The sequence below is a fragment of the Streptomyces odontomachi genome, assembly GCF_024435355.1.
GTDB classification, from domain to species: Bacteria; Actinomycetota; Actinomycetes; order Streptomycetales; family Streptomycetaceae; genus Streptomyces; species Streptomyces odontomachi.
In genome coordinates, this window is the sequence record NZ_JAMJWG010000021.1 from 1 (window position 1) to 57,671 (window position 57,671).

42 protein-coding genes (1 of these 42 running past the window's edge) are annotated in these 57,671 nt (G+C 72.3%); 26 read left to right on the top strand and 16 right to left on the bottom strand.

Annotation, left to right across the window (positions count from 1 at the left end; genetic code table 11):
* Positions 1 to 37: 37 nt before the first annotated feature.
* The 3 genes from NQO67_RS33205 to glyA all read right to left on the bottom strand — a co-directional run bounded on the left by NQO67_RS33205 (position 38) and on the right by glyA (position 3,361).
* Positions 38 to 616, bottom strand: coding sequence for a 2'-5' RNA ligase family protein (locus NQO67_RS33205; RefSeq protein WP_255954093.1), 579 nt, complete (start codon positions 614 to 616; stop codon positions 38 to 40).
* 197 nt (positions 617 to 813) lie between these two features.
* Positions 814 to 1,881 carry a tryptophan--tRNA ligase gene (gene trpS, locus NQO67_RS33210; protein ID WP_305126595.1) on the bottom strand — a complete coding sequence of 356 codons (1,068 nt, stop codon included), beginning with the start codon at positions 1,879 to 1,881 and terminating at the stop codon, positions 814 to 816.
* Positions 1,882 to 2,023: 142 nt separating this feature from the next.
* Positions 2,024 to 3,361, bottom strand: a complete 1,338-nt coding sequence (gene glyA, locus NQO67_RS33215; protein WP_255954094.1) for a serine hydroxymethyltransferase — start codon at positions 3,359 to 3,361, stop codon at positions 2,024 to 2,026.
* A gap of 766 nt (positions 3,362 to 4,127) precedes the next feature.
* On the opposite strand from glyA, the gene NQO67_RS33220 reads away from it, so the two are divergent.
* The 6 genes from NQO67_RS33220 to NQO67_RS33245 all read left to right on the top strand — a co-directional run bounded on the left by NQO67_RS33220 (position 4,128) and on the right by NQO67_RS33245 (position 9,666).
* The gene (locus tag NQO67_RS33220; protein WP_255954095.1) at positions 4,128 to 4,262 is read left to right on the top strand and encodes a hypothetical protein; all 135 of its coding nucleotides are present in this window, start codon (positions 4,128 to 4,130) and stop codon (positions 4,260 to 4,262) included.
* Positions 4,263 to 4,574: 312 nt separating this feature from the next.
* Positions 4,575 to 6,398, top strand: coding sequence for an ABC transporter ATP-binding protein (locus NQO67_RS33225; RefSeq protein WP_255954096.1), 1,824 nt, complete (start codon positions 4,575 to 4,577; stop codon positions 6,396 to 6,398).
* 69 nt (positions 6,399 to 6,467) lie between these two features.
* A complete protein-coding gene (gene rocD, locus NQO67_RS33230; protein WP_255954097.1) occupies positions 6,468 to 7,679 on the top strand; it encodes an ornithine--oxo-acid transaminase in 1,212 nt (403 codons plus the stop codon).
* A 145-nt stretch (positions 7,680 to 7,824) separates the two neighbouring features.
* Positions 7,825 to 8,355, top strand: a complete 531-nt coding sequence (locus NQO67_RS33235) for a carboxymuconolactone decarboxylase family protein (RefSeq protein ID WP_255954098.1) — start codon at positions 7,825 to 7,827, stop codon at positions 8,353 to 8,355.
* Complete coding sequence (locus tag NQO67_RS33240; protein WP_255954099.1) at positions 8,352 to 8,831, top strand: carboxymuconolactone decarboxylase family protein; 480 nt, start codon at positions 8,352 to 8,354, stop codon at positions 8,829 to 8,831. The genes NQO67_RS33235 and NQO67_RS33240 overlap by 4 nt, the downstream gene beginning before the upstream one ends.
* A 115-nt stretch (positions 8,832 to 8,946) precedes the next feature.
* On the top strand, positions 8,947 to 9,666 hold the full coding sequence (locus tag NQO67_RS33245; protein WP_255954100.1) for an isocitrate lyase/PEP mutase family protein: 720 nt from the start codon (positions 8,947 to 8,949) through the stop codon (positions 9,664 to 9,666).
* Positions 9,667 to 9,703: 37 nt separating this feature from the next.
* Here the strand turns inward: NQO67_RS33245 and NQO67_RS33250 are convergent, their stop codons facing one another.
* The 5 genes from NQO67_RS33250 to NQO67_RS33270 all read right to left on the bottom strand — a co-directional run bounded on the left by NQO67_RS33250 (position 9,704) and on the right by NQO67_RS33270 (position 17,317).
* Positions 9,704 to 10,585, bottom strand: a complete 882-nt coding sequence (locus NQO67_RS33250) for an ABC transporter substrate-binding protein (protein ID WP_255954223.1) — start codon at positions 10,583 to 10,585, stop codon at positions 9,704 to 9,706.
* Positions 10,586 to 10,721: 136 nt separating this feature from the next.
* A complete protein-coding gene (locus NQO67_RS33255; RefSeq protein ID WP_255954101.1) occupies positions 10,722 to 12,776 on the bottom strand; it encodes an ABC transporter permease in 2,055 nt (684 codons plus the stop codon).
* A 2-nt stretch (positions 12,777 to 12,778) separates the two neighbouring features.
* Positions 12,779 to 13,912 carry a quaternary amine ABC transporter ATP-binding protein gene (locus tag NQO67_RS33260; RefSeq protein ID WP_374119224.1) on the bottom strand — a complete coding sequence of 378 codons (1,134 nt, stop codon included), beginning with the start codon at positions 13,910 to 13,912 and terminating at the stop codon, positions 12,779 to 12,781.
* 239 nt (positions 13,913 to 14,151) lie between these two features.
* Positions 14,152 to 15,666, bottom strand: coding sequence for a GMC family oxidoreductase (locus NQO67_RS33265; RefSeq protein WP_255954102.1), 1,515 nt, complete (start codon positions 15,664 to 15,666; stop codon positions 14,152 to 14,154).
* A gap of 148 nt (positions 15,667 to 15,814) precedes the next feature.
* Positions 15,815 to 17,317, bottom strand: a complete 1,503-nt coding sequence (locus tag NQO67_RS33270) for an aldehyde dehydrogenase family protein (RefSeq protein ID WP_255954225.1) — start codon at positions 17,315 to 17,317, stop codon at positions 15,815 to 15,817.
* Positions 17,318 to 17,589: 272 nt separating this feature from the next.
* Between NQO67_RS33270 and NQO67_RS33275 the strand changes: the two genes are divergently transcribed.
* On the top strand, positions 17,590 to 18,456 hold the full coding sequence (locus tag NQO67_RS33275) for a hypothetical protein (RefSeq protein ID WP_255954103.1): 867 nt from the start codon (positions 17,590 to 17,592) through the stop codon (positions 18,454 to 18,456).
* A 222-nt stretch (positions 18,457 to 18,678) separates the two neighbouring features.
* On the opposite strand, the gene NQO67_RS33280 is transcribed toward NQO67_RS33275, so the two are convergent.
* The 3 genes from NQO67_RS33280 to NQO67_RS33290 form a co-directional block, all read right to left on the bottom strand.
* Complete coding sequence (locus NQO67_RS33280; RefSeq protein ID WP_255954104.1) at positions 18,679 to 19,668, bottom strand: malate dehydrogenase; 990 nt, start codon at positions 19,666 to 19,668, stop codon at positions 18,679 to 18,681.
* 643 nt (positions 19,669 to 20,311) lie between these two features.
* Positions 20,312 to 20,851: a DUF3017 domain-containing protein gene (locus NQO67_RS33285; protein ID WP_374119221.1), complete on the bottom strand. Its 540-nt coding sequence runs from the start codon at positions 20,849 to 20,851 to the stop codon at positions 20,312 to 20,314.
* Positions 20,841 to 21,713 (bottom strand): bifunctional methylenetetrahydrofolate dehydrogenase/methenyltetrahydrofolate cyclohydrolase, encoded by an 873-nt coding sequence (locus NQO67_RS33290; protein ID WP_255954105.1) that lies wholly within the window; start codon positions 21,711 to 21,713, stop codon positions 20,841 to 20,843. The genes NQO67_RS33285 and NQO67_RS33290 overlap by 11 nt, the downstream gene beginning before the upstream one ends.
* 343 nt (positions 21,714 to 22,056) lie before the next feature.
* Between NQO67_RS33290 and NQO67_RS33295 the strand changes: the two genes are divergently transcribed.
* On the top strand, positions 22,057 to 22,848 hold the full coding sequence (locus tag NQO67_RS33295; protein ID WP_255954106.1) for an RDD family protein: 792 nt from the start codon (positions 22,057 to 22,059) through the stop codon (positions 22,846 to 22,848).
* A gap of 147 nt (positions 22,849 to 22,995) precedes the next feature.
* On the opposite strand, the gene purH is transcribed toward NQO67_RS33295, so the two are convergent.
* Together purH and purN are read right to left on the bottom strand one after the other, a co-directional pair.
* The gene (purH, locus tag NQO67_RS33300; protein WP_255954107.1) at positions 22,996 to 24,603 is read right to left on the bottom strand and encodes a bifunctional phosphoribosylaminoimidazolecarboxamide formyltransferase/IMP cyclohydrolase; all 1,608 of its coding nucleotides are present in this window, start codon (positions 24,601 to 24,603) and stop codon (positions 22,996 to 22,998) included.
* Positions 24,600 to 25,241, bottom strand: coding sequence for a phosphoribosylglycinamide formyltransferase (purN, locus tag NQO67_RS33305; protein WP_255954108.1), 642 nt, complete (start codon positions 25,239 to 25,241; stop codon positions 24,600 to 24,602). The genes purH and purN overlap by 4 nt, the downstream gene beginning before the upstream one ends.
* Before the next feature lie 691 nt (positions 25,242 to 25,932).
* On the opposite strand from purN, the gene NQO67_RS33310 reads away from it, so the two are divergent.
* The gene (locus NQO67_RS33310; RefSeq protein ID WP_305126596.1) at positions 25,933 to 27,042 is read left to right on the top strand and encodes a hypothetical protein; all 1,110 of its coding nucleotides are present in this window, start codon (positions 25,933 to 25,935) and stop codon (positions 27,040 to 27,042) included.
* Positions 27,043 to 27,136: 94 nt separating this feature from the next.
* Here the strand turns inward: NQO67_RS33310 and NQO67_RS33315 are convergent, their stop codons facing one another.
* The 3 genes from NQO67_RS33315 to sucC form a co-directional block, all read right to left on the bottom strand.
* Positions 27,137 to 28,705 (bottom strand): cell division protein PerM, encoded by a 1,569-nt coding sequence (locus tag NQO67_RS33315; protein ID WP_255954109.1) that lies wholly within the window; start codon positions 28,703 to 28,705, stop codon positions 27,137 to 27,139.
* A gap of 241 nt (positions 28,706 to 28,946) precedes the next feature.
* Positions 28,947 to 29,828, bottom strand: a complete 882-nt coding sequence (sucD, locus tag NQO67_RS33320; RefSeq protein ID WP_255954110.1) for a succinate--CoA ligase subunit alpha — start codon at positions 29,826 to 29,828, stop codon at positions 28,947 to 28,949.
* Between the two features lie 66 nt (positions 29,829 to 29,894).
* Entirely contained in the window at positions 29,895 to 31,076 is a 1,182-nt protein-coding gene (gene sucC, locus NQO67_RS33325; protein WP_255954111.1) for an ADP-forming succinate--CoA ligase subunit beta, read from the bottom strand.
* A gap of 760 nt (positions 31,077 to 31,836) precedes the next feature.
* On the opposite strand from sucC, the gene NQO67_RS33330 reads away from it, so the two are divergent.
* The 17 genes from NQO67_RS33330 to NQO67_RS33410 all read left to right on the top strand — a co-directional run.
* Positions 31,837 to 33,684, top strand: a complete 1,848-nt coding sequence (locus NQO67_RS33330; protein ID WP_255954112.1) for a phage tail sheath subtilisin-like domain-containing protein — start codon at positions 31,837 to 31,839, stop codon at positions 33,682 to 33,684.
* A 65-nt stretch (positions 33,685 to 33,749) separates the two neighbouring features.
* Positions 33,750 to 34,274: a phage tail protein gene (locus tag NQO67_RS33335; protein WP_255954113.1), complete on the top strand. Its 525-nt coding sequence runs from the start codon at positions 33,750 to 33,752 to the stop codon at positions 34,272 to 34,274.
* Positions 34,275 to 34,396: 122 nt separating this feature from the next.
* On the top strand, positions 34,397 to 35,353 hold the full coding sequence (locus tag NQO67_RS33340; RefSeq protein ID WP_255954114.1) for a hypothetical protein: 957 nt from the start codon (positions 34,397 to 34,399) through the stop codon (positions 35,351 to 35,353).
* Positions 35,346 to 36,227, top strand: a complete 882-nt coding sequence (locus NQO67_RS33345) for a hypothetical protein (protein WP_255954115.1) — start codon at positions 35,346 to 35,348, stop codon at positions 36,225 to 36,227. Before NQO67_RS33340 ends, NQO67_RS33345 begins: the two co-directional genes overlap by 8 nt.
* Positions 36,228 to 36,407: 180 nt before the next feature.
* Entirely contained in the window at positions 36,408 to 37,496 is a 1,089-nt protein-coding gene (locus tag NQO67_RS33350) for a Pvc16 family protein (protein WP_255954116.1), read from the top strand.
* 82 nt (positions 37,497 to 37,578) lie between these two features.
* Positions 37,579 to 39,789, top strand: coding sequence for an ATP-binding protein (locus tag NQO67_RS33355; protein ID WP_255954117.1), 2,211 nt, complete (start codon positions 37,579 to 37,581; stop codon positions 39,787 to 39,789).
* Complete coding sequence (locus tag NQO67_RS33360; protein WP_255954118.1) at positions 39,786 to 40,244, top strand: hypothetical protein; 459 nt, start codon at positions 39,786 to 39,788, stop codon at positions 40,242 to 40,244. Before NQO67_RS33355 ends, NQO67_RS33360 begins: the two co-directional genes overlap by 4 nt.
* A complete protein-coding gene (locus NQO67_RS33365; protein WP_255954119.1) occupies positions 40,241 to 46,888 on the top strand; it encodes an eCIS core domain-containing protein in 6,648 nt (2,215 codons plus the stop codon). The genes NQO67_RS33360 and NQO67_RS33365 overlap by 4 nt, the downstream gene beginning before the upstream one ends.
* Positions 46,889 to 46,898: 10 nt before the next feature.
* Complete coding sequence (locus NQO67_RS33370) at positions 46,899 to 47,483, top strand: HEAT repeat domain-containing protein (protein WP_255954120.1); 585 nt, start codon at positions 46,899 to 46,901, stop codon at positions 47,481 to 47,483.
* Entirely contained in the window at positions 47,480 to 48,202 is a 723-nt protein-coding gene (locus tag NQO67_RS33375) for a hypothetical protein (RefSeq protein WP_255954121.1), read from the top strand. The genes NQO67_RS33370 and NQO67_RS33375 overlap by 4 nt, the downstream gene beginning before the upstream one ends.
* A 9-nt stretch (positions 48,203 to 48,211) precedes the next feature.
* Positions 48,212 to 48,610, top strand: a complete 399-nt coding sequence (locus NQO67_RS33380) for a LysM peptidoglycan-binding domain-containing protein (RefSeq protein ID WP_255954122.1) — start codon at positions 48,212 to 48,214, stop codon at positions 48,608 to 48,610.
* Positions 48,603 to 49,742 (top strand): hypothetical protein, encoded by a 1,140-nt coding sequence (locus tag NQO67_RS33385; RefSeq protein WP_255954123.1) that lies wholly within the window; start codon positions 48,603 to 48,605, stop codon positions 49,740 to 49,742. Before NQO67_RS33380 ends, NQO67_RS33385 begins: the two co-directional genes overlap by 8 nt.
* Positions 49,743 to 49,859: 117 nt before the next feature.
* Positions 49,860 to 50,393, top strand: a complete 534-nt coding sequence (locus tag NQO67_RS33390) for a phage baseplate assembly protein V (RefSeq protein ID WP_255954124.1) — start codon at positions 49,860 to 49,862, stop codon at positions 50,391 to 50,393.
* A 46-nt stretch (positions 50,394 to 50,439) separates the two neighbouring features.
* Positions 50,440 to 50,787, top strand: coding sequence for a hypothetical protein (locus NQO67_RS33395; protein WP_255954125.1), 348 nt, complete (start codon positions 50,440 to 50,442; stop codon positions 50,785 to 50,787).
* Complete coding sequence (locus NQO67_RS33400; protein ID WP_255954126.1) at positions 50,784 to 51,170, top strand: GPW/gp25 family protein; 387 nt, start codon at positions 50,784 to 50,786, stop codon at positions 51,168 to 51,170. Before NQO67_RS33395 ends, NQO67_RS33400 begins: the two co-directional genes overlap by 4 nt.
* A gap of 122 nt (positions 51,171 to 51,292) precedes the next feature.
* Positions 51,293 to 54,685 (top strand): putative baseplate assembly protein, encoded by a 3,393-nt coding sequence (locus tag NQO67_RS33405; RefSeq protein WP_508493686.1) that lies wholly within the window; start codon positions 51,293 to 51,295, stop codon positions 54,683 to 54,685.
* Positions 54,682 to 57,671 carry the 5' portion of a putative baseplate assembly protein gene (locus NQO67_RS33410; RefSeq protein WP_255954127.1) on the top strand. The gene runs 979 nt beyond the window's last position, so only the first 2,990 of its 3,969 coding nucleotides appear in the window; its start codon is at positions 54,682 to 54,684; the stop codon falls past the right edge of the window. The genes NQO67_RS33405 and NQO67_RS33410 overlap by 4 nt, the downstream gene beginning before the upstream one ends.

The following is a 57,671-nucleotide window of genomic DNA, read 5'->3' on the forward strand; positions in this document are numbered from 1 at the left end:
GGTCCTTCGTTCGGATCACCAGGCCGGTCGTGCGGCTTCAGCGGGCCGGTTCCGTGCCGTGGCCGGCGTGGGCCGCGTCCTGCGCCGGCGTCGTGCCGCTGAAGGGGAACTCGCGCAGCTTGCGCCAGGCTCCGTCGGCGCCCTGCTCGTAGAGGGCGAACCCGGTGCAGGGCCACTGCGCCTCGTAGTGCGCCAGCTCCTCGAACGCGCGGTCCATCGCCGCTTCCTCGATGCCGTGCGCCACGGTGACGTGGGGGTGGTACGGGAACTGGAGCTCGCGTGCGACGGGGCCGGACGGGTCCCGTACCCGGTCCTGCAAGCAGGTGCACTCGTCCGCGCCTTCGACGACCCGCACGAACACCACGGGTGACAGCGGCCGGAAGGTGCCCGTGCCGGACAGCCGCATCACGAAGGGCCGGCCGGCGTCCGCGACGTCCGCCAGGTGGGTCTCGATCCCCGGCAGCGCCGCCGCGTCGACCTCGGTGGGCGGCAGCAGGGTGACGTGGGTGGGGATACCGGCGGCCGCGGCGTCACCGAAGCCGGCCCGCCGCTGCTGGAGCCGGCTGCCGTATGGCTCCGGGACCGCGATCGACACACCGATCGTTACGGTCCCCACGTCGTACTCCTGTCTCGTGTTGCCGGGCGGGTGGCGCGTCGGACGGTGCGCCCCGCCGGGCGGAGGTGGTGCGCCGGTGCTCGGGCCGGTCGGGCCGCGGCCCGTGGTGACGGGCTGCGGCCCGGACGGCGGAAGGGCACACCGGAGCCTCGGACGGCCCGCGCGACGGGCCCTCTTCGACTGTACGGCGGCGCGCGTCAGTGCTTGGCGGGCAGGAAGCCCACCCTCTCGTAGGTCTGGGCCAGGGTCTCCGCGGCGACGGCACGGGCCTTCTCGGCGCCTTCGGCCAGGATCGCGTCGAGCGTCTCCGGGTCGTCCAGGTACTGCTCGGTGCGCTCCTTGAAGGGTGTCACGAACTCGATCATCGCCTCGGCGACGTCCGTCTTGAGCGCGCCGTAGCCCTTGCCCTCGTACCGCTTCTCCAGGTCGGCCAGGGAGGCGCCGGTGAGGGTGGAGTGGATGGTGAGGAGGTTGCTGACGCCCGGCTTGTTCTCGACGTCGAAGCGGATCTCGGTCCCGGTGTCGGTGACCGCACTCTTGATCTTCTTGGCGGTGGCCTTGGGCTCGTCCAGGAGGTTGATCAGGCCCTTCGGGGTGGACGCCGACTTGCTCATCTTGATCGTCGGGTCCTGGAGGTCGAAGATCTTCGCGGTCTCCCTGAGGATGTACGCCGCCGGGACGGTGAACGTCGCGCCGTACCGACCGTTGAAGCGCTCGGCCAGGTCGCGGGTGAGCTCGACGTGCTGGCGCTGGTCCTCGCCGACGGGCACCTGGTCGGCCTGGTAGAGCAGGATGTCGGCGACCTGGAGGATCGGGTACGTGAACAGGCCCACGCTGGTGCGCTCCGCGCCCTGCTTGGCCGACTTGTCCTTGAACTGCGTCATCCGGCCGGCCTCGCCGAAACCGGTCAGGCAGTTCATGACCCAGGCGAGCTGGGCGTGCTCGGGGACGTGGCTCTGCACGAAGAGGGTGCAGCGCTGCGGGTCGAGACCGGCCGCCAGCAGCTGGGCCGCGGCGAGCCGGGTGTTGGCCCGCAGCTCGGCGGGGTCCTGCGGGACCGTGATCGCATGCAGGTCCACGACCATGTAGAACGCGTCGTGGGAGTCCTGTAGCGCCACCCACTGGCGCACCGCGCCGAGGTAGTTGCCGAGGTGGAACGATCCCGCGGTGGGCTGGATCCCGGACAGCACACGGGGCCGGGAGCCCGGTGCGGACTGGTTCGGCCGCGACTGGTCGTGGGCGGCGAGTGGGTGGTCGGTGGCCATGCCCCCCATTCTCTCATCCCGGCCGTGCCCGCATGGCTGCCTCGTCCCAGCCGCCTCGGCACGACCGGACGCGGGGCGCCCCCGAGATGACCGGATGCGGGGCGCCCGAAGGGACGCACCGCATCCGGTCCGGGGCGCTCGCTCAGGAGGTCGCCGCACCCAGGCCCGGCGCCGGGAACGCCCGCATCAGGTCCGCCACCTCGGCCCTGATCTTGGTCAGGGCCGCCTCGTCCTCCGTGCGGGCCGCGGCGACCGCACGGTCGATCCACTCGGCGACGACGGGCATGTGCGCGGCGGACAGGCCGCGTGAGGTGAGCGACGGCGTACCGATCCGGATGCCGGAGGGGTCGAACGGCTTGCGCGGGTCGTAGGGCACCGTGTTGTAGTTCACGACGATCCCGGCCCGGTCGAGGGCCTTCGCCGCGACCTTCCCCGGCACGTCCTTGGGCGTCAGGTCGATCAGGATCAGATGGTTGTCGGTGCCGCCGGAGACCAGCTCGAAGCCGCGTTCGCCCAGCTCGGCGGCGAGCGCCTGCGCGTTGCCGACGACCGCGTGGGCGTACTCCCGGAAGTCGGGGCGTGACGCTTCGTGCAGGGCGACGGCGATGGCGGCCGTGGTGTGGTTGTGCGGGCCGCCCTGGAGGCCGGGGAAGACCGCCTTGTCGATGGCCTTGGCGTGCTCCTGCTTGGACATCAGCATCGCGCCACGCGGCCCGCGCAGCGTCTTGTGCGTGGTCGTGGAGATCACGTCGGCGTGCGGCACCGGCGACGGGTGCGCGCCGCCCGCGATCAGGCCGGCGATGTGGGCGATGTCGGCGACCAGCACCGCACCGCACTCCCGGGCGATCTCCGCGAACGCGGCGAAGTCGATGGTGCGCGGCAGCGCGGTGCCACCGCAGAAGATCAGCTTGGGGCGTTCCGCGAGGGCCAGCTCGCGCACCTGGTCGAAGTCGATGCGCCCGGTGTCGCGCCGCACGCCGTACTGCACGCCGCGGAACCACTTGCCGGTCGCCGAGACGCCCCAGCCGTGCGTGAGGTGGCCGCCCATCGGCAGCGCCATCCCCATCACGGTGTCGCCGGGCTCGGCGAAGGCGAGGTAGACGGCCAGGTTCGCGGGGGATCCCGAGTACGGCTGGACGTTGGCGTGGTCGACGCCGAACACGGCCTTGGCGCGGTCGACCGCGAGCCGCTCGATGGGGTCGATGTTCTGCTGGCCCTCGTAGTAGCGGCGGCCGGGGTAGCCCTCGCTGTACTTGTTCGTGAGGACGGTGCCGGTGGCCTCCAGGACGGCCGCGGAGACGTAGTTCTCGCTGGGGATCATCCGCAGGGTGTCGGCCTGGAGCGCCTCCTCGGCACCGATCAGGGCCGCCAGCTCGGGGTCCTGGGATGCGAGTACCGGGTGGGCGGGAGGCACCGGCTCGGCGCGATGCGCCGGGGTGGACGGGGCGGCGGAAGCGGCTTGGCTGGGCGGGAAGGGCATGGCGTCGTCCTTAAGGGGGCGAGCGGTCGGTGTCCGGTCGTGGCCCCGGGGCGCCCAGGCGGGCGGCGCCCCGGGCTTGGTTCCGGGGTGCCCCACCCGGAAGCACCCGGGAGGCCTGGCACCTCGAAGCGTCAGCCCCGGCACGGCTCCCCCAGGGTCGCTTCCCTGTGCGCCAGTCGCCGTGCACAAAAGACAGCCTAGCCAGCGGGGCCGCGGCTTGTCCCGTAACGGCCGGCGGGAGATCGCAGAACATCAGCGCGGAGATTGCGAAACATCAGCGCGGATCTTCTGGCGACGTTCGCGCTGACATTCCACTGACGTTCCCCTGACCTTCCAACCGGCCCTCCGACTGACCTTCCCATGGCACGCGCCAGAATCCACACAAGCCGGCCATCCTCCACCCACTCATCGACATACCGCATTCCTCGAACCACTCACAGGACATTCATAGGGAAATCATCGGGCATTCATCGGACACGCCCAGGTAACCGCCAGGAACGGCTGTTAAGGCGAGCATCGAAACGACGCAAGGAACCACGTTTCCGCAGGTAGAAGCGGTCACGGTTCCGCTTAACCCATTAATAATCGCTGATTTTCAATTAACTTGAATCTCAGCGAAAACGGCTTTTCAGCCCGGCGGGACGACGTAACGTTTTCCATGTCGCAGCCGGCGCGACACGGCTGAATCAGCACAGCAGGCCAAACCGCCGCACGGGCTGAATCAGCACACCAAGGAAATGGAACGTCACCTCTCAAGGAGCAGAGCATGAGTGCCTTCAGCAAGATCCTCCCTGGCAAGCCGAAGAAGCAGCACCCCAAGCCGCCGAAGCAGCACGCCAAGGCGCACTGCAAGCGGGCCAAGGGTGCGGACAAGAGGCGTCCCCGTCCCATCGGCCGCTGACGCACCGGCCATCCGGGGGATGACACCGGTCGGAGGCGGGCCCGCACGCGGGTCCGCCTCCGGCGCGTTCCGGGCCGGGTTCGGGAATCGCCCCCCGGTCACGTCAGGAGAACAGCACCCATGAACCCTCGCGACGACCACCCCACCATGCAGCTGCGCACACCGGCACCGACGGAGACGGCGGCAGACACCGCGGCAGATACAGCGACAGAAACAGCTACAGAAACAGCTACAGAGGAGACTCCCGGGTCTTCCGGGTCTCCCGGACCGCCCCGGGTCGCGCTTCGCAAGGCCTTTCGTCGTTTCTGGCCGTTGACCGCGGGCGATCGCCTCCAGCTCGCGCTGGTCTGCGCCTGCGCGGTGCTGGCGGCGCTCGCCGAGACCGCCGGCATCCTGCTGTTCGGGCGGCTGACGGACGACGCGCTCACGGCGGGCTCGGTCAGCGCCTTCTGGGGGCCGGCGGGGGTGTGGCTGGTGGTGGCGGTCGCCGGGGCCGTCGTCGGGTACCTGGGCAACTCGCTGGCGGTCCGGGCCGCGGAGCGGTTCGTGCGGCGGCTGCGGGCGAAGGTCTTCGCGCATGTGCAGCGGCTGCCTCCGCATGTCTTCCAGCGGTACCGGCAGGGTGACCTGGTAGAGCGGCTGACGGGCGACGTGGAGGCCATCGAGCAGCTGGCCGTCTCCGGGGTGGTGCAGGGCGCCGCGGCCGGCTTCGGCGTGCTCTTCTACGGGGTCGCCGCGCTCTGGCTGCGCTGGGACCTGGCGGTGGCCACGTTCCTGCTGGTGCCGGTGTTCTGGGTGGCGGCCCGGCGGTTCTCCGGGCGGCTGGGGTCCGTGGCGCGCCGGGAACGGGCCGCCGACGGTGCGATCACCGCGGTCGTCGAGGAGGCACTGGAGAACGTCGTGCTCACCCAGGCGTACCACCGGTATCGCGCGGAGGAGCGGCGGCTGGACCGGGAGGCGCGGGCCTGGCTGCACGCAAGCGTCACCGGTGCGCGGCTGAGCGAGTTGTACGAGCAGCTGGTCGAGGTGATCGAGACGGTGTGCGTGCTGGCGGTCATCGGCCTGGGGGCGTGGGAGATCTCCGCGGGGCGCATGACGCTGGGGCAGCTGCTCTCGTTCGCCGGGTTCCTCGGGTACCTGTATCCGCCGGTCCGTTCGCTCGGCCAGCTCGGGCTGACGGCGACCGCGGCGACCGCCGCCGCCGAGCGCCTCCTGGAGCTGCTCGACACGCCGCCCGCGGTGACCGATCCCCCGGCTGCCCCGAACCTCCCGCATCCCGCGGGCGTGACCGGGGTGCCGCCGCGGCGCGCCGTGGGACGGCTGGACGTCCGCGGCGTCGGCTTTTGCTACCCGGGCAGCGCGCGGGCGGCCCTCAGCGACGTGACGTTCCGGGCCCGACCGGGTGAGCTGGTCGTCGTCACGGGACCCAGCGGGGCCGGCAAGTCGACCCTGGCCGCGCTGCTGCCGCGCTTCTACGACCCCACCAGGGGCACCGTCTGCCTGGACGGCCGTCCGCTGTCCGCCCTGCCGCTCGCCGAGCTGCGCACGCACATCACCCTGCTGCCGCAACGCACCCTCGTCCTGCACGACACCGTGCGCGAGAACATCGCCTGCGGGCGACCGGGCGCGACGGACGCGGAGATCGTCGCCGCCGCCGAGGCCGCCGACGCGCACGGGTTCGTCCGGGCGCTCCCCCAGGGGTACGACACGGTCGTCGCGCCGCACGCCGCCCGGCTCTCCGGCGGCCAGTTGCAGCGCATCGCCATCGCGCGGGCCATGCTCCGCGACGCACCCGTCCTGGTCCTCGACGAGCCGACCACCGGCCTGGACGGGCTTGCGGCGCAGCGGGTGCTCGGGCCGCTGCGCCGGCTGGTGGCGGGGCGCACGACGCTGGTGATCACCCATGACCTCACGCTGGCGCCGTTCGCCGACCAGGTGCTCGTACTGGCCGACGGGCGGCTGGCCGAAACCGGTACCCATGCCGGGCTGCTCGCCGAGGGCGGTCTGTATGCCCGGCTGTACGCGGCGCAGCACCCGGGCCCGCTTCGTCCGGATGCGCCCGTCATGGGGGTGGATCACCCGGGCGGGTGGCGCACGGACCCACAGGTTGCCCCGCTGCGAAAGGTTTCTTCCTGAGTCCGATGAGCGACGATAGAAACGGGCCACAAGCCCACCTCGTGACGGAAGAAATGAAACGGAGACCCCGTGAGCGCGACCGACACGCACATCGCCGCGACCGAGAAGCACAGCGCGCACAACTACCATCCGCTGCCCGTCGTCGTGGCCGAGGCCGACGGTGCCTGGATGACGGACGTGGAAGGGCGCCGTTATCTGGACATGCTGGCCGGGTACTCCGCACTGAATTTCGGCCATCGCCATGCGCGGCTGATCGAGGCGGCCAAGACCCAGCTGGACCGGGTGACGCTGACGTCACGGGCGTTCCACCACGACCAGTACGCGGAGTTCTGCGCCCGTCTCGCCGAGCTGTGCGGCATGGAGATGGTGCTGCCGATGAACACCGGCGCTGAGGCCGTGGAGACCGCCATCAAGACGGCGCGCAAGTGGGGCTACCGCGTCAAGGGCGTGCCCGAGGGCACCGCCCAGGTGATCGTCGCGAGCAACAACTTCCACGGGCGCACCACGACCATCGTCAGCTTCTCCACCGACCCCGAGGCACGCGCGGACTTCGGCCCGTACACGCCCGGCTTCACGATCGTGCCGTACGGCGACGTGGCCGAGCTGCGTGCGGCGTTGACCGAGCACACGGTCGCGGTGCTGCTGGAGCCCATCCAGGGCGAGGCCGGGGTGCTGGTGCCGCCGGCCGGCTATCTCGACGAGGTGCGCAGGCTGACCCGTGAGCGGAACGTGCTCTTCATCGCGGACGAGATCCAGTCGGGCCTCGGCCGCACGGGACGCACGTTCGCCTGCGAGCACGAGGGCGTCGTACCGGACATGTACATCCTGGGCAAGGCGCTGGGCGGCGGGGTGGTGCCGGTGTCCGCCGTCGTGTCGTCCCGCGAGGTGCTGGGCGTCTACCAGCCGGGCGAGCACGGGTCGACGTTCGGCGGGAACCCGCTGGCGTGCGCCGTCGCGTTGGAGGTGCTGGCGATGCTGCGCACCGGCGAGTACCAGCAGCGCGCCGCCGAGCTCGGCGACCATCTCCACCAGGAGCTGGGGCTGCTCGCCGGCACCCCGGGCGGCCCGGTCCTCCAGGTGCGCGGGCGCGGTCTGTGGGCCGGCATCGACATCGACCCGGTGCACGGCACCGGTCGGCAGATCTCCGAGAAGCTGCTGGAACGGGGTGTCCTGGTCAAGGACACGCATGGCTCCACCATCCGCCTCGCGCCCCCGCTGGTGATCAGCAAGGAGGACCTGGACTGGGGGCTCGAGCAGGTCCGGGAGGTGCTGGGACGCTAGCGCCCCGATCGGTTCGGGGCCCGGCGACGCAGGTCCGGGCCCCGGACCGGGTGGTTCCGTGGCACTCCGGCGGTCGAATTGGCCCAGGAAACTGGCCCGGAAGTGGCCCATGGGCCTGGGCTATTCGGCGCCTACGCTCAAGGGCATGACCACGCACGACACGACGAGTCCCACCCCTCAGGACACCGCGGCCGGGGTCGAGCGCGCCCCCGTGCGGGGGCCCCGGATGCGCTGGCCCCAGCTGGCACCCGACGTCTACAAGGCCATGGTCCAGCTGGACACGGCGTCCCGGCAGGGCGTCGACCCCGTACTCCTCGAACTGGTGCGGATCCGCACCTCCCAGCTCAACCACTGCGCGTCCTGTATCGACATGCACACCAAGGACGCGTTGGCGGCCGGCGAGAGCGTCCAGCGGATCATGCAGCTGAGCGCCTGGAAGGAAGCCCAGCACTTCTACACGGAGAGGGAACTGGCGGCTCTCGAACTCACCGAGTCGATCACCGTCCTGACCGACGACTTCGTGCCGGACGAGGTGTACGAGTGGGCCGCCATGCACTTCGACGAGACCGAGCTGGTCCAGCTCATCGCCGCGATCACGGCGATGAACGCCTGGAACCGGTTCAACGTGGCCGCGCGTACGGTGGCCGGCCGCTACCAGCCGGGGGACCACTCGTGACCGCCCGCACCACCTACCTCGACGGCACGGTACGCGCCTCGATGCGGGCGCTGAGCGCCGCGGCGAAACAGGGCTTCGGCGAGCCCGCCCTCGCCGAACTCGTCCAGATCCGCGCCTCCCAGCTCAACCACTGTGCGTTCTGCCTCGACATGCACCTGGAGGTCGCGCGGCGGCACGGGGTGAGCCAGGCGCAGCTCGATCTGCTGAGCGCCTGGGAGGAGGCGCACGACGTCTTCGACGTGCGGGAACGGGCCGCGCTCGCCCTGACGGAATCGCTCACCCTCCGGATCGATGGGGGCCGCTCCCGGGCCTTCGGCTCTGGAGGAGGTTTCGTGCCGGACGAGGTGTACGAGCAGGCCGCCGAGCACTTCGACGCGCCCCAGCTCGCGCACCTCATCGGGCTGATCGTCGCCATCAACAGCTGGAACCGGCTGATGGTCAGCCGGCGGATCCCGGCGGGGAGTACCGCGTGGTGAGCACGCGAGACGGCATGATCGACGGGGGTCACCCGTGACGGGTGACGACCAGTGGCGAGTGACGACTAGTGACGAGTGGCGAGTGACGACCAGTGGCGAGCGAGGAGTTCCGACGGTGAGCAAGGTCAACACGTTCCGCGCCCTGCACCACGGCAGGCTGCCGGACGACCCGCTGATCCTCCCCGGCCCGTGGGACGCGGCCAGTGCACGCGTCCTCGCGGACGCCGGGTTCGCCGCGCTGGCGACGCCCAGCGCAGGGGTGGCCGCCTCGCTCGGGTACGAGGACGGGGCCACCCCCGCCGACGAGATGTTCGCGGCGATCACCCGGATCGTGCGGGCCGTGGACGTGCCGGTGTCCGCGGACATCGAGGACGGGTACGCGCTGCCGCCGAAGGAGCTGGTGGAGCGGCTGCTGGAGACCGGCGCCATCGGTTGCAACCTGGAGGACTCCAGCGGCGGCACCCTCAAGGACCCCGCGCAGCACGCGGACTGGCTGGCCGAGGTGCGCGCGGCCGCCGGCGACCAGCTGTTCCTCAACGCCCGTATCGACGTCTTCGTCCACGGCGACGGCGACCCAGCGGACGCCGTCGACCGCGCCGCGCGCTATGTCGCCGCAGGGGCCGACTGCGTCTATCCGATCGCGGCACCGGCGGACGTGCTGCCGCTGCTGCGGTCCGGGATCGAGGGGCCGCTGAACGTGCTCCACCGGGTGAGCGGCGGCGGTCCCTCGCTCGCCGGGCTCGGTGAGCTGGGCGCCACCCGTGTCACGTTCGGGCCGGGCCTCCTGCGGCTGACCATGGCCGCGCTACGGGACTTCGCGGCCGACCCCGAGTGACCGTTCGCCCTGCGCGGGCGCCGTGGGGTGACGCACGTCAGGGCAGCCACTTCCGCCACTTCGACGGGTGGCTGTCCACCCATTTCTTCGCCGCCTGTTCGGGCGTCAGCTTCTGGTCGGCGATCAGCAGGGAGACCTCGTTCTGGTCCTCGGTCGTCCACCGGAAGTTCCTCAGGAACGCCGCCGCCTTGCCGCCGTCCCTGGCGAAGTTCGCGTTCAGGTACTTCTGGAGCGGCGTGTGCGGATACGCGCAGGCCACCTTCTTCGGGTCGGTGTCGCACCCCGTCTTGTACGGCGGCAGCTTCACCTCGGTCATCGGGACCTTCTTGGAGAGCCACTGCGGCGTGTACCAGTAGGTGAGGAAGGGCTTGTGCTCCTTCGCGAACTGTCTCATCTGGGTGATCTGTGCCGCCTCGGAACCGGCGAAGACCACCTGGTAGTTCAGCTTCAGGTTCTTCACCAGCGCCTTGTCGTTGGTGACGTACGACGGCGAGCCGTCCATCAGCTGGCCCTTGCCGCCGCTTTCGGCGGTGCGCAGCTGCCGGGCGTACCGGTCGAGGTTCTTCCAGTTCGTGACGTCGGGGTGCTGCCGGGCGAAGTACGTCGGCACGAACCAGCCGATGTGGCCGGTGACGCCGAGCCCGCCGCCGCGTGCGATGGTCTTCTTGTCCTCGACGTACCGCTGCTCCTGCTCGGGGTGGCCCCAGTCCTCCAGGATGGCGTCGACCCGGCCCTGGCTGAGCGCGTCCCAGGCGGGCACCTCGTCGACCTGGACAGTGTCGACGCGGTAGCCGAGCCGGTGCTCCAGGAGGTACTTCGCCACGGCGACGTTGGACTGCGCACCCACCCAGGACTGCACGGAGAGCGTCACGGTCCGGGCGCCCTCGGCATTGGCGAACGGCGAGGTCTGCTTGGTCATGTCCGCGGCGCCGCACCCCGTGAGCACGGTCAGGGCGGCCGCGGTGAGCCATGCGGTGACCGCGGTGCGTCCGGCACCTGCCCTGGTGCGGCCCGGCTGCGTCCGTGTTCCGCGCACGCGCGGTGTGGCGGGCATCTCAGGCTCCCTTCCCTGCGCGCCGCCCGGTGGGCTGGGTGACGCGGTCGAGCATCAGGCCCAGGCAGACGATGGCCACGCCCGCCACCAGGCCGGTCGCCAGGTCGCCCTGGGCGAGGCCGAACACCACGTCGTAGCCGAGCGCGCCACCGCCGACCAGGCCGCCGATGATGACGACGGCGAGCACCAGCACCACGCCCTGGTTCACGGCCAGCAGCAGCGCCGGGCGGGCCAGCGGCAGCTGCACCTGGCGCAGCTGCTGGGTGCCGGTGGCGCCCAGCGAACGTGCCGACTCCAGTGCCGCGGGGTCGACGCCCCGCAGCCCCTGGGTGGTGATCCGGACGACGGCGGGCAGCGCGTAGATCACGGCGGCACAGGCCGCGGGGGCACGGCCGACGCCGAACAGCGCCACGACCGGGATCAGGTAGACGAACTGCGGCATGGTCTGGAAGACGTCGAGCACCGGCCTGAGCCAGCGTTCGAGACGGGCGCTGCGGGCGGCCGCCACACCGACGGCGAATCCGAGCACCAGGGTCACCGCGACCGCCGCGAGCACCTGGGACAGCGTGTCGAGCGACGGCCCCCACACGCCCAGCACCCCGACGGCGGCCATCGCCAGGACGGCGGTGAGCGCGGTGCGCCAGGTACCGATCAGCCAGGCCAGCGCGGCCACGATCAGCAGCACCGACCACCAGGGCAGCCACAGGAGCCCGGAACGCAGCGGGTCCAGGATCCAGGTCGTGAAGCGCGCCGCCCAGTCGGCGGTGCCGCCGACGTAGGGGACGCCCGTGTAGAGGTGGCCGGTCATCCAGTCGACGGCGCGGTTGACCGGCTCGGCGATGTCCACCGCCCAGGAGCCGGGCCACTCCCGATGGCCGGCGAGGCGCGCCGCGACCGCAGCGGCGACGGTGAGCAGCGCCATGCAGACGATGAGCAGCCAGCCGGGCCGGCCGTGCCGCAGCCGCCGGGCGGCCGGTCCCGGCCCGGTGCCACCGCCCGCCTGCGCACCGCTCGCCTCGGCACCGTCCGCCGGGTCTCCGGCGCCGCCGAGCCGTTCCCCCGCCGCGGCCGTGGTGCGGTCCAGGACGACGGCGAGCAGCACGATCGGGATGCCGGCGGTGAGCGCGGCGCCGACGTCGACGGAGGCGAGGGCCTGGTAGACGCGGTCACCGAGGCCGCCGGCGCCGATCACGGACGCGATCACGGCCATGGAGAGCGCCATCATGATCGTCTGGTTGACGCCGAGCAGCAGCTCGCGCCGGGCCAGCGGCAGCCGGGCGGTCACCAGCCGCTGCCAGGCGTTCGCGCCCAGCGAGGCGACCGCCTCCATCACGCCCCGGTCGGCGTCGCGCAGTCCGAGCGCGGTCAGCCGGGCCATCGGGGGTGCCGCGTAGACGACCGTGGCGAGCACGGCGGCCGGCACGCCGATGCCGAAGATCAGCACCACCGGCAGCAGATACGCGAACGCGGGCAGCACCTGCATGGTGTCCAGCACCGGCCGCAGCGCCCGGAACAGCCGTTCCGAGAGCCCGCCCGCGAGCCCGAGCACCCCGCCGACCAGCACCGAAGCCAGCACCGCCACCACCATCAGGGCGAGCGTCTGCATGGTCGGCACCCACATGCCGAGCCAGCCGCACACCCCGAACGCCACGACGGTGGTGAGCGCCAGCCGGACGCCCGCGAGCCGCCAGGCGATCAGGCAGGACCCGGCCGTCACGCCCGCCCAGCCGGCGGCGAGCAGCGTCAGGTAGACGATCCGCACGCAGAACACCACGGCGCCCGAGACATAGCCGAAGAAGTACAGGAACAGCGGGTGGCTGTCGCGGTTGTCGATGATCCAGTCGCTGGCCCGCTCCAGCGGCCCCGAGACGTCGACGGTCAGCGCGTGCGGCCAGGCGGCGCCCGACCAGCGCGCCGTGGCGAGCGGTACCAGCACGGCCGCGAGGACGGCGAGGACCAGCAGCTTTGCGGCGGCACGGCGCCGCGCGTGGTCGGTGACCGGCGCGAGCAGCCCGGCGGGCGGGGCCTGGGCGGTGGGCGTGGTGGTGGCGGCCATCGTCATCCCACCCCCCGGCCGCTGCCGGCGGCGTTCCCGGAGCCGTGCGCGGAGCCGTTGCGCGCGATCACGTTCAGCAGCCGCTCGTGGTCGACGATGCCGAGGCAGCGCCCGTCCTCCATCACCCGGACCGGGAACCCGGTGCCGGCCACCGCCTCGATGGCCTCGGAGACGGTGGCCCCGGGGGCGATCTCGGGGCCGCGGTCGCGCTCGTCGGGGTCGGCGGGGCGCATCGCGTTGCGTACGGTCAGCACCTGCTCGCGCGGCACGTCACGGACGAAGTCGCGTACGTAGTCGTCGGCGGGCGAGCCGACGATCTCCTCGGGGGTGCCCAGCTGCACGATGCGGCCGTCGCGCATCAGCGCGATGCGGTCACCGAGGCGCAGCGCCTCGCTGAGGTCGTGGGTGATGAAGACCATGGTGCGGCCCTCGGCGCGGTGCAGCCGGACGACCTCCTCCTGCATGTCCCGCCTGATCAGCGGGTCCAGCGCGCTGAACGGCTCGTCGAAGAGCAGCACCTCGGGGTCGACGGCAAGCGCCCGGGCAAGACCGACGCGCTGCTGCTGGCCGCCGGAGAGCTGCGCCGGCCGGCGCAGCTCCATGCCGTCGAGACCCACCTTGGCGACCATCTCGGCGGCACGCGCGCGGCGTTCGGCGCGCGAGACGCCCTGGATCTCCAGGCCGTAGGCGACGTTGTCCAGCACGGTGCGGTGCGGCAGCAGCCCGAAGTGCTGGAAGACCATGGCGGCACGGTGCCGGCGCAGCGCACGGAGCCGGGTCCGGTCCATGGCGCGCACGTCCTCGCCGTCGATCGCGATCGATCCGGCGGTCGGCTCGATGAGCCGGGTCAGACAGCGCACGAGGGTGGACTTGCCGGACCCGGACAGGCCCATGACGACGAAGACCTCGCCCTTGTGCACCGTGAAGGACACGTCGCGCACGGCGGCGGTGCACCCTGTGCGGGTACGCAGCGCGGCCGGGTCGAGCCCGGCCAGGTCCGGGTCGGCCGGTACGCGGTGCGGCTTGGGCCCGAAGACCTTCCACAGCCCGTGGACGGAGAAGACGGGCGGTTCGCCGGCGTCCGCGCCTGCGGCGCCCGGCGCGCCCGGAAGGGGCGCGGGGAACTGCGCGCGCAACCCGCCACCGGCCGGTGGTCCGGACACGGCAGAAACAGCCCCTTTCGGCCGGTGACGACCCGCAGGGTCGTTCGTGGCCGGTCGCGCCCCCGCTGCGGAGCCGTATATGTCACGATCCCGCGCCCCTTCCGGGGCACCGGAACCGTCGGGGATACCGGAACCCTCCGGGGCACCGGAACCGTAGGGGACACCCGAACCCTCCGGGGCACCGGAACCGTTGGGGAGTCGGGAGGGGGCCATCACGCTTCGCCTCCCACCAGTTCGGCGCCGCGTTCCCCGACCATCAGCACCCCGATCATCGGGTTGACGGCGGGCAGCGTCGGGAAGACGGAGGCATCCGCGATGCGGATGCCGTCCAGGCCGCGGATGCGTAGTTCGGGGTCGACCACGGCGGCCTCGTCGTCCGCCGCGCCCATCCGGCAGGTGCCGGCCGGGTGGTAGACGGTGTGCGCCACCTGGCGGGCGTACGCGCTGAGCTCGTCGTCGCCGGTCACCTCGGGACCGGGGCACACCTCGTGGTTCAGCCAGCCGGCGAGCGGTTGGGTGCGGGCGATCTGCCGGGCGATCCGGATCCCGTCGACGAGCGTACGGGCGTCGTAGTCGGCCTCGTCGGTGAAGTAGCGGAAGTCCAGGGCGGGCTTGTCCTCGGGGTCCGCGCTGGTCAGGTAGAGCCGGCCGCGGCTCTTCGCCTTGGGGATGTTCGGGGTCATCGACACGCCGTGCTCCGGGCGCTGGTAGCCGAGCCGCTCGGGGTTGTCGGTGAACGGGATCTGGTAGAAGTGGAACATCAGGTCGGGGCCCGGGTGGTTCGGGTCGCGGCGTACGAACAGGCCCGCGTCACTGTCCATCGCGGAGTTCTCCGGGATCGGGCCGTTCGTCTCCCAGACGATCACCGACTCCGGGTGGTCGAGCAGGTTCTCGCCGACTCCGGGCAGGTCGTGCACCACCGGTATACCGAGGGCCGCCAGGTCCTTGGCGGGGCCGATACCGGAGAGCAGCAGCAGCCGCGGGGAGTCCACGGCGCCCGCGCACAGCAGCACCTCGCGCCGCGCCCGCACCAGCTCCTCGGTGCCGTCCTCGGTGCGCACGTGGACGCCCGTGACGCGGGTGCCGTCCAGTTCCAGGCGGTACGCCCGGGTCTGAAGCATCAGGTGCAGGTTGGGCCGTGCCAGGTAGGGGTGCAGGTACGCCACCGACGCGCTGGAGCGCTTGTTGGTCTCGGGGTGGTAGGCCAGGTCGAAGAAGCCGACGCCCTCGGTGAACGGCTTGCGGTTGAACCCCTCCACGTGCGGCACGCCCACCGCGGACTGCGCGGCCGTGACGAAGTCACGCGCGATCGGGTTCCGGTCCTCCTCGCCCACCGGCACGATGTTGTTCTTCAGGCGTGCGAAGTACGCCTCCATCTGCACCGCGCCCCAGCCGGTGGCGCCGGCACGCTCCCACTCGTCCCAGTCGGACGGCAGCGGCTTGAAGGCGATGAGGGTGTTGTGCGACGAGCAGCCGCCGAGCACCCGGGCCCGGCTGTGCAGGATGTGCGAGTTGCCGCGTGGCTGCTCGGTGGTCGGGTAGGCGTAGTCGAGATCGCCGCCGAGCAGCCCCATCCAGCGGCGCAGGGTCAGCACTTCGGGGCGGTCGACGTCGCTGGGGCCGCCCTCGATGACGGCGACCTCGGTGTCGATGTTCTCGGTGAGCCGGGAGGCGAGCACGGATCCGGCGGTGCCGCCTCCGATCACGACGTAGTCGTACTCGGGCATGGTCAGTTGCTCCTTGGGCGGGCGGGACGTGCGCCTGTCAGGGGTGCCGGGCACGTTCCGCGTGGGGGTGAGGGCGCATGGGCCGCGCGCCACGGCCCGGTGCCCGGGGATCGGCCGGCCTCGTCCGGCGCGTGGCCGCTGCCGGTGCTCAGCCGGCGAACCATCGCACCGGCCGCGGCGCCAGGTTCTGGTACACGTGCTTGGTCTCGCGGTACTCGGCGAGCCCCGCCGGGCCCAGCTCGCGGCCCACGCCCGACTTGCCGAAGCCGCCCCACTCCGCCTGCGGCAGATAGGGGTGGAAGTCGTTGATCCACACGGTGCCGTGCCGCATCCGGCGCGCGACCCGGCGGGCGCGACCCGCGTCCGCCGTCCACACGGCGCCCGCCAGGCCGTACTCGGTGTCGTTGGCGAGTGCCACGGCCTCGTCCTCGTCGGTGAAGGTCTCGACGGTCAGCACGGGTCCGAACACCTCCTCGCGCACCACCCGCATACCGCGGTGGCACCGGTCGAGCACGGTCGGCTCGTAGAAGTAGCCGGTGGCGGGGCGGACCTCGGACGGCGGCGGGACCTTGCCGCCGGTGCGCAGCACGGCGCCCTCGGCGAGCGCCGACGCCACGTGGTCCGCGGTCCTCTCGCGCTGCGCGGCGGAGATCATGGGCCCGCACTCGACGCCGTCCGCGGTGCCGCGGCCGAGCCGGATCAGCGCCGCCCGGCGGGCCAGTTCGGCCACGAACCGGCTCCGTACGGACTCCTCGACGATCAGCCGGCCGCCGGCCGAGCAGACCTGGCCGCTGTGGATGAACGCGGCGTTGAGCGCCTGGTCGACGGCGGTGTCGAAGCCCTCGTCGGTGGCGCAGGCGTCGGCGAAGACCACGTTCGGGTTCTTGCCGCCGAGTTCGAGCGCCACCTTCTTCACGCCGGCCGCGGCCAGCTCGGCGACCTTGACGCCGCTGACCAGGCCGCCGGTGAACGACACCAGGTCCACGCCGGGGTGCGCGGCGAGCCGGGCGCCGACCGGGTCACCGGGGCCGGTCACGATGTTCGCGACACCCGCCGGCAACCCGGCCTCGGTGAGCAGCCGGACGAGTGCGACGGTGCTGAGCGGGGTGATCTCACTCGGCTTGATCACGAAGGTGTTCCCCGCGGCGAGCGCCGGGGCGATCTTCCAGCTGGCCTGCAACAGCGGGTAGTTCCACGGTGTGATGAGCGCGCAGACTCCGACGGGTTCATGGACGACGACGCTGTGCACGGTGGCCGAACCGGTGTCGACGACCCGGCCGGCGTCCTCCGCGCCCACCAGGTCGGCGTAGTAACGGAAGGCGTCGGCGACGCAGTCGACGTCGGCGCCGCCCTCCGCGAGGGTCTTGCCGGTGTCGTGGCTCTCCAGCAGTGCGAGTTCCGCGCGGCCCGCGGTGAGCAGCGCGGCGGCCCGGTGCAGCAGCGCGGCACGTTCGGCGGGCGGGGTGTGCGGCCACGGGCCCGCGTCGAAGGCGGCCCGGGCGGCCGCCACGGCGTCGTCCGCGTCCTCGGCGCCGGCCTCGGGGACCCGCGCGAGCGTGCTGCCGTCCGCCGGGTCGACGATCTCGCGCGCCTTCCCGGAACGGGCCGCGCGCCACTCGCCTCCGACGTGGATGCCGTGCTCGGCACGCACGCGCAGGTGGTGGTCCGCATCTGCGTGGATGCGCTGGTCTGCACCCACGTGGATGCTCTGGTCTGCGGACACGTTCCGTACGCCTTCCGTTGCACTCTGCTGTGAACCTGCCGCCGGCCGGTCCTCACTGCGGCCGTGAGCTTGTTCCCGCGGTGGCCGAAACCATGCGGAATCCATGACGGAACGTATGCCGTATCACTGCGAGTGCGGCCCGCGGACCAGGAACTTACGCTGAGGATTGCCGAGGACACGGCAGTCCAGGAGGTGGTGTGATGACCGGAACGTCGCCCACGGGGCCGCGGCGCGACGCCCGACGGACACGCAGGCTGGCCGGCTACGGCCTGCTGGCCGCGGCGGGCTGCACCGGCCTCGCCGTGCTGGTCGTGCCCGCGGCATCCACCGGCGCAGGAGCCGCCCCGGCCGGTGCGTCCCGGCCCGTCCCGGCCGGCGCGCTCGCCACCGGCAGCGACAACGGCATCGAGCAGCAGAGCGCCCGGACCATCGCCGCCCGGGCGAGAAAGGCCATGCTCGACGCCGACTCCCTGCACGCCCGGCTCACCGACAGGCGGGCCCGCACCGGCACCCACCGCCCCTCGGCGCTGGACGTCACGCTGGACCGGCACGGCAACTGCACGGGGAAGGTGACCCTCGGCCAGGGCGGCAGCGTGCAGGTGATCAAGCGCGGCAACGAGGTCTGGGTACGGCCCGACCAGCAGTTCTGGAAGTCACAGGTGTCGTCCACGGCGGCCCGCGCAATCACCCGGGTACTGGGCGACCGCTACGTGCGCGGCAACGTGCACGACGCCCTGCTGAAGCGCGCGGCCCGGTTCTGCGACCTGGACACCTTCGACCGGGAGATCAAGGGCGCCAGCACCGGCGCCAACGCCCTGCACAAGGGCAAGCCGACCACGGTCTCCGGCACCCGCACCGTCCCCCTGACCGGTCGGCGGGACGCCAGGTCGGTGTCGCTCTGGGTCGCGGCCGAGGGCACCCCGTACCCGCTCAAGGCCACGGCACAGGACAGCCACCGGACCGTGACCACCACCCTGGACGCCTTCAACCGACCGGTCCCGTCGGCCACTCCGTCCGCCGGCGACTCGGTGGACGTGGCCAAGTTGAAGGAGCAGCTGCCGGGTTAGCGGGCCGGCTGCCGGGTTCATAGGGGCGCGGGGAACTGCGCGACAAGCCACGACGAGACCGTCAGGTCGTCACCGTCCCGGTGGGGCCGTCTCTGTCGTGTCCGGACCACCGACCGGTGAGGGCTGGTCGCGCAGTTCCCCGCGCCCCTTATTGGCGCCTTCGGCGCCACTCGCGGCGGAGCCGCATATCGGCAGACCCGCGCCACCTTGCGGGCGCGTTCGTCAGATCAGGCCGAGCGAGCGGACCGCCTCGCGCTCCTCCGTGAGCTCCTTGACGGAGGCGTCGATGCGGGGGCGGGAGAAGTCGTTGATCTCCAGGCCCTGGACGATCTCGTACCGGCCGTCCTCGGTGGTCACCGGGAAGGACGAGATCAGGCCCTCGGGGACGCCGTAGGAACCGTCCGACGGCACGGCCATGGAGGTCCAGTCGCCGTCCGCGGTGCCGTTGACCCAGGTGTGGACGTGGTCGATGGCGGCGTTCGCAGCGGAGGCGGCGGAGGAGGCGCCGCGTGCCTCGATGATGGCGGCGCCGCGCTTGGCGACGGTCGGGATGAACTCCTCGGCCAGCCACTTCTCGTCGTTCACGGCCTCGGCGGCGCTCTTGCCGGCGATCGTGGCCTGGAAGATGTCCGGGTACTGGGTGGCGGAGTGGTTGCCCCAGATGGTCAGGCGCTTGATGTCGGCGACGGAGGATCCGGTCCGCTTGGCGAGCTGGGTCAGCGCGCGGTTGTGGTCGAGCCGGGTCATCGCGGTGAACCGCTCGGCCGGCACGTCCGGGGCCGCGGCCTGGGCGATCAGGGCGTTGGTGTTGGCCGGGTTGCCCACCACGAGGACCTTGACGTCGTCCGCCGCGTGGTCGTTGATGGCCTTGCCCTGCGGCTTGAAGATGCCGCCGTTGGCCTCCAGCAGGTCACCGCGCTCCATGCCCTTCGTACGCGGGCGGGCGCCCACGAGCAGCGCCACGTTGGTGCCGTCGAACGCGACGTTCGGGTCGTCGCTGATGTCGATGCCGGAGAGCAGCGGGAAGGCGCAGTCGTCCAGTTCCATGGCGGTGCCCTCGGCGGCCTTCAGGGCCGGGGTGATCTCCAGCAGTCGCAGCCGGACCGGCACGTCCGCGCCGAGCAGCTGGCCGGAGGCGATGCGGAAGAGCAGTGCGTAGCCGATCTGGCCGGCCGCGCCGGTGACGGTTACGTTCACAGGAGTGCGGGTCATGGCGTTCTCCGTAGGACAGCTGGCGGACGATCTCTCGGCGTCAAGAGATCTGGTGGTCAGGCTATCGCGCCGGATACGGAGCAGCAGCGCAGGGCGGACGGTGTGGCCTGGCCCACAGCCCCGCACCCCGCGCGCAAACGGCGGCCGTCCTCGCCCGAGGGAGGAGGCGAGGACGGCCGCCGTCGGGATCGACCGATCCCGTGGGGGTACCGTGCGCGTTCCCCCGTTCGGCAGGTCCATGCCCAACTGCGGTGACTTTCCTGTGCACATGCGGAGACGTCGACACCGGGGCACGTCAACAGCGTTGTGCACGTCTCGTTGCGAGGCGCTGACCTGGTAGCGGAATGGCAACCTCCGCGCTACGGCGCCCTGACAGCCCTTGCTCTGCCCCCCGCCCGTCCATGAACCTATGGGAAACGGCCGACGGGCAAGCAGTACGCACGCGGTACACCGGCAGTACGCAAACCTGCGTACCCGGGTACGGACGCGGTATCACGGGGGAGCCCACACGGCCGGCGCGCCGGCTACGGCACGGCGCCGCACGAACGACGGCGCCCGTCCTTCATCGGGGGAGAGGACGGGCGCCGTCTTTCGTCTTCGCTCAGCTCATCGTTCCGCCTGCGCTCAGCTGCTCTCCATGCACTCAGCTGATCGTGTAGTGCAGGGTGTCGTCCAGGAACGGGATCTCCAGCAACGGATGCGGCTGCGCCATCAGCGCCAGCAGGGTTATGACGACGCCCAGTACCCCGTACGTGACCATGTCCGTGAAGCGGGAGCGCACCGCCAGCATGCCCACCGACGGCAGCGCCCAGCGCAGCACCGCACCCGCCATGAGCGCCAGCCCGACCAGCAGGGTGCCGGCCCTGAACAGGTCGAACGCGGTCAGCAGCAGCCCGAGGGCGCCTACCGCGAGCACCGCGATGAGCGGCCACTGCCGGGCCGAGGCCGGGGCGTCACCGGGCGCGGCACGGCCGCCGCCCTCGGGCCGTGCGGTGTCCCGGGTGAAGCGCGGGAAGCGCCGCGAGGGGCGCGCCGGAGCCGTCGCCCCGGACGGGCCGCCGTCCACCGCCTCCAGGCCGCCGTCCACCGTCGCCGGGGCGGCATCAGCCGTCGCCGGGGCGGCGTCCGCTGCCGGCCCGGATCCGTCGTGCGTGTGGTCCCGTTCGGTCGGCTCAGTCGGCACGGTGTGCACCCTCCGCGTTGCGCTCGGCCGCCTCGACCACGTTGACCAGGAGCTGGGCACGCGTCATGGGGCCCACGCCGCCGGGGTTCGGGGAGATCCAGCCGGCGACCTCGGTGACCCCGGGGTGCACATCGCCGACGATCTTGCCGTGCTCGTCACGCGAGACCCCGACGTCGAGCACGGCGGCGCCCGGCTTGACGTCCGCCGGCTTGATCAGGTGCGGCACCCCGGCGGCGGCCACGATGATGTCGGCGCGCCGCAGATGCCCCGACAGGTCACGGGTGCCGGTGTGGCACTGGGTCACGGTGGCGTTCTCGGAGCGGCGGGTGAGCAGCAGCGGCATGGGGCGGCCGATGGTGACACCGCGGCCGACCACGACCACGTCGGCGCCCTTGATCTCCACGCCGTGCTGCCTCAGCAGCCGGATGATCCCGAACGGGGTGCAGGGCAGCGGCGCCGGTACGCCCAGCACGAGGCGGCCGAGGTTCGTCGGGTGCAGGCCGTCGGCGTCCTTGTCGGGGTCCATCAGCTCCAGGACGCGGTTCTCGTCGATGCCCTTGGGCAGCGGCAGCTGGACGATGTAGCCGGTGCACGCCGGATCGTCGTTGAGCTCGCCGACGACCGCCTCGATCTCCTCCTGGGTGGCGGTCGCCGGCAGTTCGCGCTGGATGGAGGCGATGCCGACCTGGGCGCAGTCGCGGTGCTTGCCCGCGACGTACTTCTGGCTGCCCGGGTCGTCACCGACCAGCAGGGTGCCGAGACCCGGAGTGATGCCCCGCTCCCTGAGGGCCGCCACGCGGGCGGCCAGGTCGGACTTGATCGCGGCTGCGGTGGCCTTGCCATCGAGAATCTGGGCGGTCATGCCCTCATCCTCCCGGATGAGGAGCCCTTGGTTCCAATCCGTGTCGGGTACCGGACAGCGCCGGCTCCGACACGGCCCGGACCCGGCACGGAACGGGCGGCACGGAAAGCGGCACGGAGAGACAGGGATCACAGGAGGGGCCGGAGGGGCGGGAGCCAAGATCGACGAGATTGCACTTGCACAACACATGCGGGATACCGCTGGACAATCTGGCTATCTCTTCATCACGATGGTCCGCGCAGTACCGCGGACAGTGCCGGGGGGACGGGCCGCCTCTGTAGTTCTCCTTCCTCCTTAGCAAGCCGCGATCGTCCCCGCGCTTCCGACGGAGGAACACCACCTCATGAGTTTCGGCGATCCGAACAATCCCTACGGGCAGCAGCCACAGCAGCCCCAGCAGCCCCCGGGCGGCCAGCCCAACTACGGCTACCCCCAGCAACCGCAGGGCCAGCCGGGCCAGCCGGGCTACGGCTACCCGCAGCAGCCGCAGGGCCAGCCCGGATACGGCTACCCCCAGCAGCAGCCGGGCCAGCCCGGTCAGCCCGGCTACGGCTACCCGCAGTACCCGCAGGCGCCCGGCACCCTCCAGGCGAACAACGGCCTGATCAACATCGGTTACCTGGGCACCGTCCAGCTGGCGACCATGGGGCAGCGGTTCCTCGCCCGGCTGGTGGACGGGGTGATCCTCGGCGCGGTCTTCTCGATCATCCTGTTCGGCGGGTTGGCCGGCACGATCGGCATCGGCTCCAGCACCGTGGACGACTGCGATCCGAACTCGCCGGACTACTACTCCTGCCTGAACGACCAGACCGACAAGGCGATGGGCGGCCTCGCCGCGTTCTTCCTGATCATCGCCATACTCGCCGGCCTGATGCTGCTCTACGAGTGGCTGATGATCGGCATCACCGGTGCCACGCTCGGCAAGCGCGCCCTCGGTCTGCGCGTCGTGCGGGAGACCACCGGTGAGGTGCCGGGCATCGGCGCGGCCTTCATCCGCTACATCATCCCGATCGTCGGCGCGTTCCTCTGCTACATCGGGGCCCTGCTCGTCTACCTGTCGCCGTTCTTCGACAACACCGGCAAGCTGCAAGGCTGGCACGACCGGGCGGCCGGCACGCTGGTCATCAAGAAGTAGCCGGCAGGCCGCAGCCCACCGCCTTTCGACAGGCGAACCGGCAAACAGGCAAACAAGAGGGACAAGCAAGACAGGCAGCGAGGCCCGGCCGGAAGTTCCGGCCGGGCCTCGCTGCGTTGCGACGCCGTTCAGCGGGGGCGGACCCGCTCAGTGGAAGAAGTGCCGCGTCCCCGTGAAGTACATCGTCACGCCCGCCTTCTCCGCGGCCTCGACGGCCTGTTCGTCGCGGATCGAGCCACCGGGCTGGACGATCGCCCTGACCCCGGCGGCGATGAGGATCTCCGGCCCGTCGGGGAACGGGAAGAACGCGTCGGAGGCGGCGTAGGAGCCGGTCGCCCGCTCCTCGCCGGCCCGCTGCACGGCGAGCCGGCACGAGTCGACGCGGTTGACCTGGCCCATGCCGACGCCGACGGAGGCGCCGTCCTTGGCGAGCAGGATCGCGTTGGACTTCACGGCGCGGCACGCCCGCCAGGCGAACGCCAGCTCGCGCAGCTCCTCCGGGGAGAGCGCGGAGCCGGCCGCCAGTGTCCAGGAGGCCGGGTCGTCCCCGGCGGCCTGGAGCCGGTCGGTGGCCTGCACCAGCACGCCGCCGTCGATCTGCCGGACCTCCCGGGCGCCCGCCGGGGCGCCGAAGGCGCGCAGCACCCGGATGTTCTTCTTCCGGCTGAGCGCCTCCAGGGCGCCGTCCTCGTAGCCGGGGGCCACGATGACCTCGGTGAAGATCTCGGCGACCTGCTCGGCCAGCTCCTTGGAGACCGGGCGGTTGACGGCGATCACGCCGCCGTACGCGGACACCGGGTCGCAGGCGTGTGCCTTGCGGTGCGCCTCGGCGACGTCGGCGCCGATCGCGATGCCGCACGGGTTGGCGTGCTTGATGATCGCGACGCACGGCTCGTCGTGGTCGTAGGCGGCGCGGCGGGCGGCGTCCGTGTCGGTGTAGTTGTTGTACGACATCTCCTTGCCGTGCAACTGCTCGGCCTGGGCCAGGCCACCGCCTGCCGGGTCGACGTAGAGCGCGGCGCCCTGGTGCGGGTTCTCGCCGTAGCGCAGCGTGTTCGCGCGGCGGTGGGTGGCGCCGAGGAAGTCGGGGTGGCCGCTGCCGTCGGCGGGCGCGTAGCCGTCCGCGAACCAGGACGCCACGGCCACGTCGTACGCGGCGGTGTGCTGGAACGCCTCGGCGGCAAGCCGCTTGCGGGCCCGTAGGTCGAAGCCGCCGGCACGGACCGCCGTGAGGACGTCGCCGTAGCGCTCGGGGGCGGTGACGACGGCGACGGAGGGGTGGTTCTTGGCGGCGGCGCGGACCATCGACGGGCCGCCGATGTCGATCTGCTCCACGCACTCGTCGGGCGTGGCGCCGGAGGCGACGGTCTCCCGGAACGGGTACAGGTTGACGACCACCAGCTGGAAGGGCTCGACGCCCAGTTCCTCGAGCTGCCGCCGGTGGTCGGCCAGGCGCAGGTCGGCGAGGAGGCCGGCGTGCACCCGCGGGTGCAGGGTCTTCACCCGGCCGTCCAGGCACTCGGGGAAGCCGGTGAGCTCCTCGACCTTGGTGACCGGCACCCCGGCAGCGGCGATCCGCCCGGCGGTGGACCCGGTGGAGACCAGCTCGACCCCGGCCTCGTGCAGGCCGCGTGCCAGGTCTTCCAGACCGGTCTTGTCGTAGACGCTGATGAGCGCCCGGCGTACGGGGACCTTCGTGTCCTGCGGGTCGTGGGCAGCGTTTGCGGCTTCGGCGGTCACGCCACTGGAAGTCATGCGGGCAGCAATACCTTTCGTCCCTGGATGCGGTAGCCGTGCCTGGCCAGTTGCCGCACGACATCGACGAGCAGCCGGCGCTCGACGTCCTTGATGCGCTCGTGCAGAGCGGCTTCCCCTTCCGCGGTGTCCTCTTCGACCACGTCGACCACGCCCTGAGCGATGATCGGGCCGGTGTCGACGCCGTCGTCGACGAAGTGGACGGTGCACCCGGTGACCTTGGCGCCGTACGCGAGCGCGTCACGCACGCCGTGGGCGCCGGGGAAACTGGGCAGCAACGCGGGATGGGTGTTGATGAACCGGCCCCCGAACCTCGCGAGGAACTCCTTGCCGACGATCTTCATGAACCCGGCCGACACGACGAGGTCCGGCTGGTACGCGGCGGTGGCCTCGGCGAGCGCCGCGTCCCACTGCTCGCGCGTCGGGTGGTCCTTCACCCGGCACACGAAGGTGGGCAGCCCCGCGGCGCGCGCCCGGTCGAGCCCGGTGGCCGAGTGGCGGTCGGCGCCGACGGCGACGATCCGGGCCCCGAACCGCTCCGGCCCCTCGGCCGCGATGGCGTCGAGCAGTGCCTGGAGGTTCGTACCGGAGCCGGAGACCAGTACGACGAGGCGCTTGACGGCCTCAGTGGGAGCCACGGTGCGGCCCTTTCTCGCGGAAGCTGACGGGGATCGACGGAGATCGACAAAGAGTCGACGAGGGTGCTACGGAGTCTGCGGGTCCACAGGGTCTGCGGAGGGTTCTGGGGCGGGCGTGTCCGACACGGGGTTCACGGGCGGGTCGGGCACGGGGGTCTGTGGGGGCTGGACGACGATCTGGTGAGGGCGGGTCGGCGGTGCGCCGCCACGGCGGCCACGAGCACGGGCCCTGCGGGTTTCACGCGGGGACGGCACGGGCGTACGACTTTGTACGTTCGCTATGTACGGTCGTACGGCTTTGTACGGTCATACAAAGAGCTTCGTGTCCCGAAATACGGGGAACCCTACGAAGCGGCGGCCCCAGCAACGATACCGGCATCCCGGTGCGGTCCCCGCGGGGCGGGGAGGGCACGGGAGGTAGCGTCTGGGGGGTCCCCGGGGGAACGCCGTGGGTATGCACGTCGTTGACGCCGGGGACAGTGTCCGACGGACCGGGGGCCACGGACACGACCGGCCGCCACCAGCCACGACCGACCGCCCTGCGCGGTCGGCCCGACAACTCAAGCAACCACCTTCGCCAGCGAACACCACGACGCGACCACCTACTCACGGGGACACCTGCCACCGCGTGCGAACGCGCCATCGCCGCGACCGCCCGTGACGACCCGACCTAAGGAGAGACGCACACCTGATGCCGGACCGAAGCCTCCGCCTCCACCCGCAGCCCTCGGGGCCCTTCGCGTCCGGACCGCTGGACGAGTCGCACGCGGCGCCCCTCCCGCGTACCCATCGGCCCGCGCTGCCGGACCCCCGCCCGCACGACTGGGGTGCCGAGCGGGGCCGCGCTGCGACGGGCGAGTCGCCGGGGGTGCAGTGGGCCACGCGTGACACGCAGCGGGTGCACGGTCCGGGTGGCTCGCCCGGTGCCCAGCGGGGTCCCGCGGTGCGTGGCCGGCGCGGGTCGGCGGAGTCGGACGGGTCGAGCGAGTCGCACGGACCGGACGAGCCGACAGAGCCGCGTGACGGCCGGGACGCACGGCGCCCGGGCGGGCGGACGGACGACAACCCGTACGCGCCGCCGCCGGAGGGCGCGGCGGACCAGCCGTGGCGCCCGCGTCACCGGTTCGGCGACCGGGGTTCCGACTCCGGCGACCGGGGCGGCCGGCCGTCGCCCTGGGACCAGTGGAGCGATCGGCAGCCGGGGCGCTCGCAAGGCAACGGCTTCGGCGACCGCCCGCGCGGCCAGGGCGGGCCCGAAGGCCCGATGGGTCCGGGCGGCGGCATACGTTGGGACCCGTCGGACCCCGCCCAGCGCCGTGCGATGTACGCCCTGCTCTGCGGACCGTGGGCGTTCTTCTTCGCCCTCTTCGGCTGGCGTGACCTCGCCCTGCTGCTCGGCGCCCTGGCCCTGTACTGGAGCATCAGCTCGCTGCGCACCAAGCCCCGCCGCCCGGATCCGACGGCACCGCAGCCGGCCGGGGCCTCGGGTGCCGGTGCCGGCGCCAGATCCGTGTCGGGTGCGGGCTCCGGGCCCGACACCGGCGCCGAACCGGGCTCGGGCTCCGCGTCCGGTGGCGCGACCGGTGCCGGCGCCGCCGCCAAGCCGCTGACGTCGGTCGCGGTCGGCGGCCTGGTCATGGCCATGCTCGCCCTGGCGATGGTCGCCACGACCTTCGCCGCCCAGCTCATCTACAGCGACTACTACACCTGCGTGGACGACGCCCTGACCACCTCGGCCCAGCACTCCTGCAAGCACCTCCTGCCGGAGAACCTGCGCACGATTTTGAGTACGGAGCCGTGACCTAGGGGCGGTCGCGAGGGCGAGATCGGGCGGGCGCGAGGGCGAAGGACGGCGCGAGGGCGGCGGGCGTGGTGGCGTCCGCGGTCGGTGGCCGTCACCGCCGGAGCCGCCAGGCGCGGAGCACCAGTACCGCCGGTACGCCGATGGCGAGCGTCCAGACCAGGCTCGCCACCCCCGTCTGCCACCACACGGGGCCGAACCGCGCCAGCCCGCCCACCCCCAGGGGTCCGCCCGCGTACACGCAGAGCACCGCCATGGCGGCACCGCACGACACCGCACCCCCTGCCGCAACCAGCGCCGTGCGCGCCCAGCCCCACACCGCAGTGCGCTCCCCGTACGCCGGGGCGGCCCGTTCCGCCGTCCACCAGGCGACCGTCAGCCCGGCGGCCAGCGGCACCAGCCCGGCGAGCCAGGTGCCGGGTGCGCCGTACCCGCCGGACGGCAGGACCGGGAGCGACGGGGACCCCGGCAGCAGCGGCACCGGCGCCGTACCGAGCGGGGCCACCAGATGGCCGGTGCGGAACACGAAGCCCGGCCCGAGCGTGAAGGACGCCGCCCACACCGCCGCGTTCGGGATCAGTGCCAGCGCCAGCAGCAGCAAGGCGACACGCCCCGAGCCATCCTCCGCGAGCCGGCGGAACAGCGCGCGTGCCGCGAACTCGTGCTGCACCAAGGGCAGCACCGCCAGCAACGCGCCACCCGCGAGAAGCACCAGCGTCGCCGCCGCGCCGGCGCGTACCGAGGCACGCAGCCGGCGCCGAGTCAGTGCCAGGCCGGACGGCCCCGCGAGCGCCGCCGCCCGGTCGGCATGCGCCCAGCGGCTCCCCGAGGGGTGCCGGTCCGGTGCGCGCCGTCTCCGCATCCTGCCGCGGGCCCGCCACACCCCTGCCGCGGCGGCGAACGCCACCAGCAGGGGCAGGCGCACCACCGTGCTGGTCCACTCCGGCCGTAGCTCACCGTGGTCGGCGTAGCGCGCGACACCCCAGGCGACCAGCACGTAGCCCAGGACGACCCCGCACCACGCGGCCCACGGGGAGGGCCAGACGGTCCGCACCGGTGGGACGGCCGACGCCGGCGGACCCGGGCGCTTCGCGTCCGCCGCGCTCCCCGCGCTCCCCGCGCTCCCCGTGCCCTGCGTGCGCGCCGCACCGCCGAAACGCGCTCCCCTTGCTGCGCGCCCGGCGCGACTCAGGCCGCCGGCACCGCGCGCGCCGCCCCATGCGGCCTTGCGTCCCGCACCCGCCGTACTCGCCGTGTCGGGGAGCCGGGCGCGGCGCCGCTGCCCTTCCGGGCATGCCGCGTCGTGGCCCGCCCGGTACGCCAGCCACGCCGGCAGAGCGGCCAGCAGCAGGGGGGTGACGCCGACCGGCGCGGGCACGCCGGAGAGCGTGTCCATGCGGGTCAGCTCGGCGCCGTGCGCCAGCAGCCAGAGTGCGGCGGCGATGTGCAGCGCTCCGGCGACCCCGCTGTCCGGGTACGGGGAGCCGATCCAGAGCACCATCACGAGCGCGGTCAGCGCGCCGATTCCCAGGCCGGCGGCCAGCACGCCGCCCAGCACGGCCGCAACCGGGCCTGGTGCGCTCTCGGGTGCCCGGGACAACTCGGCGAGCAGCGGAGGAAGGGACGGTGGCGTGCGGTCGATCGTCTGGGTCACGCCCGCCATGCTCCCAATGAAATGGGACAAAACACGCGTAATGAATTACGCACATCGTGTGTAATGCCTGCGATCGAGGCGGAGGAAGGGCGCGCCGGGTGCGGCGGGCGGGGACGCGGTTCAGAGTTGAGTGCGCAGACGAGATCGGCCCGTGTTCCAGGGCGGTGATCCTGGAACACGGGCCGATCTCGGCCATGTCAGACGAACACTTCGGACGGTCGCCGCGCAGCCGGGCGGCCGTCGTGCGGTGTCAGCTGAGCAGGTCGCGAGCGAGTCGCGCGGTCTCCGTCGGCGTCTTGCCGACCTTCACGCCCGCGGCCTCCAGGGCTTCCTTCTTCGCCTGGGCGGTGCCGGAGGAGCCGGAGACGATGGCGCCGGCGTGGCCCATCGTCTTGCCCTCGGGGGCGGTGAAGCCGGCCACGTAGCCGACGACCGGCTTGGTGACGTTCGCCTTGATGAAGTCGGCCGCACGCTCCTCGGCGTCGCCGCCGATCTCACCGATCATCACGATCAGGTCGGTGTCGGGGTCGGCCTGGAAGGCCTTCAGCGCGTCGATGTGGGTGGTGCCGATCACCGGGTCGCCGCCGATGCCGATGGCGGTCGAGAAGCCGATGTCCCGCAGCTCGTACATCATCTGGTAGGTCAGCGTGCCGGACTTGGAGACCAGTCCGATACGGCCCGGCTTGGTGATGTCGCCGGGGATGATGCCCACGTTGGACTGGCCCGGGGTGATGATGCCGGGGCAGTTCGGGCCGATGATGCGGGTCTTGTTGCCCTTCTTGCCGGCGTACGCCCAGAAGGCGGCCGAGTCGTGCACCGCGATGCCCTCGGTGATCACGACGGCCAGCGGGATCTCCGCGTCGATCGCCTCGACGACGGCGTCCTTGGTGAACTTCTCGGGTACGAAGATCACCGTCACGTCGGCGCCGGTCTTCTCGATGGCCTCCTTGACGGAGCCGAACACGGGGATGTCCGTGCCGTCGAAGTCGACCGACGTGCCGGCCTTGCGGGGGTTCACGCCGCCCACGATGTTCGTGCCGTCGCCGAGCATCAGCCGGGTGTGCTTCATGCCGGTCGCGCCGGTCATGCCTTGGACGATGACCTTGCTGTCCTTGGTGAGGAAGATAGCCATGGCTTGCTGAGCCTTATCCCTTGTCTCGTCGTCTCGTCGTGTCGCCTGGTTGCTGACGCCTGGGGGTCAGCTGGCCGCGGCTGCAAGCTCGGCAGCCTTGTCGGCTGCGCCGTCCATGGTGTCCACGCGCTGGACGAGCGGGTGGTTGGCGTCGGAGAGGATCTTGCGACCCAGCTCCGCGTTGTTGCCGTCGAGCCGGACGACCAGCGGCTTGGTGACGTCCTCACCCTGGTTCTTCAGCAGTTCGAGGGCCTGCACGATGCCGTTGGCGACCTCGTCGCAGGCGGTGATGCCGCCGAAGACGTTGACGAAGACGGACTTGACGTCGGGGTCGCCGAGGATGATCTCCAGGCCGTTGGCCATGACCTGGGCGGAGGCGCCGCCGCCGATGTCCAGGAAGTTGGCGGGCTTGACGCCGCCGTGCTGCTCACCGGCGTAGGCGACGACGTCCAGCGTCGACATGACCAGCCCGGCGCCGTTGCCGATGATGCCGACCTGGCCGTCGAGCTTGACGTAGTTGAGGTTCTTGGCCTTGGCCTTGGCCTCCAGCGGGTCGGCGGCGGCCTTGTCCTCCAGCTCCTCGTGCTCGGGCTGGCGGAAGGCGGCATTCTCGTCCAGGGAGACCTTGCCGTCCAGCGCCAGGATGTCGCCGGAGGCGACCTTGGCGAGCGGGTTGACCTCGACGAGGAGCGCGTCCTCGGCGACGAAGGTGTCCCACAGGGTCACGAGGACCTCGGCGACCTTCTCGGCGGCCTCGGCCGGGAACTTCGCCTGGGCCACGATCTCGCGGGCCTTGTCGATGGTCACGCCCTCGACGGCGTCGACCGGGACCTTCGCAAGGGCCTCGGGGGTCTTCTCGGCGACCTCCTCGATGTCCATGCCGCCCGCCACGGACGCCATGGCGAGGAAGGTGCGGTTGGTGCGGTCGAGGAGGTACGAGACGTAGTACTCCTCGGCGATCTCGGGCGCGGTCTCGGCGATCATCACCTTGTGGACCGTGTGGCCCTTGATGTCCATGCCGAGGATGTCCGTCGCACGGGCGACGGCCTCGTCCGGCGTTGCGGCCAGCTTCACACCGCCGGCCTTGCCGCGGCCACCGACCTTCACCTGCGCCTTGACGACCGACTTGCCGCCCAGCCGCTCGGTCGCCGCGCGCGCCGCCTCAGGCGTGTCGATGACTTCACCGGCCAGCACCGGCACACCGTGCTTGGCGAAGAGGTCCCTCGCCTGATATTCGAACAGGTCCACGCGCGTCCGTCCCTATCGTGATCGTGATCTCGCCACTGTGGCGTCGGCTGTCTGCTCCCCCGCCGCCCCAAGGACTCCCCCACGACCGAAGCGGCGCGGGAGGGACCCCGAGGGGTGTCCCATCTCGTGGGCGTGCCGCTAGGGGCAACGTGACTGCGCTGTCACCGCTGTCTCTGCCATCACTTGTCACTGCACGTGTCACTGCTCGAGATCCCCAGGCGCCCCAGGGGCCGGGGCATCCCCACCCGGCGCCCTACGGGTCCGGGAGGTACCGCCCGGTGACGTACACCGTGAGCGGGCACGCGGCATGTCCGCATGGCAGGTTATCGCCGTCCGCAGGCGCTCCCTAAATTGCAGATCACACCGTGACGGTGATAACGGTCACAGCCTTGCCAGGACCGATCACAACGTGTCGACCATCACGCCGACAAGACGCCAAACGGCGCGCCGATATCCACCAACACCCCCCATTGTGCATGATCCGTGTGTTCATCTTTACATCACTTCCGCACACAGTGTCCGGAAAGCCGCCTTGTCGCCGAAGCGTCTGCCTTGAACACTAAGGTCAGCAACACGCATCAGGAGCAACAAGCACATCGCTTGGACCCGGCGAGGGAGAAGCCGGGGAGCGACGGGGGAGACCTGAATGCGTCGAGCGTGACCGTGCGTACGCATGATCCGCGCGCCGTGCAGGGGATACGGCCCCCTCCGCCGTCTCTTGGTGCCTGTCACCCGGTACCTGAAGGGATTAGGAGGGGGAATGCCGACGATCCCGTCGTACCCCGGCGTCTACGTCGAAGAGCTTCCCAGCAGCGTCCGAGCCATCCAGACCGTCACCACGTCGGTCACCGCGTTCGTGGGCCACACCCGGCGCGGGCCACTCGACGAACCCGTCCGCATCACCAGCTTCGCCGACTTCGAGCGGCGCTTCGGCGGCCTGAGCGCCCGCAGCGCGGTCGGCCACGCCGTCCACCAGTTCTTCGGCAACGGCGGCACGGTCGCCGTCGTCGTCCGGGTGGCCAAGGCCGGCAGCGGCAAGGCCGCCTGCGTCACCCTGGAGTCCACCGAGGGCCGCAGCGCATCGCCGGCGCTCGCCGTGCACGCCAAGGAACCCGGCGCGTGGGGCAACGGCCTGCGCGTCCAGGTCGACTACGACACGGCCCACTGCGACGACACGTTCAACCTCCGGGTCTTCGACGCCCACGGCGAGGCACGCGAGGTCTTCACCGACATCTCCGCCGACCCCTCCGACAGCCGCTACGCGGAGACGGTCGTGGGCGGCGGCTCCCGGCTGATCCGCGTCGAGGTCCTCGGGGACGACCGGCCCGACCCGTCGGGCACCGTCTCCAAGCCCTTCGGCCACGACCTGCCCGACCTCGCGGTCGACCTCACCGTCAAGATCGGCGACGTGGAGCGCGAGTTCACGCTCTACGACCGGGACCTCGACGGCGACCCGCCGGACTCCGTCGCGTGCCTCGCCCACCTGCTGGAGCGCAAGCTGCGCGCGCTGCCCGACGCGCCGGGCCGGCACTCCTTCGCGGGCGCCGAGGTGGCCGCCTTCGGGCGCCGCCTGCAAGTCGTGGCCGGGTCCACCGACCCGGGCGACGTGGTGCGGTTCGTCGGCGAGTGCGCCAACGACCTGGGGCTCGAGGCCTCCGTCAACCCTCCGGTGTTCCCCCTTCAGGACGGCGAGGACGGCGAGCCGCCCGGCCCGCGCGACCTGATCGGCAGCGAGGCCCGCAGCACCGGAATCCAGGCCCTGCGCGACGTCGACGACGTCAACCTCCTGGTCCTGCCCGAACTGGCCGGCTACGCCTCGACGGAGGACATCGTCACCGTCGTCTCGGCCGCCCACCGGCTCTGCCAGGAGCGCCGGATCTTCCTGCTGGTGGACGCGCCGGGCAGCTGGACCAGCGTGGACGCGGCCCGGGCCGGCATCGCCGACTTCGAGCCGGTGCGCGGCTCCTACGCGGGCCTGTACTTCCCGCACATCCAGCTCACCGATCCGCTCACCGGCCGGTTGCGGTCCTTCCCGCCGTCCGGCGCGCTGGCCGGCGTGATCGCGCGCACCGACAGCGAGCGTGGCGTGTGGAAGGCCCCGGCCGGCACCGAGGCCCGGCTCGCCGGCGTGCACTCCCTCACGGTCCGCCTCACCGACCGGGACAACGGCCTGCTGAACCCGCTGGGCATCAACTGCCTGCGCACCTTCCCCGTGGTCGGCCCGCTCGTGTGGGGCGCCCGCACCCTGGAGGGCACCGACGCGCGGGACAGCGAGTGGGCGTACGTGCCGGTGCGGCGCCTGGCGCTGTACGTGGAGGAGAGCCTGCGGCGCGGCCTGCAATGGGTCGTCTTCGAGCCGAACGACGAACAGCTGTGGCAGCAGATCCGGCTCAACGCGTCCGGGTTCCTCAACAACCTGTTCCGGCAGGGCGCCTTCAAGGGCAGCACGCCACGCGAGGCGTACTTCGTGAAGTGCGACAAGGACACCACCACCGCCGAGGACATCGCGAACGGCCTGGTGAACGTCGTGCTGGGCATCGCGCCCGTGAAGCCGGCCGAGTTCGTCGTCGTCAAGATCCAGCAGCTCGCCGGGCAGTTCGACCTCTGAAGACCCGGATGACGGGACCACTGGACCCACGGGACGTACCGGCGTGAGGGACGTAAAGGAAGGCCATGGCTGAATTCATCGTCAACGCCCATCGCTTCGACCCGTACAAGAACTTCAAGTTCCTTGTGCTGTGGGACGGGCGCACGGTCGCGGGCATCAGCAAGATCAGTCCGCTGAAGCGGACCACCGAAGTCGTCAAGCACCGCAACGGCGGCGACCCGAGCTCCCCGCGCAAGTCGCCGGGCCGCTCGGAGTTCGACGGCATCACCCTGGAGCGCGGGGTGACGCACGACCCCGAGTTCGACCGCTGGGCCAACAAGGTCTGGCAGGTCGGGGCGGGCCTCGGCGCCGAGGTGTCACTGGCCGACTTCCGCAAGGACATCGTCATCCAGGTGCTGAACGAGGCGGGCCAGGTCGCCGTCTCGCACAAGATCTACCGCGCCTGGCCGAGCGAGTACCAGGTGCTCGGCGAGATGGACGCCAATGCCAACGCGGTCGCCATCCAGAGTCTGAAGCTCGAGTGCGAGGGCTGGGAGCGGGACTACGAAGTACCCGAGCCCGAGGAGCCCTCCTTCACCAACCCGGCCTGACCGCCGGGACCCGACCGGCTCCGCCGAGCAGGTCAGGCGGACCAACGGGCGCGCAACCGCGGGGACCCACCCGCAGGTGGCGCCACCACCGGCACGGGCGGCACGACCACGGGGAGGGGGATATGACGGTCACGGGGCCCGCCGAACTGCTGGCCACCTGGGAGGCCGGGCTCGCCCGGCGCGGGCCGGCCCGGGCACACCTGCTGCACCGGGCGGCCCGCCCCCGGGCGGCGGACGAGGTGCTGTCCGCACTGCCGGTCGGCGCACGCGCGGCGGACCTGTTCGCGCTGCGCCGGGCGCTGTTCGGCGAGCGCATGGAGATCCGCCTGGAGTGCGCCGCCTGCGACGAGGCGATGGAGTTCGACCTCGACGCGGGCGACTTCGCGGAGCGGTTCGCACGGGAGACGGCGGCCGACGGGGACGCGGTGGGCAGGGGGGACGCGGCGGACGGGGGTGGGGCGCGGGACGCGGGTGAGCCGGTGCCGCCCGGGAGCCGGGCGCTCGCGCAACCCGGGGAGCCCGGGAAACCCGGTGAGCCGTTGCGGGTCGTGGTGGACGGCTGGGAGATCGCGTTCCGGCCGCCGACGGCCGCCGACCTCGCGGCGGCGGCCCACGCGGGACGGCGGGCAGCGGGCGGCGAGGGCTTCTTCGGCGGCGGAGGTGACGCCTTCGGTGCGGACGGTGCCGGCGGAGGTGGGGCGACGGCCGCGGAAGAGGCGCGGTTCGCGCTGCTGCGGCGGTGCGTGGTGACGGTACGGCAGGACGGCGTACCGCGCGACGTCGGCACGGCCGTGCGGGCGCTGCCCGACCGCGTTCGACAGGCGCTCTCCGAGGCCGCTGCGACGGCCGACCCGGGCGCCGACGTGACCTTCGGCGTCAACTGCCCGGCGTGCGGCGAGGCCACCCGCGCCGAGCTGGACATCGCCACGTACCTGTGGACCGAACTGGACGCCTGGGCCCGCGACCTGCTGCTCGACGTCCATCTGCTCGCCTCCGCCTACGGCTGGACCGAGCCGGAGATCCTGGCGCTCAGCCCGCTGCGCCGCCGCTACTACCTGGAGCTGTGTGCCGATGCCTGATCAGACGGGGCCCGTGGAGGGGACGGGCGGCCGAGGGGGACGAAGGGGCGACGGGAGGCCGGCCCCGATCGACGGGTCGGGTGCGCCCCAGGGTCCTGGCGCGGCGGCGGCTGCGTCCGCCGGGTCCGCCGGCTCTGGCGAGGGCGACTTCTTCGACCGTTTGCTGGCGCGGTACGCACCGTCCGGCGAGCGGACGGGCGGTGGTCTGGCGCGGGTACGGCCGCGGCTGCCGGAGCCCTTCGAGCGGATCGAGTCGCTGGGCGCCGCGGACGACACCGGGTCCGGCACGGCTGCCGGGCCCTGGTCGGCGGCACCGGACACCGCACCGTCGCCGTACGGCACGGGGCGTGCGCCGCGCGAGGTCCACACGGAGCACGAACGGACGCTGCTGCACACCGAGCGCACGCCCGAACGCGACGATCCCGCCGCGCGCGGTCCCGCACCCCGGGCCGCCCAGCCGGCCGCACTACGCCCCGCCACCACCCCACTCCCCCGCCGATCCCGGCCCGCCGAACCCGCCACGCGGCGCGCCGGGCGCGGCGAAGGGACGGCGGCGGACGCGGCGGGCGATGCGGCCGCGGGCCGGCTGGTCCCGGAGGCCGGCGCCGTTCTCCCGTCCGGGGTCGGAGCCCTGCGGCCTGCCTCGACGGCGGACGTCCAGGCGCCGCGCGGTGCGGCACGGGCGGTGACCGCCCGGCGCGGCGGCCGCGGCACCGAGCAGGTGGTCCACGTGCAGATCGGGCGGCTGGAAGTGAGCGCCGCCGGGCCGCCGCCACGCCCCGGACGTCAGGACCGCGCCCCCGCGCGGCGCGCCCCGACGGTCGGCCTGGAGGACTTCCTCAGGCAGGGGCGCGACGGCGACAGGGCCCGGTGATCCGGTGATGGCACGCACGACAGCACCCGGCGGAACCCGGTGCAGGCCGGGCCCGAGCACTCCGTGGGAACGCGGACGGAGCAGCGGACGGCAGGCAGCAGGAACCGGACAGAGGCGGCCCCCGGCAGGCCGGGGCGGGGAAAGGAACCACGACGTGACGGGGACCGAGGACACGACGTCATGAGCAACGCACTCGCCATCGCACATGTCAGCCAGGCCCTGGCCCTGTTGATCGAGAACAACCTGCTGCCGGAAATCGACATGGCCGTCTCGGTGGAGACCCGCAAGCCGCCCCCCGACCCGCCCGCCGACCCGACGATCAACGTCTTCCTCTACCAGGTCACCCCGAACGTCTCGCTCCGCAACAGCGACCTGATAACCCGTGCCTCGGACGGCACCCTGCTCAAGCGGGCCGTCGCCGCGCTCGACCTGCACTACGTGATCAGCGCCTACGGCGAGGAGAACGAGCTGGTCGGCCAGCGGCTCATCGGCTCCGTGGTGCGCACGCTGCACGAGATCCCCATTCTCCCGCGTGACGTCATCGAGACCGCCGGGCAGCGCCCGTACCTGGCGGGCAGCGATCTGCTCGACTCCCCGCAGCACGTGCGCTTCACACCGCAGGTGATGGACGTCGACGAGACCTCCAAGCTCTGGGGAATGCTCTATCAGACGCCGTACGCGCTCTCGGTGGTGTACACGGCGACGCTGGTCCTCATCGACGGCCGCGAACGGCCGGTGGACGCACGGCCGGTGGAGCGCAGCAGCGTACGGGTACTGCCGTTCGGGGCGCCGCCCGGGGCCACAGGCTCCGGTGACGGGGCACGTGACGGTGCCCCCGGCGGCGGCGCGGCGGGCGAGGCGGGGGCGCCCAGGACCGGGGCGCCAGGACCGGCCCGTAAGACGACCGCGGGGAAACCCCCGGCGCGGCCGCGCAAGGCCACGGCGACCGAGACGGCCAAGAAGTCAGCGTCGAGGACCACCGCAAAGAGGCCGCCGAAGGCCACGTCAAAGGCCACGTCGAAGACCACGTCGAAGGCGGCAGCACAGACGGAAGCAGAGACGGAAGCAGAGGCGGAAGCGCAGACGGCGGCAGAGAAGGCGGTGCAGACGACGCCGGGGGCGCCCGCGGAGACGACTTCGGGCACGCCGTCGGGCACGCCGTCGAAGTCCCTGCCGAAGCCGAAGACGCCGTCGAAGACCACGTCGAAGGCGGCCGTCCGGCGGCCCAGGGGCTCCGCCGCCAAGGGCGCCGCGGACGAGGAGAGCTGAGACATCGTGCGGCGACCGGGCGGGGGCCACTCACCGGCTCGCCGGCACACCGGCTCGTCAGGCATCGGGGGAGGGCGAGGACATGGACGGTAACGCGTACGGGGCGGGCGCCCGGCCGGGCCCGGGGCCCGAGGCGTCCGGGCCGGCGTCGACCGCCGGGTCATCCGGGTCGGGCGGGGCACTCGGGTCAGGCGATCGTGCCCTGACGCTGGCCGCTGCCCTGCGCCGCGTCCTCGCCCGCGTCGACGCGCACGCGGACCGGGCGGTGCGGCGCGGTGAACGGGGAGAACGGGGAGAACGGGCAGCGGGCCCGGCCACCGGCGACGCACCCGCCGAAGGTGCCCGGCTCGGCGGCGTACCCGACACCGGGCCGGACGGGCCCGACACCGCGCCACCTCCAGCCGGGGCCTGCGTGGTGCCGGGGTCCGCCTCCCTCCTCCCCGCCGACGAACCGGCCGAGGACGGGCTCGGGGCGCTGGTGGCCTGCTTCGGGCTGAGCGCGTTCGAGCGTGACGTCGTGCTGCTCACCGCGGCGGCCGAGCTGGACCCGACGACGGGGGCCCGGTGCGCGGCGGCCAGCGGCAATCCGGAGCGGGCGTACCCGACGTTCTCGCTGGCGCTGGCCGCGCTCGCCGAGCCGCACTGGAGCGCGTTGACGCCGGTGGCGCCGCTGCGCCGCTGGCGCCTGGTGGAGCTGGACCCCACCGGCACGGAGGGCCGGTTGACCACGGCACGGCTCCGCCTCGACGAGCGGATCCTGCACTTCCTGCTGGGCTCGCCGTATCTGGACGAGCGGTTGCACGGTCTGCTGCGCCGCTGCCCGCCACCCGAGTCCCTGCCGGCGTCGTACGACCTGGCGGCCGACCGGGTCGCCTCGGGCTGGGCGGCCGGTTCACGGCCGGACGCGCCGCTCCTCGTGGAGCTGGTCGGCGGTGAGCTGCGCACCCGTGCGGACATCGCGGCGGCAGCGGCGGCGCGTTCCGGGCTCGGCCTGTACGCGATGGCCGCGGACGACGTGCCCACCGACCCGGCCGAGCGCGACCGGCTCGCCCGGCTGTGGCAGCGCGAGGCGGTGCTGTTGCCAGCGGCGCTGCTGCTGGAGACCGAGGAGACCTGGCGGGAAGCGGACCGCGACCAGCGTGCGGCGACCGAGGCGTTCGTGGCGAGCGCCGGCGTGCCGCTGGTGGTGTCCGGCGACGATCCGCGCCCGACCGACCGGCCGCGCGGTGAGCGCGTCGTCGTGCCCGTGCTGGACGACGAGGAGCAGCTGGACCTGTGGGCGGGCGCGTTCGACGACGTCCCGGAGCTTGCGGAGCACGAGCTGCGCTCGCTGGTCGCGCAGTTCCAGCTGCCGCCGCACGTCATCCGGTCGGCGGCCACCGCCGTACGCCGTGATCTCCGTGACGGGGCGGCGGACGACGACCTCGCGGGGGACGTACCGCGGCTGGCCTGGCAGGCCGGGCTCACCGAGGCGCGGCTCGGCATGGACGGTCTCGGGCGGCGCATCGAGCCGACCGCGGGGTGGGACGACCTGGTGCTGGCCGACCGCCAGGTGCAGGTGCTGCGGGAGATCGTCGCGCACGTGCGGCAGCGTGCGACGGTGCACCAGGAGTGGGGCTTCGCGCGGACGCTGCGGCGCGGCCTCGGGGTCACCGCGCTCTTCGCGGGCGGCTCAGGCACCGGCAAGACCCTCGCCGCAGAGGTGATGGCGCGGGAACTGGGACTCGACCTGTTCATCATCGACCTCTCGCAGGTCGTCTCGAAATACATCGGCGAGACCGAGAAGAACCTCCGCAAGGTCTTCGACGCGGCCGAGCGCGGCGGTGCGCTGCTGCTCTTCGACGAGGCGGACGCGCTGTTCGGCAAGCGCAGCGAGGTCAAGGACAGCCACGACCGGTACGCGAACCTGGAGGTCAGCTACCTGCTGATGCGCATGGAGGCCTACCGCGGCCTCGCCGTGCTCACGACGAACATGAAGAAGGCGCTGGACACCGCCTTCATGCGGCGTATCCGCTTCGTCGTCGACTTCCCGTTCCCCGCGCAGGGCGAACGCGCCGAGATCTGGCGGCGCGTGGTGCCCCCGCAGGCGCCCGTGAAGGACCTCGATCCGGCGCTGCTGGCCCAACTCACCGTGGCGGGCGGCTCGATCCGCAACATCGCCCTGTCCGGTGCGTTCCTCGCCGCGGAGGAGGGCGAGCAGCTCGCCATGCGCCACATGCTCGCCGCGGCCCGTACCGAGTACCTGAAGCTGGAACGTTCCTTGACGCCTTCGGAGGTGCGGGGATGGGTGTGACTGAGGGACGGGGGCGTACGGGGGCGGGGACGGGCGCGGGGCGTACGGCGGTTCCGGCTGCTCGGGTTGCCCGGGCCGCCCGGGCCGCCCGCCCGGCGACCACGGCACCGTCCGGCACGGGATCTTCCGGCACGGGATCTTCCGGCACGGGGCCTTCCGGCACGGGGCCTTCCGGCACCGAACGGCAGACGTTCCGCGTCGACATCGGTGAGCTGGTCCTCACCGGCTTCGACCGTGCCCTGGACACCACCCGGGTGACGGCCGCCTTCGAGGCCGAGCTGGCCCGGCTGGTCCGGGAGCGGGGCGTGCCGCTGGCCGCGGACGGCGCCGGGCGCGCGCTGGACGCACTCGGCGGCCTGCCGCCGCTGCCGGCGCACCTGTCGGCGCGCCGCCTGGGCCAGGAGCTGGCCCGTGCCGTGCACGACGGCCTGTCGGGGCGGGGTGAGGCCTTATGAGCACGTCGCACACCCCGGCACAGGACGCCAGGGAGGCACGCGAGCGGCGCCGCAAGCGCAAGGAGCGCGCCACGTCGCGGGCGACCGACCCGAAGAACGTGGTCAGCGGGGCGGGCCAGCCCCTGGACCCGTCCGTCCGCCGTGACCTGGAGGAGCAGCTCGGCCACGACCTGAGCAAGGTACGCCTGCACACCGACCGGGACGCCGGCGCCCTGACCGAGATGCTCGGCGCGGATGCGGTCGCCGTCGGCCAGGACATCTTCTTCCGCGCGGGCGCCTTCGCCCCGGGCACCGCCGACGGCCGTCGGTTGCTCGCCCACGAGCTGCTGCACACCGTCCAGAACCCCCACGGCCTCGGCACCCTGCGGGCGGGCCGCGACCTTGGCGCCGTCTCGCTGCCGCACCAGGCGATCGAGCGGGAGGCGGAGGGGGCGGCGCGGGAGATCGCGGACGGCGCCCGGGACCGGGCAGCCGCGGCGGAGTCGCCGGCGGCCACCGGGGAGCCCCGGGTCGAAGAGGGCCAGGAGACCCCGGGCTGGCTGCGCTACGCGACGGTCGACGCGAACCGGCGGCGCATGGAGACGGTGGATCCGGCCACGTTGCTCGACCGGCTGGCGAACAACGTGCTGCGCTCGCTGCGCGGCGACCCCCAGGACGCCTCGGGCCGGGTCCGGCTCCAGCTCGCGCGGATGGGACCCGAGCTCCAGGACGGCGTCCTGGACCGGCTGGAACTGCGGCTGCTGAGCACCGAGTTCGACCGCGTCCTCGCGCTGACCACGGAGGCCGAGAGGCCGCCGCTGGCCTTCGTACCGGCCGAGACCCCCGGCGAACTGCCGAACCTGGCCGAGCAGCGGCAGGACGACCGGGTCACCGACGCCGAGCACGCGGAGGGCACCCGCGCGGCGAAGGCGCAGCGCGCCGAGGACGACCGCGGAGAACGGCGGGACGCCGGGGACCGTGACGAGAAGGCGGCACAGCAGCGCAGCCGCGCGGCGAACGACGCCGCGGAAGAGGAGCGGGAGGGCACGGCACGCGATGCTCAGGAGGCCGCGCGCGCCCGCTCTTCCGAGCGCACCGAGCAGGAGCAGCAACGCGGCGAGGAGCAGCAGGACGAGCAGCGGCAGTCCGCCGACGAACAGGGCCGGCAGACCGCGGCCGACCAGCAGGGCGACGTCGAACAGCAGGAGCAGGACCGCAAGGAGCAGCGCGAACGCGAGGAGCAGGACCCGGAGCAGGCGAACGAGCCCGGTGCACCGAAGAAGCAGCGCGAGGAGGCCGCGCAACGGCCGGCGGACGGCTCCACGCCGCGCAGCGTCGACCCGAAGGCGGGCGTCCAGCCGGGGCCGGTACGCCCCGAAAAGGTCGACGAGCGTGCCGAGCTGCCCGAGAGCCCGCTCACCCGGCACGGGCTGAATGAGAAGGACGAGCACGAGGGCGAGCCGCGCGAGGAGGAGCTGCCGCTCGGTGTGGAGGCGGGTGCGGACGGCGACGTTCCCACACAGGAGAACGCTGCCGGAGCCACCGGTGTGGCCTCCGCCGAGCCCGCTCTGCGCCCCGAGGACTACCTGCCCGCGTCCGACCTGGACGTCTCGGCGGTGCCGACGGCCGACCAGCTCCAGCCCGGCGCCCCGGAACCGGCTCTGCCGCTCTTCCCCACCCCGCCGCCGACCCGGGCGGAGCAGGTGGAGAAGGAGCGGGAGGACGACGCGTCGGATGAGGACACCGAGGATGGCCCGCAGACCGAGGCGAAGGCACCGGGGGAGGAGCGCGGTCCCGTCGAGGGCGAGGCCCCGCAGCCCGAGAACGGGCCGGCGGCCGATGCGGGCGACCACACCGCGCGTGACCTCGAGACGGACCGCTCCGCCGACCAGGAGGTCGGTCCCGACCCGGAGACCGCCGACCACGAGGACAGGGCGGCCGAGGACGAGACCAAGGCCGCCGACGACCACAGGGTGGAGGGCGGGGAACCCGGCGACGGCCCGAGCGGGCAGGCGGACGACGACAAGGACGGCGCCACGGGCGACGGTTCCGAGGACGCCGACGCCAAGGACACCCAGTCGGAGGAAGCGGACCGCAAGGCACGGGACGAGGCGGAGGCGAAGGCGCGGCCGGAGGGAGCCGGCGGTCCCGGGGCGTCCGGCACGGTGACCGCCGCCCCGGTCCGGTCCGGCACGGCGGTGGCCGAGCCGGCGGCGGCCGGCCCCCCTGCCGGTGCGCACACCGAGCAGACCCCGGCCGAGGATCGGCACCCCTCCCCCGCCACCCGCCGTTCGGCGGAGCCCGTTCGAGGCGACCGGGAGGCCGCGGGGCCCAGGAGCGCCGTGCCGAAGGAGAGCGGACCGGGCGCGGCGCCCAGCGGGGTGGTCGGCGGCCCCGACCCCGCGGGGCCGACGGCGGCCGCGGGACCCGGGGCGGCTCCGTCCGCGGCGCAAGCGGCGGTGAGCCCGGCCGAGGAGCAGCAGGGCAACACGGGGGGCAAGCTGGGTGCCCCGGCCCCGGAGGGCGCCAAACCGGGCGAGGACGCCTCACTGGAGAAGGACGGTGGCGGCTGCGCGCCGCCCGCTCCGCCGCCCGAGCCGGCCGGCGCCGCGGGCTGCGGGGGCGGGAGCGGCGGTCAGTCCAAGCCGGAGAAGAAGAAGGCGCCACCGGACGTGTCCGGGCAGGACCCCAAGGCCGCGTTGAGCACGGTCAGCAAGCTCGCGCCGGATCAGGCGCAGGAAGCACTGCCCGGCGTGAACGGCGCGGCGGAGAACAAGGTCAAGAAGGAGCAGCAGCGGCTCTCCTCGAACCCGCCGACGCGTGAGCGGCCGTCCGGCGCACCGCGCACCCAGGCTGCCCCGCCCACCGCCGCGCCGCCGGAGGCAGCGGTCACCGGCCGGGTGGAGCGGGTCCCTCCGCCTGACCAGAGCGACAAGCAGCAGGCCAAGGGCAGCGAGAAGGCACAGGGCGCGCACCCGACGGACAGCGCGCCGCAGCCCGAGGTGTCGGCCATCGGCGAAAAGGAGCTCAGCCCCGAGGACGCCCAGAGCGTGGAGGCCGCCGCCGACCAGGTGCCCACCTCCGACCCGGCGCTGCGGAACAAGACCGTGGGACCGGCGCCCAAGATTCGTCTGGAGGGCGCGAGCGACCCCAAGCGCACCGACGACCAGGCGCAGAAGCTCAAGGACAAGCAGTCCAAGCTCCGTGAGACCGGGCGGGCCGACTCGCTCAAGCCGATGGGCGAGGACAAGATCTACCCGAACGCGCCACGGGAGCAGTTGCGCGGCAAGGTGCACGCGAAGGCCCGTACGATCCGGCGCGCCGCGTCCGGAGCGCCGCCGAAGGAGGGCTACGGCGTCGTCGCACAGCAGGAGCGCGGCGGCGAGATCCAGAGCGCCGCTGGCCAGGCCCAGAGCGGTCTCGCCACCAGCGAGCGGCAGCAGCAACAGGACGAGCAGAAGGCCAAACACCAGAAACAGGCCGAGATCGACCGCCAGGTCGACGACAACGCCGCCAAGCAGACCACGGAGCGCGGCAGGGCGGCGCAGGACGCGGAGCGCCAGCGCGAGCAGTGGCGCGACGAGCAGGACAAGCACGTCGACGACGCCGACAAGAAGACGAAGACCGAGCACGAGGGCAAGAACAAGGAGATCGTCAAGGCCCGCAACGACAAGGACAAGGAGGTCGAGGGCCGCAAGGACACCGACAACAAGTCGATCGACGACGAGCGGGACAAGTCGGAGAAGGAGGCCAAGAAGAAGAAGGAGGAGAAGAAGCCCTCCGGTGGCTTCTTCGGCTGGATCGCCGACAAGGTCAAGAGCTTCTTCAGCGCCCTGCTCGACGCCGTCACGAAGATCTTCGACGCCGCCCGCAAGGCCGTCAACGGCATCATCGACAAGTTCAAGGAGTTCGCCAACAAGGCGATCGACGCGGTACGCGACTTCGCCATCAAGGCCATCAACGTGCTGGCGGACGCGCTGATCGCCATCGGCGACACGCTGCTTGCCGCCTTCCCGTCGTTACGCGACAAGTTCCGCAACGCGATCAACAACCTGCGCGACAAGGCGATCAACGCCGTCAACAAGCTGGCCGACGGCCTGAAGAAGGCCGTCAACGCCCTGCTGGACGCGCTGGCCGCCGGCCTGAACGCCCTGCTCGACGTGCTGGAAGCGGGCATCAAGGCGGCCATCAAGATCTACGAGTCGGTGATCGTCGGCGCGCTGAAGTTCGTCGAGGCCGCGGTCTCCGCCTTCGGCCAGTTCGCGGAACTCATCGCCGACATCGCACCCGATCCCGGGGGCTGGCTGAGCAAGGCCGGCAGCGCAGCGAAGACGGGCATCACGGACCACCTGTGGGGCGCCATCAAGACGGCGGTCAAGCAGTGGTTCGACGAGAAGGTGCAGAGCGTCATCGGCCTCGGCAAGATGATCATCGACGTGCTCGTCAAGGGCTGCATGTCGCTGAAGCAGATCGGCAAGATGGCCTGGGACGCGGTGATCGCCGCCCTCCCCATGATGATCATCATGCTGGTCATCGAGAAGGTCGTCTCGCTGATCATCCCGGCCGCCGGCGCCATCCTCACCATCATCCAGGGCCTGATGGCCGCATGGGGCACGGTCAGCCGGATCCTCCAGGCGTTCAGCAAGTTCTGGGCTTTCCTGAAGGCGGTGAAGTCCGGCCCGGCGGCATGCCTGTTCGCGGAGGCCGTCGCGGCGGGCGTGGTGGCACTTCTGGAGTTCATCGCGAACTTCCTCCTCCAGCGCCTGGGCAGGGCCCTCAAGGGCGTCGGCAAACGCCTCCAGGCCCTCGCGCAGAAGATCCTCAAGGGCCTGAAGAAGGCGGGTAAGGGCGCGCGCAAGGCGGCGGGCGGCGCGATCAATCGCGCCCGGGGCGCGGCCCGCAAGGCGGCCCAGCAGGTCCGCAAGCCGGGGCGCCCGGCGAAGCCCACGGGTTCGAAGGTGCCGTCCAGGCCGGGGGCCGGCACGGCACACGGCCCGGCGAAGCCGAAGGGCCCGGCGACGTCCCAGGACCGCCCGAGCAGCCGCACGCCGAACCGCGAGAAGGAGCACCGTCGCGACGCGGACGAGGCGAAGCACGCACGGGACGCGAACGATCCCGCCAAGCGTCCGGACCCGAAGTCCGACAGGGCCCCCGACCGGACCTCGGAGAAGCCCTCGGCGAAGAAGCCGACCAAGCCGAAGGAGACGGAAGCTCCCAAGCGCACCAAGCCGAGCAAGCCGAAGTCGGCGGCGGGCCGGGCCCTGTCCAAGGCCAAGGGCGCGGTGAAGGGCGCACTGAAGAAGATCCGCAACGCGGGCCGGACCCTCGGCAGGAAACTCCGCAAGTCGAAGCTGGGCCAGGCGCTGAAGAAGACCGGTCACAAGCTGCGGGACTTCTTCAAGAAGAAGCGGGACCGACTACGGGACCAGCACAAGCGGCGGAACGAGCAGCGGAAGCGGCAGCAGGAGGAGCGGAAGAAGAAGGAGAACTCGAAGGAGTCGAAGGAGGCGCGGCTTCAGAAGATCGTCGCACGCATAGCGCCCAAGATCTCGCAGCTTGTACGCCGGAGTGTGCCGGGAATCATCCTGCGCACCGCTCTGGCGGCCATGCGCCTCTGGTACCGGCTCACGGATCTCGTTCTGAGCGGCCGGTCAGATTTCGAAGCGGAAGCCGTTCTCAATCCTCGCCGGGTCGCCGGAAAGGGATTCGTGCTGACCGGCTACGATCTTCGAAGGCTGGCCGACGAAGTCGTCAAAGACCTCATGCAGCGCGGCGATGTCCGGGCAGCGGAGCTGAGGATGCGACGAACGAAGGCCGCCGTGGGGCCGGACGACGAGAGCCACCAACTTGAGGTCTCACAGCCGGCCGACATTCCGGGAGCAGTCCGCTACTACCAAGGCCGCGGTGACGATCTCGAGACCTCCCGACCCCGCCCACAAGGGGACCCCCGAGGGGATTCCCTTGACGTGACCCTCGGGCCACACGCTCCGAAAGAGGGAACCGGGTTCGCGACCAAAGGCACCTACGAGCGCCACGCCGTCGGGCCCAACAGGGAAGACGTCGTCGAGGAGAACTTGAAGGGGATCAGCAATGCCAAGACACAGGTGGTGGGCGACTACCCCGGCATTCTCGGCCAGCTGAGGGCGACCGGCCGCGAGGACTCCGCCATCGCCGACGCACTGCACCACTACACCCGAAGTGGTCGATTCCCTTCCAGCTTCTCGGCTGATGAACGGGAACTCCTGGCTCATCTGCACTGGCTCATGGTCGTTCGGGAGTCCGTACGGAACAGAACAAATCTGGCCATGGCGCCCATGACGCTCGCGCTGCTGCGTGACTCCGAGCGAGGGATCACCTGGGAGCAGGCGTTCACCGCACACGAGAACAACAGTCAGCGTGAGGGCGGTCGTGGACTCTTCCCCATGTCGATGCGCGGTGCCGCGGCAGCGGCACGCGACCTCGCGGCACGGGCACGCCGCAAGCGAGGGAAGCAGCCCTACCTCGATATGCGGGAACTGAAGCGCAGGGAAGTGGAACTCACCGAACTCTGGGCGGCGTCGATAACAAAGGGAGACGGTATTTACGGGAGCACGAGATCCGAGGCCCGAAAGAAGGGTCGCACTATGATTCAGGAGTTTGTCTTGAAATTCTATGGACTCAACTAGAGGCGCAGGCATGACCGACTTCAAAGAGCGACTCGTCCTCAAAGGACCCGTTAACCGCACCCAGGTAAGCGACATTGCCTGGGATCTCGACTGGGATCTGCATGACATCGGGGACACAAGAAAGGAAATCTATGTCGACATCTGGTTTGACCGCACAAAAAGCGTAGAAATTCATTATGTAGAAGACAGTTACGTCGCGCTCACGTACCTCACGCTCCGCGGGGAAGATGTCACGCAGGTCTCCCGGGACATCAGGGCCCGGTTGGCGTTGTGGAACCCTCGGCAGGCCCTGGTGGAGGTGGAGCAGTCCACCGATCGAGATGCCAGGCTCAGGGCCGTTTACGCCGCCGCCCTGTCCAGCCCGTCGGAGGATCCCGCCGTAATCGAGGCTTTTCGCACCATCGCCCGCACCGATGAGGACCCCGGCGTCCGTCAGGCCGTCGTACTGGCCACTGGCTACACCCCTTGGCCGGACTTGGTTCACCTGGTTGCCGAACTTCGCGACTCGGACCCCGTCGACCATGTCCGCCACAACGCGCAGGTGCTCCTGGACGGCCTGAGTATCCATCCTCCGAACTCCGGAGACGAAGCATGACCACCTACCCCAACATCTCCAAACCCATCCGCTCCGGGTTGGTCCTCATCGACCCCGACCGCGGCACCCCGCAGCGCATCATCGTGTTGCAGTTCAACCCGGACAGTCTCGAACGCTCCATCGCGCCCCAGACCGCAGGGACCAGCAGTGACTCCGGTGGAGGGGGCTCCGGGTCCGGGGACAGGAACGAGGCGCTTCGGCTGAAAGGGCCCGCCGAAGAGACCTGGAAGTTCACCGCTGAGATCGACTCGACCGATCAGCTCGACGTGGCCGCGCCCGACGGGATACATCCGCAACTCGCCGTTCTCGAGATGCTGGTGCAGCCGACGACCGCGCAGCTGCGTGCGAACAGCCGGCTGAGTCAGAACGGGGCCATCGAGATCAGCCCGATCGAGATGCCGCTCACCCTCTTCACCTGGGGAAGCAAGCGTGTCATGCCCGTGCGGCTCACCGAGCTGTCCGTCACCGAGTCCGCGTTCGACGTGAATCTCAACCCCATGCGGGCCAGCTTGAGCATCGGGCTGAAGGTGCTGACCGTCAGCGACCTGCCCGCCGGGCACCCCGGCGCCGAGCTGTACCTGGCGCACCTCGCGCAGAAGGAGCGGCTGGCCGGCATGGCGCGCGCCGGCAGTCTCGGGGCGCTCGGACTCACGCCGGGCGACATCGGCACCGGGACCGGCACCGGCGCCGCCACCGCCGTACGTCCGACAGGGGGTTGACCGTACGCCATGGCCACCATCGAGCCTTACGAGAACGCGCTGGACGCGATACCGGGCGCCCACCCGTACCCCCGCTCCAGCCGGTACCACGACGCCGAGATCGGGGTGCACACCCAGCCGGACGGGACCGAGGTGCGGTACACCAAACGGCGGTTGCTGCCCCCGCTGGACGCCGCGGCGGACGGCACCGTCCCGCACACCGTCAGCGAGGGCGAGCGGCCCGATCTGCTCGCGCAGCGGTACCTCGGCGCGCCGGACCAGTGGTGGCAGATCGCCGACGCCAACCCGGTACTCGATCCGCACGAGCTGACCGCCGAGCCGGGGCGGACGATCGACGTACCGCTCCCGGGCGGCTTCCCGGCGAGCACGGGCACCGGAACACGTGGCTCGGGAGCCCCCCGTGGCTGACGAACCCGTGGGCCGCGGCCCCGTCCACATGCAGCTCCACATGGGGCCGAAGCTCGTCAACCCCGTGCCTGCGGAGGTGACGGAGGCGCTGCTCACCGCGCAGATCACCAGTACTGCCGGGGAGCGGAGCGGGTTCCAGATCGCCTTCGATCTGACCAAGCGGGGCGCGATCGTCGACCGGCTGCTGCCGGAGGGGTTCTTCGATCCGAAGACGCGGGTGGTCGTCAGCGTCTCCGTCAAGGGAACCGCAAGCGTGCTGCTGGACGGGCTGATCGTGCGGCACGAGGTCGGGGCCAGCAATCAGCCGGGACAGACCACGCTCACCGTCACCGGGGAGGACCTGACCCTCCTCATGGACCTGGAGGACCGCACCGACCGGTACCCGAACCTGCGGCCCTGGCAGCGCGTCGACCGGGTGCTGGCCAAGTACGCGGACTACGGCATCGAGCCCACCATCGTCCAGGAGCCGATCGAGCAGCCGCCGCGCGAGCAACTGCGCGTCATGTACCAGACCGGCACGGACCTCCAGTTCGTGAACGATCTCGCGCGCGCGAACGGGTACACGTTCTACCTCGACCCGGGGCCGGTGCCGGGCCGTTCCACCGCCTACTGGGGTCCGGAGAAACGGCTCGGGGTGCGCCAGCACGCGCTCACCGTCAACATGGACGCCGAGTCGACCGTCGACCAGCTCACGTTCGCCTACGACGGCACCGCGCGCGAGGAGCCGCAGGCCCGGGTGCAGGACCCGGGCACCCGGACCTCGACCCTGCTGCCGCAGCCGGACATCGGTCCGCTGCGGCCGCCACTCGCCAAGCGTGCCACACCCGCGCTGAAGCGGCGCACCCTGCCGGGCACCGCCAAGTTGGAGACCGAGCAGGCCAGTGCGGAGCTGCTGGCGCGCGCCGCCACCTCCGCCGACGCGATCTCCGGCTCCGGCCAGCTGGACGTCAACCGGCACGGCTATCTGCTGCGCCCCCGCGAGCTGGTGGGCGTGCGTGGCGCGGGCGTCACCTACGACGGCGACTACTACGTCAAGAGCGTCACCCACAACCTCCGGCCCGGCTCCTACCAGCAGAACTTCACCCTCACCCGGGAGGGCCTGGTCGCGCTGAGCGACCGGGTCAGGCCCTGACCGGCACCACCGGCGAGACCCCGACCGACATCCGCATCCATATCCACATCCACACCGACACCGAGACAGACACCGACACCGACACCGACACCGACACCGACAGGAGCAGTTGACGCGATGGCGCCACCGAACAATCGCTTCCTCGGCAAGTTCCGCGGCCGGGTGGTGGACAACAACGACCCGCTGCACCTGGGCCGGCTCACGGTCAGCGTCCCGGACGTGCTCGGCGACGAGGCGTCCACGTGGGCGCTGCCCTGCCTGCCCTTCACCGGTCCGCAGGCGGGGCAGTTCGTGGTGCCGCCGCCGGGCACGGGCGTGTGGGTCGAGTTCGAGCAGGGCGATCCGAGCTTCCCGGTGTGGACGGGCTGCTGGTACGGCGCCGAGGACGAGCTGCCGCCGGACGCGCTGGCGGAGCTGAAGGCGAGCACGGCCACCAAACCCGTGGTCATCCAGACCCCCGGCAAGCACAAGATCCTCATGTCGGACGTGCCGGGGGGCGAGGGGATCAAGTTGCAGGCCGCGGGCGGTGCCTACGTCCAGATCGACGAGAAGGGCGTGACCATCGGCAACGACCAGGGCGCGGTGATCACGCTGATCGGCAACGAAGTGAACATCAACGAGGGCCGGCTGATCGTGCCCAAGAAGCGTTGAGGAAACAGGCTGAGGAACCAGGCTTGAGGAACCAGGGGGGAACGCCATGCACGTCAGCGCCGGCCAGCTGATCGGCACCGACGCCGTGATCAACTGCCCGCACGGCGGCCGGGTGACCGCCGTCTTCACACCCGCGTCCGACGCGGTCCTGCTCGACGGCCGGCCCGTCGCGACCGACGCCGGGTCCTACGCCGTCACCGGCTGCACCCACACCGTGAACGGCACGCCCTCACCTTGCACCGAGGTCCGCTGGACCGCCGACCGGGACGGGGTGCTGGTGGACGGTGTACCGGTACTGCTGGACATCACGCGGGCCAGTTGCGTCGCCGCGCACCTGGTGCCGCAGGGGCGGCCCGTGGTGGCGCCGGTGCGCCGGGGGGTGAGCGCGGGATGAGCGCCCTGCCACGGCACCGCAGCGACATCGCCTTCCCGTTCCGGATCGACCGGCGCGGCCGCACCGCGCAGGCCGGGCGGGACGGCCACGTGCGGGACCTGGTGGAACAGGTGCTGTTCACGTCGCCGGGCGAGCGGGTGATGCGGCCCGACTTCGGTTGCGGCCTGCTCGATCTCGTCTTCACGCCGAACAGCCCGGAGCTGGCGTCCGCACTGGAACTCTCCGTGCAGGCCGCGCTGCAACGCTGGCTGGGCGACCTGATCGAGGTGGAGGGCCTGGACGTGGTCAGCGAGGACCACGTCGTACGGGTCTTCCTGCGGTATGTGGTGCGGGCCACCGGACACCGCCGGGACGACGTCTTCGAGGGGAGGGCGGGGGCGTGAGCAAGGACGACGACCGCCACCACGACGGCCCTGGCGGCCAGCACGGGCAGGGCCATCACGACGGACACGGCCCTCACGACCGACACGACGGGCACGACCGACACGACGGGCACGCCCGTACCGTGCTCGAAACGAACCGGCGGAGCCGGATCCGGGCGCGTCGGATGAACGGTGTCGACGCGGTCGAGGCGAGCGACGACGGGCGCACGCTGACCGTGACCTTCCTGGGCAAGGCCCCGCACGGCCTCGGTCCCGAGCACGTCCGGATCGACGGCGGCCGCCGCGTCACCGGCATCACGGCGCTGGAGACCAGCGTGGCACGCGAGGAGGACCCGGAGCTGGACGACCGGCTCTACGTCACCCTCGACAAGGCGGGCGACACCTCCCGCTACCGCCTCTCCCTCGTCGAGGCCGACCCCTACGGCCGGCCCGGCACCCGTCCGTACCCGGGCTTCGAACAGCGCTACCACGGTGCCGACTTCACCTTCCGGCCGCACTGCCCCTCGCCCTTCGACTGCGCCGACGAACCGGCCGGCGGCGAGCGGGACGGCGGCCCGGTCCCGGCGGCGCCCGTCATCGACTACACGGCTCGCGACTACGCCACGATCCGCCGGTTGCTGCTGGACCGGCTGGCGCTGACCACGCCGGACTGGGTGGAACGCAACCCTGCCGACCTCGGGATGACGCTGGTCGAACTGCTCGCCTACACCGGCGACCGGATCAGCTACCAGCAGGACGCGGTGGCCACGGAGGCGTATCTGGACACCGCGCGGCGCCGGGTGTCGGTACGGCGGCACGTGCGGCTGATCGACTACGCCATGCACGACGGGTGCAACGCGCGCGCGTTCGTCACCGTGCGGACCGTCGGCGAGCACATGCTGCTGCCCGGCACCTTCCGTTTCGCCGCCGTCAGCCCCGCCGTCGGCCGCACGACGGATCCGCAGGAGCGGCCCGCGCCCGGCACGGTCATCGACGACCGCGATCTCGCCGTGCTCGACGAGCAGGGCGGCGTCGAGGTGTTCGAGCCGGTCGTCGCCGAGCCGCTGGTGCTGCGCGAGGCGCACAACACCATCCGGCTGTGGACCTGGGGCGGCGAGGTGTGCGCCCTGCCACGCGGCGCCACCGCCGCGACCCTGCGTGACGAGTGGGCCGACGAGCAGCGCCTTCTCTCCCTCCGCCCCGGCGACGTCCTGATCCTGGAGGAGGTCAAGGGCCCGCGTTCCGGCACGCCCGGCGACGCGGACCCGGCGCACCGTCAGGCCGTCCGGCTGACGTCGGTCACGCCGGCCGTCGACACCGTGGAGGACCAGCCGGTCCTGGAGGTCACCTGGGCGAACGAGGACGCCCTGCGTTTCCCGCTCCGCCTGGTCACCCTCGGTGGCACCGACTGCGTACCGGTGGCGGACGTGAGCGTGGCGCGCGGCAACGCGGTCCTCGTCGACCACGGCCGCTCCCTCGGTGGCGCCTGCCACGCCCACCCGGCGCAGGGCGACTCGGGCGGCGGTGAGCTGCTGGAGACGGTGACCGTGCCGCCGGTGCCCGCCGTCGTCGCCCCGTGCGGACCGCCGGCGTTCGGCTGCGCGGACCACTCGGAGGGCTGGGGGCACCTCCCACGCCGTTCAGGCAGTGGGGGAGCGCCGGCCCACCTCGTCCAGCTCCTCACCGAACAGGCCGACGGCGGCCGGGCGCTGACGCTCGACCAGGTGCGCCAGTTGTTCGCGCTGGTCGGCGAGGACGCCGCGGCGCGGGCCGGGATCGGGCTCGAACTGGCCGGCCGGCGGCACGAACGGATCGTTCCGGGCACGGCGTACGAGCAGGCCGCCGCGTTGCGGACGCTGCTCGCGCAGAGCGTGTACCCGGGCATCGCACCGCGCTTCCGTCCGCTGCTGGGCCGCTCGCCGGTCACGCAGGCGGTGCCGTTCCCGCTGCCGGAGCGCATCTCCGCCGGGCAGGCGGACCGGTTGGCGGCGATCCCGGAGCGGGTCCGGGCCCGGCTGGTGGAACTGTGGCGCAGCGCCCGCGACCAGCGGGGGGACCTCCCGCGCCGCCCAGGCACCGGGGGAAGTCTTTCGGACGACGAGATCGCCGAGCTGGCTGTCGTCTTCGGTCTGAAGGTGATCGAGCGCTTCCAGCTGCGCCGGCAACCCGTACCGGCCCTGCGCGATCTGCTGCACCGCAGCGACGAACTGCTGGCCGCGAAGCTGCGCCGGCTCGCGGTGCTCACCGCACGGGCCCGGGCGGGCACCGTGCTCGGCGCGGACATCGCCTGGGAGATCACGCACAGCTGGGGCCCGGCCTACGCGTTCGGGCTGCATCCGGACGCACCTGAGCTGCGCGGCCCGGCGAGCGCCGCGCTCCGCCAGGACCCGCGTGCCGCGCTGCCCGCCGTGCTGCTGTACCGGGCCACGTCCGGCGGGGAAGCCGAGGGCGACGGCTCCGCCGGGCCGGAGGGACCGGACGGGTGTGCGCCGGCCGAGGTCTGGTCCTCGCGGCGCGACCTGCTCTCCAGCGGGCCGCGCGAGCGGCACTTCGTGGGCGAGCTGGAGGACGACGGGCGGCTGGCGCTGCGGTTCGGCGACGGGCAGTACGGGGCCCGGCCCGAACCGGGCGCGCGGCTGGTCCTGCACTACCGGATCGGCGGCGGCCAGGCGGGCAACGTGGGCGCCGAGGCCATCAACCACCTCGTCCTGGTCCGGGACGAGGCCGCGGAGGACGCGGCCACCCCGGCCCCGGTCGCGGGGGTGCGCAATCCGCTGCCCGCCACCGGCGGCACCGAGCCGGAACCCGTCGAGCAGGCACGCCAGCTGGCGCCGCTCGACCTTGGGGGTACCTCCCACGCCCGTTCAGGGCAGTGGGGGAGCACCCGGCTGCGCGCGGTGACCGCCGAGGACTACGCGGCGCTCGCCTCGGCCCTGCCCGGGGTGCAGCGCGCCGCCGCCGAGCTGCGCTGGACCGGCAGCGGGCAGGAAGTACACGTCGCCATCGATCCCGGGGGTACCGCGCACGCCCTTCAGGCAGTGGGGGAGGTCGGCGGGCAGCCGTCGCCGGTGCTGCTGGACTCCGTGGCGCATGCGCTGGAGGCGTACCGCCGCATCGGCCATGACCTCGTCGTGGGCCCCGCGCAGCTGGTGCCGCTCGACATCGCGCTCACCGTCGGTGCGGCGCCGGGGCACCAGCACGGGCAGATCCTCGCCGAGCTGTACCGGGTGCTCGGCAGCCGCCGGCTGCGCCACGCGGGCGCCGGCGGCACGACCGGCTTCTTCCACCCGGACGCGCTGACGTTCGGCGAACCGGTGCGGCTGAGCCGTCTGGTGGCGGTCGCCGCTGCGGTGCCGGGCGTGCGGCACGTCGAGGTGACGCGGCTGCGGCGGCTGTTCCAGGGGGAAGGACCCGACCAGGAGGCGAGGGAGGACGGCGTGCTGTGGATCGGCCCGCTGTCGATCGCCACCTGCGACAACGACCCGGAGCGGCCCGAGGCGGGCCGCCTGGAGATCACCCTCGGGGGTGCACGATGACGTCCTACGACTCCTATGACGGCTCCGATGACGGCTCCTACGAGCCCACCGGCACGGGCTGCGGGTGCGGTTGCGGCGGCGCCTGCGGTGACCACGGGCCGGGCGCCGGGCACGACGAGCGGACCGCGCCCGCCGCGCCGTACAACCCGCCCGGCCGGACCGCCCTGGACCACCGCGTCGGCGAGTACGGCGACTTCCTCGCGGCCCTGCGCGACCGGCTCGCCTCACCGGCGTACCCGGCGCTGCGCCACCTGACCGTACGCACCCCCGACGATCCGGCGCTCGGGCTGCTGGACGCCGCCGCGGTCCTCGGCGACCTGCTCACCTTCCACGGCGAGCGGATCGCCGACGAGGCGTATCTGCGCACCGCCCACGAGCACCGGTCACTGGTGCTGCTCGGACGTCTCGTCGGGCACCGGCCGCGGCCCGGCGTCGCCGCGAGCACCCATCTCGCGTACACCCTCGACCGCGACCAGCGGGCCCCCGACCTGGTGGTGACGGTGCCGCGTGGCGCACGCAGCCACAGCGTGCCGGCGTCGTCCGACGAGGACACGCAGACCTTCGAGACCAGCGAGGACCTGGCCGCCCGCTGGGACTTCAACGAGCTGCCGGTGCGCCGCCGCCGGCCCGCCCCGCTCACCCCGGACGACCTGGCGAAGCGGCCCGAGCTGTACGTCGCCGGGACCACGACCACGTTGCGCACCGGCGACCAGCTGTTGTTCGTGTTCGGTGAGCAGGCGGGCGGACGGCGACTGCTGCTGCCGGTGGCGGGCGTCCGCGTCGACCGGGACGAGGCGATCACCGCGGTCCGGCTCGCCCGGTCCGCACCGCCCACCCTGCGGGAGCTGGTCGAGGAGACGGCACGCTGGATCGCCGACCCCGCCATACCCGGCGAGCCCGGCGACGAGCCCCCGACGCCCGAGGTGCCCAATCCACGCCCGGTGAGCCGCCTCATCGAGGACTTCGACGAGCAGGTCCTGACGCCGCTCCGTGCCGACCTCCCCGGTCTCACCACCCCCGAGTCCTTCGCGGCCCGCCTCACCGAACCGCACGACCGCCTCGCCGAGGCCCAGGTGCTCGCGGCACCGTACGAGGAGGTGGCGGCCTGGTTCGAGGAGTTGCAGGCGGTACTCGGCGAACTACGGGACCGGGCGGGGCAGCTGGCTCCCAGCACGCCCGGGGCCGCGCCCCAAAGGGGCGCGGGGAACGGCGCGCGCGACAACAACGAAACCGGCAGGTCGTCACCGCCCCCAGGGGGCACCCCGGACCGCACCCGGCCCACCGTCCGGCAGAGCCCCACAACCGCGGCCCTCCAGGCCCTGGACGCCGTCCTACCGGCCCTGCGCACCCGAGTGGCCCCCCTGCGCCCAGCAGGGGAGGCGGGCAACACGGCCACCGCGGCCACCGGGAACTCGTCTCTGACCGCCAGGCTGCTGTCCGCCCTGGACCCCAGGATGGCCCCCGGCCTCTACCCGGCGTGGCGCGCCACGGCCGCGCCGACCGCGTCGGAGACGCTGCGGGACCTGCTGGCGATGCGGGTGACCGCGTCGCCGTTCGGTGCGACGGCGCCGCTGAAGTCGGTGCAGGACGAGAACGGTCGGGTGGTGCGGCAGACCGACTGGCCGCTGGTCGGCGGCACCCTGGCGACGGTGCGGATCGTCTTCGACACGGCGGGCCGGGCCCCGGTGCGGGCGGAGTTCCAGTACACGGAGACCGGGTCGTCGTTCCAGCTGGTGCGGAACCTGCCGTTCGACGGCGCGTTCCCGTTCGGGCCCGGCCGGGTCGAGCTGAGCACCCGGACCGGGCAGGACCACGACCTGCACTGGTTGAGCCGCCGCCCCACCGACTCGCAGGACGCCGGCGTCACCGCCCGGCTGCTGGCGGGACTGCCGGAACGCACCCTCTTCGTGGGCCGGCCCGAAGGCGAGGGGTCCGACGGCGGCCAGGTCCAGGTCGCGGTGAACAACGGCACCGCACGTGAGTTCCTGCTCTCTGCCGACGCTCCCGTGCAGTTCACGCACGGCGACCTCGAAGTGGCCCTGCTGTACTCGCTGGCCGGCGGCCCGCCCAGCGTGGAGATCAACCTGGCCAGCAAGCCCGCCCCGGCCAACCGCCGGCTGCTGCGCCTCGACTCGGTCCAGGACAGCATCACGGTCGGCAGCTGGGTGGCGATCCTGCGGCCCCGCAAGGGCGCCACGGACACCGGCGACGCGCCCCGGGCCGCCGCCGCCCAGGGCGGCATCCCGGGCGACCCGAACCTGTCGCGGGTCACCACCAAGGTGGTCTCGGTACGCACGGCCGTGTACACCGACTACGGGATCACCGGCCGCGGCACCGAACTCGTGCTCGCCGACGACTGGCTGGACGAGCACGACGTGCTGCTCTCCCACATCAGGGACGCCGAGATCCACGCGGGCGGCGAGCCCTTGCAGAGGGCGGACGAGCCGCTCGGCGAGGACGTGCACGGCAACACGATCGAGCTGGAGGGCCTGTACGACGGCCTGGGCCCCGGCCGCACCCTCATCGTCTCCGGTGAGCGCAGCGACATCCCGGGCACCGCCGGCGTGCGGGCCACCGAGGTCGTGGTGCTCGCGGACGCGGCGCAGCAGGTCGACCCGCAACTGCCCGGCGACCGCGTGCACACGGTGCTCACCCTCACCACCGACCTGGCCTACCGCTACCGCCGCGAGACGGTGCGGATCCTCGGCAACGTGGTGGCCGCGACGCACGGCGAGGGCCGCGACGAGCCGATCGGCAGCGGTGCCGCCGACCGGGCCAACCAGACGTTCCAGCTCTGGCAGTCCCCGCTCACCTGGCTGCCGTCCGACACCCCGCTCGGTGCCACGCCCACCCTGGAGGTCCGCGTCGACGGCCTGCTGTGGCACGAGGTGGACTCGCTGGCCGGGCGCGGCCCACGGGAGCGGGTCTACATCACCGGCACCACCGGCGACGGGCGCACCACCGTGACGTTCGGCGACGGCGTGCA

Coding starts and splice junctions, on each gene's coding strand:
- NQO67_RS33350 (WP_255954116.1), top strand. CDS start 36,408: ATGAGCAACGCACTCGCCATCGCACATGTCAGCCAGGCCCTGGCCCTG.
- NQO67_RS33275 (WP_255954103.1), top strand. CDS start 17,590: ATGACCGGAACGTCGCCCACGGGGCCGCGGCGCGACGCCCGACGGACA.
- NQO67_RS33310 (WP_305126596.1), top strand. CDS start 25,933: ATGCCGGACCGAAGCCTCCGCCTCCACCCGCAGCCCTCGGGGCCCTTC.
- NQO67_RS33295 (WP_255954106.1), top strand. CDS start 22,057: ATGAGTTTCGGCGATCCGAACAATCCCTACGGGCAGCAGCCACAGCAG.
- NQO67_RS33220 (WP_255954095.1), top strand. CDS start 4,128: ATGAGTGCCTTCAGCAAGATCCTCCCTGGCAAGCCGAAGAAGCAGCAC.
- NQO67_RS33335 (WP_255954113.1), top strand. CDS start 33,750: ATGGCTGAATTCATCGTCAACGCCCATCGCTTCGACCCGTACAAGAAC.
- sucD (WP_255954110.1), bottom strand. CDS start 29,828: ATGGCTATCTTCCTCACCAAGGACAGCAAGGTCATCGTCCAAGGCATG.
- glyA (WP_255954094.1), bottom strand. CDS start 3,361: ATGCCCTTCCCGCCCAGCCAAGCCGCTTCCGCCGCCCCGTCCACCCCG.
- NQO67_RS33255 (WP_255954101.1), bottom strand. CDS start 12,776: ATGGCCGCCACCACCACGCCCACCGCCCAGGCCCCGCCCGCCGGGCTG.
- NQO67_RS33280 (WP_255954104.1), bottom strand. CDS start 19,668: ATGACCCGCACTCCTGTGAACGTAACCGTCACCGGCGCGGCCGGCCAG.
- NQO67_RS33250 (WP_255954223.1), bottom strand. CDS start 10,585: ATGACCAAGCAGACCTCGCCGTTCGCCAATGCCGAGGGCGCCCGGACC.
- NQO67_RS33340 (WP_255954114.1), top strand. CDS start 34,397: ATGACGGTCACGGGGCCCGCCGAACTGCTGGCCACCTGGGAGGCCGGG.
- purH (WP_255954107.1), bottom strand. CDS start 24,603: ATGACTTCCAGTGGCGTGACCGCCGAAGCCGCAAACGCTGCCCACGAC.
- NQO67_RS33265 (WP_255954102.1), bottom strand. CDS start 15,666: ATGCCCGAGTACGACTACGTCGTGATCGGAGGCGGCACCGCCGGATCC.
- NQO67_RS33390 (WP_255954124.1), top strand. CDS start 49,860: ATGGCGCCACCGAACAATCGCTTCCTCGGCAAGTTCCGCGGCCGGGTG.
- NQO67_RS33365 (WP_255954119.1), top strand. CDS start 40,241: ATGAGCACGTCGCACACCCCGGCACAGGACGCCAGGGAGGCACGCGAG.
- NQO67_RS33235 (WP_255954098.1), top strand. CDS start 7,825: ATGACCACGCACGACACGACGAGTCCCACCCCTCAGGACACCGCGGCC.
- NQO67_RS33400 (WP_255954126.1), top strand. CDS start 50,784: ATGAGCGCCCTGCCACGGCACCGCAGCGACATCGCCTTCCCGTTCCGG.
- NQO67_RS33395 (WP_255954125.1), top strand. CDS start 50,440: ATGCACGTCAGCGCCGGCCAGCTGATCGGCACCGACGCCGTGATCAAC.
- trpS (WP_305126595.1), bottom strand. CDS start 1,881: ATGGCCACCGACCACCCACTCGCCGCCCACGACCAGTCGCGGCCGAAC.
- NQO67_RS33370 (WP_255954120.1), top strand. CDS start 46,899: ATGACCGACTTCAAAGAGCGACTCGTCCTCAAAGGACCCGTTAACCGC.
- NQO67_RS33315 (WP_255954109.1), bottom strand. CDS start 28,705: ATGGCGGGCGTGACCCAGACGATCGACCGCACGCCACCGTCCCTTCCT.
- NQO67_RS33290 (WP_255954105.1), bottom strand. CDS start 21,713: ATGACCGCCCAGATTCTCGATGGCAAGGCCACCGCAGCCGCGATCAAG.
- NQO67_RS33380 (WP_255954122.1), top strand. CDS start 48,212: ATGGCCACCATCGAGCCTTACGAGAACGCGCTGGACGCGATACCGGGC.
- NQO67_RS33355 (WP_255954117.1), top strand. CDS start 37,579: ATGGACGGTAACGCGTACGGGGCGGGCGCCCGGCCGGGCCCGGGGCCC.
- NQO67_RS33330 (WP_255954112.1), top strand. CDS start 31,837: ATGCCGACGATCCCGTCGTACCCCGGCGTCTACGTCGAAGAGCTTCCC.
- NQO67_RS33345 (WP_255954115.1), top strand. CDS start 35,346: ATGCCTGATCAGACGGGGCCCGTGGAGGGGACGGGCGGCCGAGGGGGA.
- NQO67_RS33375 (WP_255954121.1), top strand. CDS start 47,480: ATGACCACCTACCCCAACATCTCCAAACCCATCCGCTCCGGGTTGGTC.